The 43,677-nt window shown below is 56.7% G+C and carries 31 protein-coding genes (1 of these 31 only partly in view); 9 read left to right on the top strand and 22 right to left on the bottom strand.

The window, feature by feature from the left end:
* Positions 1-245: 245 nt before the first annotated feature.
* Complete coding sequence (locus V5S80_RS07160; RefSeq protein WP_395170072.1) at positions 246-830, bottom strand: hypothetical protein; 585 nt, start codon at positions 828-830, stop codon at positions 246-248.
* Between the two features lie 274 nt (positions 831-1,104).
* On the opposite strand from V5S80_RS07160, the gene V5S80_RS07155 reads away from it, so the two are divergent.
* From V5S80_RS07155 to V5S80_RS07145, 3 genes are all read left to right on the top strand, one after another.
* The gene (locus V5S80_RS07155; protein WP_395170071.1) at positions 1,105-2,457 is read left to right on the top strand and encodes an NYN domain-containing protein; all 1,353 of its coding nucleotides are present in this window, start codon (positions 1,105-1,107) and stop codon (positions 2,455-2,457) included.
* Between the two features lie 86 nt (positions 2,458-2,543).
* A complete protein-coding gene (locus V5S80_RS07150; RefSeq protein WP_395170070.1) occupies positions 2,544-4,556 on the top strand; it encodes a galactan 5-O-arabinofuranosyltransferase in 2,013 nt (670 codons plus the stop codon).
* A 71-nt stretch (positions 4,557-4,627) separates the two neighbouring features.
* Positions 4,628-8,170: an arabinosyltransferase domain-containing protein gene (locus V5S80_RS07145; protein ID WP_395170087.1), complete on the top strand. Its 3,543-nt coding sequence runs from the start codon at positions 4,628-4,630 to the stop codon at positions 8,168-8,170.
* Here the strand turns inward: V5S80_RS07145 and V5S80_RS07140 are convergent.
* The 4 genes from V5S80_RS07140 to V5S80_RS07125 all read right to left on the bottom strand — a co-directional run bounded on the left by V5S80_RS07140 (position 8,167) and on the right by V5S80_RS07125 (position 12,489).
* Positions 8,167-9,345, bottom strand: coding sequence for a glycerate kinase (locus V5S80_RS07140; protein ID WP_395170069.1), 1,179 nt, complete (start codon positions 9,343-9,345; stop codon positions 8,167-8,169). The two genes, V5S80_RS07145 and V5S80_RS07140, sit on opposite strands and share 4 nt — an antisense overlap.
* A gap of 60 nt (positions 9,346-9,405) precedes the next feature.
* Positions 9,406-10,779, bottom strand: coding sequence for a glycoside hydrolase family 25 protein (locus V5S80_RS07135; RefSeq protein WP_395170068.1), 1,374 nt, complete (start codon positions 10,777-10,779; stop codon positions 9,406-9,408).
* Positions 10,780-10,867: 88 nt separating this feature from the next.
* A complete protein-coding gene (locus V5S80_RS07130) occupies positions 10,868-11,725 on the bottom strand; it encodes a PrsW family intramembrane metalloprotease (RefSeq protein ID WP_395170067.1) in 858 nt (285 codons plus the stop codon).
* Positions 11,725-12,489, bottom strand: coding sequence for a hypothetical protein (locus V5S80_RS07125; protein WP_395170066.1), 765 nt, complete (start codon positions 12,487-12,489; stop codon positions 11,725-11,727). The genes V5S80_RS07130 and V5S80_RS07125 overlap by 1 nt, the downstream gene beginning before the upstream one ends.
* A 347-nt stretch (positions 12,490-12,836) precedes the next feature.
* On the opposite strand from V5S80_RS07125, the gene V5S80_RS07120 reads away from it, so the two are divergent.
* Together V5S80_RS07120 and V5S80_RS07115 are read left to right on the top strand one after the other, a co-directional pair.
* Positions 12,837-14,927: a M13 family metallopeptidase gene (locus tag V5S80_RS07120; protein WP_395170086.1), complete on the top strand. Its 2,091-nt coding sequence runs from the start codon at positions 12,837-12,839 to the stop codon at positions 14,925-14,927.
* A gap of 84 nt (positions 14,928-15,011) precedes the next feature.
* On the top strand, positions 15,012-16,253 hold the full coding sequence (locus tag V5S80_RS07115; RefSeq protein WP_395170065.1) for a hypothetical protein: 1,242 nt from the start codon (positions 15,012-15,014) through the stop codon (positions 16,251-16,253).
* Between the two features lie 32 nt (positions 16,254-16,285).
* On the opposite strand, the gene V5S80_RS07110 is transcribed toward V5S80_RS07115, so the two are convergent.
* From V5S80_RS07110 to V5S80_RS07080, 7 genes are all read right to left on the bottom strand, one after another.
* The gene (locus V5S80_RS07110) at positions 16,286-17,572 is read right to left on the bottom strand and encodes a hypothetical protein (RefSeq protein ID WP_395170064.1); all 1,287 of its coding nucleotides are present in this window, start codon (positions 17,570-17,572) and stop codon (positions 16,286-16,288) included.
* A 282-nt stretch (positions 17,573-17,854) separates the two neighbouring features.
* Positions 17,855-19,993, bottom strand: coding sequence for a glucose PTS transporter subunit IIA (locus V5S80_RS07105; protein WP_395170063.1), 2,139 nt, complete (start codon positions 19,991-19,993; stop codon positions 17,855-17,857).
* A 119-nt stretch (positions 19,994-20,112) separates the two neighbouring features.
* The gene (locus tag V5S80_RS07100) at positions 20,113-20,712 is read right to left on the bottom strand and encodes a hypothetical protein (protein WP_395170062.1); all 600 of its coding nucleotides are present in this window, start codon (positions 20,710-20,712) and stop codon (positions 20,113-20,115) included.
* Between the two features lie 120 nt (positions 20,713-20,832).
* Positions 20,833-21,417 carry a hypothetical protein gene (locus tag V5S80_RS07095; protein ID WP_395170061.1) on the bottom strand — a complete coding sequence of 195 codons (585 nt, stop codon included), beginning with the start codon at positions 21,415-21,417 and terminating at the stop codon, positions 20,833-20,835.
* Between the two features lie 70 nt (positions 21,418-21,487).
* The gene (locus tag V5S80_RS07090) at positions 21,488-23,086 is read right to left on the bottom strand and encodes a polysaccharide biosynthesis tyrosine autokinase (RefSeq protein ID WP_395170060.1); all 1,599 of its coding nucleotides are present in this window, start codon (positions 23,084-23,086) and stop codon (positions 21,488-21,490) included.
* An 84-nt stretch (positions 23,087-23,170) separates the two neighbouring features.
* The gene (locus V5S80_RS07085) at positions 23,171-24,466 is read right to left on the bottom strand and encodes a hypothetical protein (RefSeq protein ID WP_395170059.1); all 1,296 of its coding nucleotides are present in this window, start codon (positions 24,464-24,466) and stop codon (positions 23,171-23,173) included.
* A 140-nt stretch (positions 24,467-24,606) separates the two neighbouring features.
* On the bottom strand, positions 24,607-25,644 hold the full coding sequence (locus V5S80_RS07080; protein ID WP_395170058.1) for a glycosyltransferase family 4 protein: 1,038 nt from the start codon (positions 25,642-25,644) through the stop codon (positions 24,607-24,609).
* A gap of 100 nt (positions 25,645-25,744) precedes the next feature.
* Here V5S80_RS07080 and V5S80_RS07075 point away from each other — a divergent pair, with 100 nt between their 5' ends.
* Positions 25,745-26,227: a serine O-acetyltransferase gene (locus V5S80_RS07075; RefSeq protein WP_395170057.1), complete on the top strand. Its 483-nt coding sequence runs from the start codon at positions 25,745-25,747 to the stop codon at positions 26,225-26,227.
* On the opposite strand, the gene V5S80_RS07070 is transcribed toward V5S80_RS07075, so the two are convergent.
* Both V5S80_RS07070 and V5S80_RS07065 read right to left on the bottom strand, forming a co-directional pair.
* Entirely contained in the window at positions 26,213-27,190 is a 978-nt protein-coding gene (locus V5S80_RS07070; protein WP_395170056.1) for a sugar nucleotidyltransferase, read from the bottom strand. The two genes, V5S80_RS07075 and V5S80_RS07070, sit on opposite strands and share 15 nt — an antisense overlap.
* A 163-nt stretch (positions 27,191-27,353) precedes the next feature.
* Positions 27,354-27,512 carry a hypothetical protein gene (locus tag V5S80_RS07065; RefSeq protein WP_395170055.1) on the bottom strand — a complete coding sequence of 53 codons (159 nt, stop codon included), beginning with the start codon at positions 27,510-27,512 and terminating at the stop codon, positions 27,354-27,356.
* A 131-nt stretch (positions 27,513-27,643) separates the two neighbouring features.
* Between V5S80_RS07065 and V5S80_RS07060 the strand changes: the two genes are divergently transcribed.
* The gene (locus V5S80_RS07060) at positions 27,644-29,344 is read left to right on the top strand and encodes a sugar transferase (protein WP_395170054.1); all 1,701 of its coding nucleotides are present in this window, start codon (positions 27,644-27,646) and stop codon (positions 29,342-29,344) included.
* A gap of 117 nt (positions 29,345-29,461) precedes the next feature.
* Here V5S80_RS07060 and V5S80_RS07055 read toward each other — a convergent pair whose 3' ends face one another.
* From V5S80_RS07055 to V5S80_RS07020, 8 genes are all read right to left on the bottom strand, one after another.
* Complete coding sequence (locus V5S80_RS07055; RefSeq protein ID WP_395170053.1) at positions 29,462-30,331, bottom strand: hypothetical protein; 870 nt, start codon at positions 30,329-30,331, stop codon at positions 29,462-29,464.
* A complete protein-coding gene (locus V5S80_RS07050; RefSeq protein ID WP_395170052.1) occupies positions 30,331-30,624 on the bottom strand; it encodes an RNA-binding S4 domain-containing protein in 294 nt (97 codons plus the stop codon). The genes V5S80_RS07055 and V5S80_RS07050 overlap by 1 nt, the downstream gene beginning before the upstream one ends.
* Positions 30,625-30,710: 86 nt before the next feature.
* Complete coding sequence (locus V5S80_RS07045; protein ID WP_395170051.1) at positions 30,711-32,249, bottom strand: glutamate synthase subunit beta; 1,539 nt, start codon at positions 32,247-32,249, stop codon at positions 30,711-30,713.
* Positions 32,249-36,862, bottom strand: coding sequence for a glutamate synthase large subunit (gltB, locus tag V5S80_RS07040; protein WP_395170050.1), 4,614 nt, complete (start codon positions 36,860-36,862; stop codon positions 32,249-32,251). Before gltB ends, V5S80_RS07045 begins: the two co-directional genes overlap by 1 nt.
* Positions 36,863-37,107: 245 nt before the next feature.
* Positions 37,108-37,266, bottom strand: a complete 159-nt coding sequence (locus V5S80_RS07035; RefSeq protein ID WP_395170049.1) for a hypothetical protein — start codon at positions 37,264-37,266, stop codon at positions 37,108-37,110.
* A 13-nt stretch (positions 37,267-37,279) separates the two neighbouring features.
* Positions 37,280-40,618, bottom strand: a complete 3,339-nt coding sequence (lysX, locus tag V5S80_RS07030; RefSeq protein ID WP_395170048.1) for a bifunctional lysylphosphatidylglycerol synthetase/lysine--tRNA ligase LysX — start codon at positions 40,616-40,618, stop codon at positions 37,280-37,282.
* 73 nt (positions 40,619-40,691) lie between these two features.
* Complete coding sequence (locus V5S80_RS07025; protein ID WP_395170047.1) at positions 40,692-41,333, bottom strand: methylated-DNA--[protein]-cysteine S-methyltransferase; 642 nt, start codon at positions 41,331-41,333, stop codon at positions 40,692-40,694.
* Positions 41,334-41,523: 190 nt separating this feature from the next.
* On the bottom strand, positions 41,524-41,715 hold the full coding sequence (locus V5S80_RS07020) for a CsbD family protein (protein ID WP_395170046.1): 192 nt from the start codon (positions 41,713-41,715) through the stop codon (positions 41,524-41,526).
* A 266-nt stretch (positions 41,716-41,981) separates the two neighbouring features.
* Between V5S80_RS07020 and V5S80_RS07015 the strand changes: the two genes are divergently transcribed.
* Both V5S80_RS07015 and crgA read left to right on the top strand, forming a co-directional pair.
* A complete protein-coding gene (locus V5S80_RS07015; protein ID WP_395170045.1) occupies positions 41,982-43,409 on the top strand; it encodes an LssY C-terminal domain-containing protein in 1,428 nt (475 codons plus the stop codon).
* Positions 43,410-43,538: 129 nt separating this feature from the next.
* Positions 43,539-43,677, top strand: partial view of a cell division protein CrgA gene (gene crgA, locus V5S80_RS07010; RefSeq protein ID WP_395170044.1) — the 5' portion only. Its footprint extends 134 nt past the window's final position; 139 of the gene's 273 nt are visible here — the first part of the coding sequence; the start codon lies at positions 43,539-43,541; the stop codon falls past the right edge of the window.

Genomic DNA, 43,677 nt, shown 5'->3' with positions numbered 1-43,677 from the left:
CAACGACGAGACAAAACACTACACACCCCACCCACACACCACAAACCCCCAGCACACACCACAAAAACACACACCAAAAGCAACCGCCGACACAACAAACCGGGCAGAACACGCCACCAATCAAAAACAAGCATGCCCAGCAAACGGATTGACCACCATGTACTCCGCCCGCAGTAAGGATGTCGTACACCAAAACCGTACTCACCCTCACCAGGCCAGCGACAACACCAGCATCCAGATACGACCTACACCACCACGATGGACGCTACTAAAAACAGCACACCGGCCCACCCCAACTGACCCAAACCCAGGACCAAGCACTTCTTCCACATAATGATCCGAGGGACCCCAAAAGCGCCAGCATTACGAACCACGTGCACAAGCTGCCCGGCTACTACCACACACACCAGAAGAAACGAGACACCGAGAAATTCCACCGAATGCAGCGCACACCCAAGTCCAACCACACCGAGCACGACTACAAAAACACACCACCACACCCCACGAATCGGCTGAAAAACCCAGGTCAAATTGTGCTGCTCATCATCTGTGCACGGTATTTCAGCCACGGAACGACCACCGAATATCTCAACCGTCACATGCGATAGTCCAGCCGATTCACTAATGAACACCATGACATCATCAGTACCGCCGCCATCACACTGGCCACGGAATGATGCGCCAGAACTCGACACCTCATCAACACTGACATCGCGCCCCACAACCCCCCGGTATGAGCGGCCTCCCAGACCAGATTCCAACCGAGGCCATAACGACCGTGTCCCCGCGACAGCGTTGTAACCAACACCAAGGACCACACCTCCAACCACCCTCACCTTGGAAAACGTCAGAAATCTCCCCACACACCAACACCACCCAAACACCGATAACACCCCCAGATAAACGCACTACCGCAGCTCACTCCCGCACCCGACGCGCGAACTAATCCCGAATGGTTTCGGAGACCAACGCGTAAGAACCGCCCCCAAGAATCCACTAGAATATGGGCACATGAGCCAGCGTTGGCGACCGGAAATCGCTAACCTAAAACTCAGAACCTTTACACAAATAGTTAGATAATTTTTAGTTAGGAAACCGTGAACAATGCTCGAACGTACCCTCGTCTTCGTTGACACCTCTTACCTGCTAGCCAGCTTCTACAACTCATGGGAAGAAGGAGCACGAACCCAACTCGAAATTGACCTCCCCGAAGTCTGCTCCGTCCTCGACCGAATGATCACCCAACACGTTGGCCAACCAGTACAACGCCAAAACTGGTACGACGGCATCCCCGACTCCGGCCCCCACCGCTACCAACGCGCCCTCCGCACCGTCGACGGAGTCCAACTCCGCGCAGGACTCCTCATCGAAACCGGACAACGACGCACACAAAAAGCCGTCGACACCAGACTCGTCGCCGACATGATCCTCGCCGCCGTCCGCCAACAATGCTCCGACATCGTCCTCGTATCAGGCGACCAAGACATGATCCCAGGCGTCGTCGAAGCATCAGCCCTCGGCATCCGCGTCCACCTCTACGGATTCAGCTGGGACTCCATGTCCAACGCCCTCCGCCACAAATGCGACTCCATCACCGTCCTGGACCCACGCGAAGATTTCGCAGACACCATGCAAATCCAACCACTAGAAGGCCCCATCCCCCCATCAATCCCACCACGCCCACTTGACACAGACGACCTCATCTCCACCACCATCACCACCGAACACACCCCAGACGACACCACCGAAACAAACACCAACGACGACACCTGGACATCCCGCCGCATCCGCCGACACACCAACGACGCCACCGCCGAACCCCCCACCGACCCACACCAATCAACCACCACACCCTCACACCCACCACGACCCACCCCCAACGCCATCATCACCACCCCACGACGAAGCACCAACACAACAGCCCACCAACTCATACCCGAACACACCGAACACTCCCCCACCGGAGGACCACCGACCACACACAGTCCCGAACCCAGCGCCGACACCCACCCATCCACCACACCCACCGACACAATCAACAACGCACTAACAACCAACGACAACTCCACCACCGAACCCACCGACGACGACACAACACCACCCAAAACCGAGCCCAAACCCGCACCCAAACCATCCATGATGGCCCCACGCCGAAAACTCCGCTCCCGCTACGTCCCCCTCCCCAACGAAATCTGGACAACCACCGGATTCCAAACCCCATTCGACGTCGGGCAACAATACGCAACCTGGTGGTTCAACCACGTGGCAACCGAAGAACAACGCGACAGCGCACACGTACTCTCCGGCGGTGGACTCCCACCCAACGTCGACCGCCCACTACTCCAATTCGCCTGCGAATCACTCCACGAATACACACTCAGCGAATCCCAACGCGTCAGCCTACGAGACGGATTCCACACCGGAATACGCGCCATCCTCATCACCGGCGACGACTAAACCACACAGCACACACCCCACACCACGGCACACACGAGCGCACGACAATGCGCCCAAACGCCTGCACATATGCCATGATCTACCCCATGGCATCGAAAATGGGGACTGAGACATCACAGGTAAAACCCGCCTCCACACCCGAGGCGGGCCCATGGGCACAACCAGACACACACACCACCACACCCCACGCCCACATCAGCCTCCCCCACACGATCCTCACCATGGCATTCGCCACTGGCGGCGGCGCCATCACAGCACTCCTCTTCTGGCGCCTCATGAAAGCCACACACTTCCCCGGCTTCAGCGGCTCCAACGTCCTCAAAGCAATCTCAACCCTCTCCTCCGCCACACTCATCATCATCGCCACTACCCTCCTCATCTGGTGGAATCACGACAACAAACAAGCCCACCGCAACCAGACAACCAGTGACACATCACCCACCCCCACCATCAACCGACCCCGATGGCGAACCTGGCTCACATACACCGTCTCCTACCTGTCACCCGCCGGACTCGTCGGCACCGTATTAACCATTCCCCTCGCCTCCACCCGCCTCTACCTCGACGGAATCTCCATCGACCAGGCATTCCGAACACAATTCCTCACACGGATGACCGCACAATTCGGACTCCACGACATGGCCTACCCCGGCATCCCTACCTTTTACCCCGCCGGGTGGTTCATCACAGGCGGACGCTTCGCCCACTACACCGGACTCCCCGGCTGGGCCGCATTCCAACCGTGGGCAATCATCACGCTCAGTGCCACAGCCTGCCTCCTCGTCCCCGTCTGGCAACGCATCACCAACAGCCTCCCCCTCGCCACACTCATCGCCCTCACAACAACAGCAATCATGCTGTCCCTATCATCATTCGAACCCTACGCAGCCATCGTCGGCATGGGCATTCCCGCCGCCGCCATCTTCGCCTGGCGCGCCATCAACGGCGCACACTGGTCCAGCCTCGCAACAACTATCTTCCTCGGAGCATCCGCCTCCCTCTACACACTTTTCACCGGTGTCAACGCCCTAGCCATCGTCATCATCGGCATCGTCATCGCCATTCGCCGCACATCCCTCACACCACTAGTACGACTCCTCGGCATCGGCATCGGCTCCCTCCTCATCGCCACACCAGTCTGGGCACCCTACATCACACACCTGCTCACCCAACCCCACGGAAGCACAGACACAGCCCAGCACTACCTCCCCGCTGACGGAACACAGATCCCCACACCAATGTTCCACATGACCATCCTGGGATTCCTCTGTCTCGTCGGAATCATCTGGCTCATCGTCCGCTTCACTCACCCCATCGCCATGCCCATCGCGATTGCAGTGCTGACCTACTACGCCTGGGTCCTGCTATCCATGGCCGCCACCATCCACGGAACAACCTTGCTCGGATTCCGCCTGGAACCACCCATCACCATGCTCCTCGCCACCGCCGGCATACTCGGACTCCACGACGCCATCACACACGGAATCCCCGCCCTATACCCCGACCGCTTCATCACCGCAGCCCCCACCATCACTGTGGTCATCGGCGTCCTGGTAGGCATCACAGCCACCGAATACGCAGCCACCATTCCCTGGTCGATCGCCCACTCCATCAACTCCGCCTACTCCGACACCGACGGCGACGGACACCGCAACGACGGCATTCCCGCGGATTCAGGTATCTACTACCAGAAAGTCGCCGACACCATCGGCCGCGAACCCACCACCACTGTCCTCCTCTCCGACGAACAAGCCTTCATGGCATACCGCCCCTACCTCGAGTTCCAAGCCCTCACAGCACACTATGCCAACCCACTTGGCGAATTCACCCGTCGAAACGCAGCCATCGACACCTGGGCACAAGCAAAAACACCCGAAAAACTCAAGTCCGCCATGGACACGATGCCCTGGAGGCAACCAGATGCCATCGTCTTCCGCGGTTCCGTCGACGACGATGACTGGACACTCAACATCGCAGACGACATCTACCCCAGCGACCCCAACGTCCACTTCCGTACCATGCACTTCCACCCCACAGCGTTCAAAGACTGGACCGTGACGCAAGTAGGACCATTCATTGTGGCCGTTAATCCCCACTAGTTGCCATCCACACTCATCGAGAAATGGTTACTTCACACGAATGTGACGTAGACTCCGACCCTGTGTCACGGATGAATACTGACGAAAGTAAAGGAAGCACTCCGGCCCCGAAGCAACACCGTTCACAAGGGCCGGGTACGGGCTCCAGCATTCGGCGGACCACAATAGTCTCCGCGGTCACCGGAATCGCCGCCTTTATTCTGTTCATCCTCACCCCCCTGATGCCGGTCAAACAAACCCAATCATCAATAGACTGGCCACAGAATGACAACATCAACTCAGTTGTCGCCCCCCTGATGTCCTATTCACCAGAGTCACTCGACTTCAGCATTCCCCTCTCCCTGGTCACTAGGCTCAACAAAAACCAAACCGACATCCTCTCCACCCTCCCCCACGACTCCCGGTTCGTATCATCACGAGGACTCATCGTCCGTGCAACCAACGACGGCGTCGACGTCGTGAACCGCAGCCAAGTCATCCTTCAGCTCACAACAACCACCCTCACATCACTACCGGACGATGCCACCCTCCACGTGCACTCCGACGCTACGTCAACCACCATTGACGTCCCCGGACACCACAGTAAAGACGGAAAAGCCCTCTCCGCCTCCGTCGCCGGCGACCATCGCCCACAAATGACAGGCATCTACACCGAAATTTCATCCACAGCGAAAAACACCGCGATCACAAACGGACTCAAGGCACACGCAAACATCGACTCACGATTTACATCACAACCCACCACCATCAAATACATCGTGATGCTCACAGGGCTTGTGCTCGCACTCATATCACTGACCGCACTGTGGAAACTAGACAAAATCGGATCCCGCCAACAACGACCACTCCTTCCACCCACATGGAAGAAAATCACCACACTCGACGGCATCGTCGGAACAGTATTAACGTACTGGTACTTCTTTGGGGCCAATACCTCAGACGACGGCTACCTGCTCACCATGGCACGAGCCTCCCACCACTCCGGCTACATGGCCAACTACTACCGCTGGTTCGGCGTACCAGAATCACCCTTCGGCGCACCATACTACGACCTTCTCGGCCTCATGGCTCGAGTCAACACAACCTCAACATGGATGCGACTACCCGCACTCATTGCCGCCGTACTCACCTGGTTCTTACTCTCACGGTGCGTCATCCCACGCTTCGGACGTGACATTTCCCAACGAAAAGTCCCCTACTGGACGGCCGGATTCGTATTCCTCGCTGTCTGGATGGCCTACAACAACGGTCTCCGTCCGGAACCTGTTATCGCACTCGGTGCCCTCTTAACGTGGGTTCTTCTAGAACGCGCTATCTGCACAGACCAACTCACCCCCGCCGCCCTCGGCGTTATTGTCGCCTCAATCTCACTCGCAGCCGGACCCACCGGACTCATGGCAGTAGCCGCGCTCCTCGCAGCACTCTCTGACATATTCCGCATCGTTATCCACCGACTCGATGCACTAGGCGCCCCACGATCAGCGAACAAAAAAGCAGTCATCAGTGGTCTCATAGCACTGTTAGCACCTTTCCTCGCCGTAGGAACAGCAATCCTCATCGCAGTATTCGGAGACCAAACCCTCTCCACAGTCTTGCAATCAATCAAACTGCGCGGGTTCATCGGACCATCTCTCCACTGGTACGAGGAATGGGTACGCTACGACGCTCTATTCTCAGCCACAGAAAACGGATCCTTCTCTCGCCGCCTCCCCATCTTCATGGTGGCCCTAGCCCTGTGCACCGTCCTCGCCGCGATGCTACGACACAAAACCGTGCTCGGCGCACGGCCCGGACCCACACAGCGCCTCGTCATCGTTGTCATTGGCACTGCCTTTTTCATGGCATTTACACCGACGAAATGGACACACCACTTCGGCGTATACGCCGGAGTAGGCGCCGCCGTCGCCGCGCTCGCCGCAGTCTCCGCATCACAGTTCGCAGCACGATCCGTCCGAAACAGGTTCCTCTACCTGGGCGTCACCATCTTCCTCAGCGCTCTTGCTCTCGCCGGCACCAACGGCTGGTGGTACATCTCATCATTGGGTGTCCCGTGGTATGACAAACCCATAGCAGTAAAAAACACGCCAGTATCTAGCATTATGTTGGTACTCGCCCTGCTCATCATGGCATGGGGTGTGATCCAATCCTTCCGGCTCGACATCCAAGAAACACTCGCCCAAACCAACTCCGAGAGCGAAGCCATTGAAAGTCGCGAGCGTGCACGCGCACAACGATTCGCCTCACTAACCGCATCGCCTATCGCTGTCCTCTGTGCACTCATCGTGATCTTCAACTGCGCAAGCATCGGTAAAGCTTTTGTGAAGCAGTACCCCGCGTATTCCGTCGGACTGGGAAACATTCGCACTCTGGCAGGAAAAACCTGCCAAATGGCAGACTACGTGGACGTCGAAAAACACCCGTCGAAAAATATGCTGCCCACTGCTGATGACACAGAATTCAAAGAATCACTCACCGCCGATGAGAATCACAACTTCGGCGCGAACAACATCCCAGCAGCCATCTACCCCGATATTGATTTCGGCACTGTCGACACCGTTGATACCGCGGCACAGCAGAACAACAAGAACACACCCCGCACCTCAACCAACGGCTCCTCTGATACCAGCCACTCTGATCAGGATGAACAAGACTCGACAACCGGAACAACCAGCGACGCCGACGCAGCAAATTCCCGTGGATCAAGCCACTCAGGACAGAAGAACACAGGATCCACAGGGACCGAAGGCGGAACCCAACACGCCCGTGGCATCAATGGGTCTGCAGCATCACTTCCATTCGGCCTTGACCCCAAAAAAGTTCCTGTAGTCGGTTCGTACAGCAGTGGAATACAACTACCTGCTGAAACAAAAACATCCTGGTACAAGCTGGACAAGCGAACCTCACCGATCATCGTCGTCTCTGCCGCAGGATCCATCAAACATATCGACAGTAACGGGGTTACCCAACCCGGTCTCGACCTCGTGCTGGAATACGGCCATCGCGATAGCAAGGGAAAAGTCACTAACACAGGTGAGCTTCTCCCCATCGGTCCTGGCCGGGAGCCAATGTGGCGAAACCTCCGTTTCCTCACATCCGATATCCCCCATGACGCTAACGTGCTCCGGCTCCACGCAAAAGACACAGAACTAGCACGTCGCGATTGGCTCGCATTTACCCCACCGCGCATGCCGGAACTCGAGAGTCTCAACTCCTATGTGGGCCACAATGATCCCGTCCTCCTTGAATGGGAAACGCCACTCCAGTTCCCCTGCCAGCGCCAATACGACCACTGGGCCGGTGTAGCCGAGCTGCCGAAATACCGCATCGCACCAAGCTACAAAACACAACGTGCCAACAGCCCATGGATGGACTACAGCGGAGGCGGATCCCTCGGACTTGTTGAAACAAGCACAGTATCCATGGCGCTGCCAACCTACTTCAGAGACGACTGGGGGCGCGATTGGGGCGAACTCGATGCTCTCCTCCCCCCCGCAAACTCCACAAAGAAGGAAGTAGATACCGCCAAGGTTGCGCAAAAAACCGAGACTCGCTCAGGATTATGGAACCCGGGCCCCATGAATTACAAAGACCAGGGATTATCATCCGATCACTAGCACATATCTCGAACGAGCTTCTCTGCAGCTTGTTCGAGATATTCCGCAGCGTGGCGCATAGTGTCATCCTTGTCGCCGGCACCAGATGATACGTCCCTGAGCGCTATGACAGCCGACATGCCGGCCTCCTCAAGGTCGGACGTATCGACGTTCACCGCCCCGGCAACAGCAACAGTAGGGATCCCCCACGCCGCAGCCCGGCGCGCCGCCGCGACCGGCGCTTTCCCCGACAGTGTTTGATGATCCAGTGTACCCTCACCGACGATGAGGAGGTCGACCCCAGCGGCGAGGGCCGCATCGAAACCAGTGAGAGTGGCGACAGTGTCAAAACCTGGGGTGGTGATAGCGGAGCAGATTGTCGTCAGTGCGGACGCGAAACCGCCTGCTGCCCCCATACCCATGGCGGCAGGGTTGAAGTCTGCGTTGACACGAGTAAGGCACGTTGACCAGCAGGTCAGTCCTTGTTCAAGAGTTGCCACTTGGTGGGGGCCGGCTCCTTTTTGTGGTGCGTAAACGGCGGCTGCTCCGTGAGGACCGAGGAGAGGATTAGTCACGTCGGTGGCAAGGATGATGCGAACGTGGTCCACGGGAGCCATGGCTGAGGTGTCGATGGTATGGGCATAGACCAGCCCTCCCCCTCCCGGAGGAATATCATTCCCATGACGGTCCAGGATGCGTGCACCAAGTGCTCGAAGAGCACCGCTTCCTCCATCGGTGCAGGCGGAACCGCCAATGCCGCACATGATGGTTCTCGCGCCTGCGTCCAGGGCGGCCTGGATGAGCTGTCCTGTTCCGTAACTGTCAGCACGGACAGCGGTTTCTGGGCTGGGGGTGACCCACCCTAGCCCGCTGGCTTCTGCCATCTCTATGACAGCGATAGGGCTCGGGTGTTCAGGCTGGATGTGGTGGAGGGGTGGATTGCCTGGGGATGGTGTGGTCAGCAATGCCCAGCGAGCATTGTGTTCGTCGCCGAGGGGGCCACGAACGCGTGTGACGCGTCGTTCAGCATTAGTATTGTTCGTCGCTTCGATGAGGCCTTCGCCACCATCGGATACGGGGATGATGAGACAGTCGGCATCACTGATGGCGCGTGTGACCCCTCGTTTAATGGCGGTGGCGGCTTCAGCTGCGGTGAGGGATCCTTTGAATTTGTCCGGAGCAATCAGTATGCGCATCTCGACTATTGACGTGATGTCCTGGTGCCACGATAGGGATCTCGTGGCACACTCACAGAACTACGATTCGGATCCCGGAACCGATTGCACCTGCTGGCCCTGGTCAAGCTGGGGTGGATTCGTAGGCCCTTGCGGTGCAGGGGTGGGGGTTGCAGTGCCTGGGGCTGCTCCTGGTGCCTCATTCTTGGGGCCAGCACCGTAGGAGTTTCCGCTATCACCGATAGCTGACACGGCATCGGAGAGTGCTTTCTCAAGCTGGCCCAAGGTTGCGCCTGAGTTTGTGCCCAGTAGTCCTTGTAATTGATCCCTGAGGACGGCTCCGTTCTGGGATACTTCGGTGACAGCGCGGACGAGTTGGTCGGCCAGCTGACCGCCAAAGCCCTCTTCGCGGATCGTATCCCACAGTTGCGACAATGACACGGTTCCCGCGGCAACACCTAAGGTCGCCACCAGGACTGAATCTGGGATCGGGACGTTAAACGAGTTCCCGATGGACTTCAGTACTGGGTTAGGACTTGTTTGGAGTTGATGTTGAATGTCATTCGAGACGCTAGCGGACGCGACATCAGCATCGACAGCTGGTTTCACGGTAGTGGCCACGCCACCGACAGGTGTATCTTCCTTCATGTTGTTGGCTAGGGCTTTAAGTTCCGCGTCGGTCCCGTCGTACTTGTTGAGGTCGACTTGGGCATTAATGCCATCAACAGACCCTGAGCCAGAGTGTTGCCAGAAGGTGACGTGATCCCATCCACCGGGGATGGTGTCTGGCAAAGAATCATCATAGTAGGCCAGCCACAGCGGCAGATCAGAAAACTTGGTGGTGTTCCCCATGTTGTTGATCCAGAAACTGTAGTACGTGTACATGATGGGTGTACGGCCAGTTTGTTTTTTGACCTCGTCGACCCACTCACTGACCCAGTTCTGTAGTTGCTGTGGGCCGAGGCCCCCGGTTTCTTCAAGGTCCAGGGTTGGTGGTAGCGCTGGTTGAGGCTGGTTCGCTAATTCGTGGGCGTAGAACCGTGCTTGCTGGCGGGCATCGGTACCGGGCCGCGCGTAGTGGTAGGAGCCGATGGTGAGGCCAGCAGCTTTGGCCTTCTTTGAATCTGAACCAAAATAGGGGTTGGTGTAGTCGGTGCCTTCTGTGGCCTTGATGAAGGCAAATGATTGGTTGTCACCGGCCACCGAGTTCCAGTCGATGGCTTGTCCGCCGACGTGGTTGTTGCTGGAGACGTCGATGCCATTGAGAGCGTCAGCGGGGGTAAAACCTGCTGCCGTTGAGACAAGGGCAGCTGTTGTCAAAAGCGAACCCGTGACGAGGGCTGCGCCAGCAAGTTTCCGGTGTTTCATCGTTGCTGGGAAGGGGTTGAGCCCCGGCATGATGCTGCGCAACCGGGAACGTGAGCGTGTGGCAGTGGGTTTACGCAAGTCTGACATGGCCACACTGTAACTCATTATTCACATAAACAACAGGAGAAACACGCTATTGATGCGGATGAGTCTGCAACGGTGGCTATGGAACAACCTAGACAGGAACCTGTTTCCAGGCTTTTTTATGAGAAGGCAGAGGCCGTTGCCTATCATTTTTGGCACGTTGCCAGTGTTTCTTCAGGATGACAACGATGATAGCGGTCAATCCAATCCAACCAGGGAACATGAGAAAAATCCCGAAACTCTCGGGCCATTGAACATTCCACCACCCGTGGAAACCAATAGCGGCGAGAACACCACCCGCACCAACTCCTAGACGCCACGCCATGGACTTGTTCGCCACCATAAGGGCACTAGCAATGGCAAATCCTGACAGGCCGGTAAGCATGGCATGCAAGCCGAACCCTAGACAGGTGCGAACAACCCACGACTCGAAAGCGCCATGAACGTCGGACGTTGGATCAGAAGGAGCACCAACACTGCCATATAGCAGGTTTTCGACAATTTCGAAGCCCATCCCCACGGAAAAACCAGCTAAAAGCCCATGCCATGGCCTATCCCACACACGACGAGCCATAAAAAGAATCACAAAAACACCGGCCGCTTTACCAATTTCCTCAGGAATCGCACCACTGGCAGAGGCCTCTAAGCGGTCAAGACCTGCGGTCTTCACGAGATCAGATATCGCGGAAGAGGTGGGGAAGATTGTGCCAACGACAACGAAACCGCCCCAGTACATACTGATGATCACCCACAACAAACTGCCTGACCTCCATATAGGCAGGCATCGGGTGATAATGAAGAACACCGTTAGGTACGACACGGCGCCCGCAATGCCCACAGGTATGGCGTCGGGCACGAACGCGAGTGATAAACCAACTATACTGGCACACACAATCAGGCTGATCACGGCAAAAACAACATATGTCCAGGTGAATACGTCTTTTATCATTATGCTTCTCCCCCGGCCAGTAGCCGCTCGCCTGACTCATTACCAGCATCAACCATGCTGGCAGTTGTGTGGTTCAATGCTTTGTACGCGATATCTTGCTTGAAGCCTCGTGAGGCAACAATTTTGCCCATCACATTCGCAATGTCGTCCGTGGTTCCGCCAGTTACGGATGCGATAACATATGTTGACGGGTCATCTTTTTTTGTGAATGCAGCTGAGAGGGTTGCTTCTGCGTCCGGGTTAAATAGTGATTTCTGTGGATCAAGGAATGCTACCCGCGCCTTCCATGCTCCAGCGGATGCTGCGACCGTGTTGAGCTCCCCCTTGACGTCGATGAATGTTGTAGCTCGAATCCCGCGACGGAATACGTGGTCACCGTTGCTGTTTCCAGTCATGGTCATTGTCTTAATTGTGGTATTTCCGCAGTGATATTCGGTTCCATATGGAGCTTCGGACGATTTGTCGTAGCACTCTCCGAGTACGGGCCCGGCGAAGTGTTCTTTATCGTCATTCCCTATCTTTATGGCCTTATCAATTTTTTCACCTGGGTAGTCGCCGGGAGATCCGCTATCGATGATAATCGGTGTGACCATCAGGCCGGAGACCACAAATAACGACATCATCCACACCACGATGTTCTTTTTTCCATGCGGAAGGTCCTGGTACTGGGGCGCATCGGCGAGACTGTCGTCGTGGGTGTGTCCAGCCCCCTGGTGTGGCGACGCATCTGCCGGTGGTGCGTCGTGCGTGTTCTCACAGCTCATGCTGACAGACAATAACAGAGAACAGGGAGGGTACAGCGTCGTCATCCTGCACTTGCATGGCTTGGCGGTACCACCGAGGGGTCCGGCTGACTACGGTTATGCCCCACCGGTGGGGTCTGCGTGCGAAATGGCCCGCCCCCCTTTTTTTGATGCTGATGCAAGGCTGGTGGTGTCCCAGAGTCGACCGATGCGCCGGGGATGAGCAATCATTACAGTCGAGGCAAGATACTGACCACGATAGCCATGCAGTCATGAAAGGTTTTTCTGTGAGCAATCCTTCACCATCAGGCGACACCGCAACAGCCAGCACACCAACGGCCGAGACTACGACAGCAGCTGGTTCGGCGATTCCTGACAATATTTCGGAAGCCCCGGCATCGCGCCCGTCTCCTCGCGATGATGTGTACCGTTACGTGTCCGGGCCGTGGCTGTCGCATCACACTATTCCAGACGATCGCCCGGTCGATGGCACGTTCCACAAGCTTCGCGATCAGGCAGAGGACGATGTTCGCACGATCATTGAAGCAGCGGATCCGTCGACACGGATTGGTGCTGGGTTCACAAGTTTCATGGATGTCGACGGCCCCCAGGGAATCAACCAGGCTGGTTACACTCCGCTGAAGGAGGATCTGGCGCGAATCAATGTCGATACGTTGGAGGATTGTGCGCGCGGGTTGGGCGCGTTGGATGTTGTTGGGATTAGTGGTTTTGCCGGGTACTACGTGGCAAAAGATGCACATTCAACAAATGATGCAGCATACCTGAATCAGGGTGGCTTGACTCTTCCCGATGAGGCTTATTATCGCGAGGAGGCACACCGTCCTCTGGTTGAGAAGGTGAAAGAGCATATCGCAACAATGCTGGGGGCCGCTCGGGAGGCGACTAGTGGTGAGGAATGGCAGGACTGCCCACTTATTCCTGTGGAGTTTGCCGACGCGTCACCTGAGGACTTGGCTGCGACAATTATTGATTTTGAGACTCGTCTCGCTGAGGGACACTGGAGTGTGGAGGACACGCGTGATGCTCTCAAGACGTACAACCCCACGTCAGTGAATGATCTTCCCACAGATTTCCCGTGGAAAGTGTGGCTGGAGGCGACAGGGCTATCGACGGATATGATCGTCGTCGGTCAGCCGAGTTACCTCAATCATGTGGGGGCTCTGGTGCAGGAGACAGATCTGTCCGTGGTGAAATTGTGGGCCGGCTGGCGCATTCTGACGCAACGCGCATCGCTGTTGGCGGAGGATGTGAGCCGAGAGTCGTTTAATTTCTTCGGTCGTGTGTTGTCGGGGGCGACGGAGCAGCGTGCACGGTGGAAGCGTGCGGTGGCATTCCTTGATGGTGCTATTGCTGATGATATTGGCCGGGAGTTTGTCTCTAAGCATTTCCCTCCAGAGCATAAGGAAACAATGGTGTCTCTGGTGGAGTATCTGCTGAAGGCATACCGCCAGCGAATTAGTGGTGTCTCCTGGATGACACCACAGACACGGGAGCGGGCATTAGACAAGCTGGGGACGTTCCGCGCGAAGATCGCCTACCCCGATGAGTGGAAAACGTACGATGGTCTGGAGTTTTCCCCGAAGGGCGAGGACGTGGTGGTGAACGCCCGGCGTGCATCGGCGTGGCGTCATCGGTATGAGGTAGCGAAGGTAGGGCATCCGACGGATCGGAGTGAGTGGGTTGCTCCGGCGCAGATGGTGAATGCTTTTTACAACCCTGTGGTCAATGACATTACGTTTCCTGCTGCGATTTTGCGTCCGCCGTTTTTTAATCCGGATGCGGATATGGCGCAGAACTTTGGTGGTATTGGTGCGGTGATTGGCCATGAGATCGGTCATGGTTTTGATGATCAGGGCTCTCAGTTCGATGGTGAGGGCAATTTGAATTCGTGGTGGACGGCAGAGGATCGTTCGGCGTTTGAGGAACTCACGGGCCGGTTGGTTGATCAGTTCGATGGGTTGATTCCGAAAGGTTTAGAACAGCGTGGGTTGACTGGTCAGCATGTGAATGGTCGTTTTACGTTGGGTGAGAATATTGGTGATCTTGGTGGTTTAGGTATTGCTGTGGTGGCGTATCGCCTGTATTTGGAGGATCGGGGGCTGACGCCGGAGACGTCGCCGGCGTTGCCGTTCCTTCTGTCTGATGACACGGCTTTAGCTCCGTTGGGTGAGGAGTCGGATTCGGATACGGGTATGGCGTTTGATGGTGCCCCGGCGTTTTCGGCGATGCAGCGTTTGTTCTTGGCGTGGGCGAATGTGTGGCGTACGGCGATTCGTCCGCAGTTGAGTGCGCAGTATTTGGCGATTGATCCTCATTCGCCGTCGGAGTTTCGGTGTAACGTCATTTCTCGGAATGTTGATGAATTTGCTGAGGCGTTTGGTGTTCAGCCGGGTGACGGTATGTGGTTGGCCCCTGACGATCGTGTGCAGATTTGGTAGTTGTTCACGTGTGGGTGTGATTGTTGTGGTCGCGCCTGCTGGTGTCGGTGGCTGATGGTGGATGCAGGAAATTTGAGGTGACGAATGGGTATTGTCCTTCAGCGGGTTCGGACGTTGAATTCCCGTTTTGGTCCGGCCTTGGTCGGCCAGGGGCTGAATTTTGCGGCTATGTTGTTGCCGGTCGTGGCGAAGCAGCCGGGCATGGTGGCCTACATGTTGTTTCCAGTGTCGTTGGGGATGATTGTGTCGCGGTCGATGTCGTTGAGTTACCACAGTGTGTATCTTCAGTTGCCGGATAATCGTTTGTCGTTGTCGACGGCTGCGTCGGGTTTTATGGCGTTGGTGGGCACGGGGTTGTTGGGTGTTGTTGGTGTTGCGCTGTTGTGGATTCATCCTGCGTGGGCTGCGCGGGTGTTGTGGGCGATGGTGGCGACGGTGTCGATCACGCTGTACAACATGTATGTGGCGATTACGATCCGTGAGGATCGGATGGGTGTGTATTCACGGGTTCGTTTTATCTATGGTGTGGTCAATATTGTGGCGACGGGTGGGGTTGTGTTTGTGTTCCCCGTTCGTGAGGGTCTGATTTATGTGGCTGCGTTGAATTATGTGTGTGCTGCGGTGTTGTTGGCGCGGGCGGCGGATCAGCAGGTGTGGTCTGCGATTCGGCGGGAGTGGTCGTCGTTGGTGGCGTTTCCGTCGGTGTTGGCGGCGCCGTTGCGGTCGTATATTCGTGAGAATAAGGCGGCGACGTCGGGGGCGTTTTTTGCTGATATTGGTTTCCAGATTCAGGGTATGGTGACGCCAATGTTGGGGGCGTATGCGAATACGTGGGCGATTGTTGTTCGGCTGTATGGTGGTTTTTTGACGTTGGCGCAGCAGGTGGTGGCGCCAAGTTTTGAGGCTCCGGCGTCGAAGGCTATTCGTCAGGGTGATCCGGATGGTTATCGCGTGCATGTGCGGCGTGCGGCGATTGTTGCTGGTGTTCTTGGTGCGGGTACTGCGGTGGTTCAGTATGGGGCGATTGTGTGGAATGACGGTTCGTATTGGGCTGCGGGTTATATTCCGTTGTTTGTTGCGCTGTCGTTGTATGTGACGGCGGGTGTGGTGTCGGCGATGTTGACGAAGTATCCGGTGGTTGTGGGCCGGCAGCGGGGTTATATGGTGTGGACGGGTTGTCGTGCGTTGTTCTTTGTGCTTGTCCCGTTGTTTTTCCGTGGTGGGCCGGTGGTGTATTTGTTCTGTGTGATTATGACGGTGAGTATTGTTGCGCTGCCGTATTTGTGTTCTCCGCGGGTGGCGCGGGGGCGGCACGCTCGGGTGTGATGGTGGTTCGTGGTTGAGCGTGCGGGGTGGGTTTAGGTGCGGGTGTAGCCGGCGTTGGTGATGATGCGGTTGAGGGCTTCGGTGCCGGCTTTGTGGACTGTGGGGTTGACAAAGCCGGAGATGACGACGTGGTAGGTGTTGTCGTCTTCGAAGCTTCCGACGAGGAGTGAGCCGAGGCCTTGTATTCCGACGCTGATTTCTTGGGGTTCGTCTGCTGTGAGTCGGTTGTAGGTCCACATGGTGGTGATGGTGTGGGGGCTGGTGGCGGCGTGTGTGGTCATGGTGGCTGGTGCGACGGTGCGGGGTAGGTGGAGCATTTGTTTGATGAATTGTGGCAGGCCGCTCATGACTGTGCGTGTGATTGCGAAGGGTGATTTCACTCGGTTTTTTGTTGTTTGAATGTCGGTGTGTCGGTCGCCTCCAACGGTGATGCGTGATCGGCCGCCGAGGTTTCCGCCGCGGTGGGTGAGAAGTGTGCTGTTATGGCGGAGTCCGACGATGAGCCAGAATTGGTTGGGGTCGAGGTATCCGTCGCGCTGGTCGAGGTGGTTGTTGAGTTCTGTCCACCAGTCCCATGCGAGTGGGATTGCGCGTGGTTTGTCTTCGGGTTGTCCTTCCCATGTGTAGGTCATGGTGGTGGTGCGAAGTTCTGCGGGGGTGGGTTCGATGGGTGGGTGATCGTGTGTGGTTTTTTCTGAGGTGAGGATGTCGTTGATGCTGGTGAGTGTTTCTTTGGGGTGTCGGATGAGTGATTCTGCGAAGCCGGCGAGGTGGAGGAGGAAGGTCGCGGAGGTCAGTGTGAGTGTCGGCGGGATGGGGGTGTGGCGGCGTGTGTCTGGCTGGTTTTGGTGTTCGTTGGCGAATCGTCCGAGTGGCCAGGTGGAGCCTAGGTAGGCGTAGACGTTGCCGAGGCGGTCGCGGATGGTGGCGCCGTCGCCCCACATGTGGTGAAGGGCGAATCCTCGCCAGTGGCCGAGTTGGTAGACGAAGATGTCTGTGAGGGGGCGTGTGGTGTAGCTGGCGAGGTTCTGGGCGATGTGTGCGATGAATTGTTCGGGGTTGTCTGGGTTGTGTGGTGTGGTGGTTGTGTCGTGGTTGTCGAGGTTGATGAAGTGGATGGTGCTGCCCGGGAATCCTTGGGTCAGCATGTTTTCAGTGATGCGACGGTGGCTGCTGCTTTGTGCGTCGTTGTTGCTAAATAGTGGTGTACTGCCATCGGTGGGGATGACGCGCATCACCCACGTGCCGTCCCACCGCCAATCTTGGAAGAGGCTGGCCAGGCGGTGACGAAAGGTTGTTCTGTCAGGGGGGACGAGCATACGTATCCGTTTCCTTGGTTCAGTACGGGCCATAGCACACGCGCAGCACGCGAGCTACTGCGGGCTTCCTTAAGTATACGGAGACTACTACACATACCCATGCCTCTGCTGGGACATATCTCGCTTCCCCAGGAGACAGGGTTTTCCTTCGGTGTTGCGTGATCAGACCCGAAGAGATGACGTACCTCGACCCGAGTATAAGCCCTTCCACCTGCACAATTGTGAGCACAGTGGTGGAGTTTTCTGAGCTTCGTTAGCAGATGCTCCTGCTCTCAATCTTTTTTATTTCTGTACTGGTTCGCGTCGTCCGAGGCGGACTTTTTTCACGTTGCGTGCGCTCTCGACGTCACTGTCTTTAAATCCGAGGAGGTACGTGAGGGCGAAGGACACCACGAGGGATGTTGCTGAGGCGATGAGGTAGCCCCAGAAGTTTGGTCCAATGCCGACGCCTGGGGGAAGGAATGAAGGAAAGCCCACCAGTGACCCTGTGAAGGCGTACATGGTGACGTTGAAGGCGCCGGTGAGGAGGCCACCGGCGGCGCCGCCGATGGAGGCCATGATGAACACGCGCCCGTATTTGAGGTTGATACCGTACATTGCTGGCTCGGTGATCCCGCAGAACGCGGAGATGGCGGCGGGGCCTGCCAGTTCTTTGATTGTTCGCAATTTAGTTTTCAGGAAGATTGCTAGGACAGCGCCCCCCTGGGCCACCATGGTGGCGGAGATAATTGCGTTTATTGGGGAATCGCCACCAGGCCCTGAGACTTGGTCGGTGACGATGGGAATGACTGCCCAGTGTAGACCAAAGATAACTAAACACTGGTAGAAGCCGCCGATGAGGAGCCCAGATATGGTGGGCGACATATGGTAAATCCACATGAGGGCCGAGGCGATGCCGTGTGATACGACCATAACGGCGGGTCCCAGGATCACCATGATAGCCAGGGACACGACGACCACCTCGCACAGCGGGAGGGCGATCATCCGCAGCACCGTTGGGATGGTTCTTTTCAGCCAGGGCTCCACGATGGAGGCTAGCCATGCGGCCACGATCATGGGGAAGATTGAGTAACTATACGAGGCCATATGGAACGGCAGACCAAAGAATTCGGCATTGAGTGACATTCCGAGGAATGACGTGTCGCCAGGTTTCGACGCCATATCCACCAGGCTGGGGTACGCCAGGACACCCCCGACAATGGCAACGATAATCGGGTCTGATCCCAGCCGTCTGGCGGCTGTGAACCCGACGAAGATAGGCAGGAAGTAGAAGACGGCGTCACCCATGGCATCGATAATGATGTACGTTTGGGTGTTCTTATCTACCCACCCTGCCTGCACGAATAGTGCCAAAATTCCTTTCACGATACCGGCGGCAGCCAGGAGCCCAATGACTGGAATCATGGATCCGGTGATCACGCCGATCAGTGAACTGAATCCTCGTTTCGCCCAACCCCACAGTGTGGTGGGGCGTTCCTGGGCTTCAGTGTCGGTAGTGATGGTGGTGTCGATGCCGCCGAGTTGTGTTGTGATGGCGTCGTACACCTCCTCGACGGCGGGCCCGATGACGACTTGGTATTGCCCTCCTGCTTTCACAACGTCAAGAACGCCGTCGATATTGCGGATCGCGTTGTCATCCGCGCGGGACTCGTCTTTCAACGAGAATCGCACGCGTGTTATGCAGTGCGTGAGCGAGGTGACATTGTTGTTCCCACCGATGTTGGTGATGATGTCCCATGCGGTCGCGTCATAGCCGGAGAGATCAGCGGGGCGCTCCGAGGTAGTCGATGCCGCGACAGTACCAGTGTGACAACCATTCTTCTCCCGGCCGCTCCCCTGCTGCTCGGTGGCAGGCTCCGCTACCGTCGCGACCGGTGGGGTTGTCACCGTAGCGACGGCAATATGGTCACCGGACACCACAGTTTTGTGGGTCACGGAGAGGTCATCGAGTTTTTTGACCGTATTGGTGATGACAACGATAACGGTGGTGTCTTTGCCTGCTGCCGTGATGGCGCCGACATCCATGGTGCCGACGGTGTCACCAGCATGGAGTTCATTCCCCCGGGCGATGGTGATGTCGAAGGGCTCACCGTTAAGCGCGACTGTATCGATTCCAAGGTGAACGAGAACTTCAAGCCCATTGTCTGTTTTCACAGCGAAAGCGTGACCAGTTTTAGCGACCATCATGACTTTCCCAGAGACGGGAGCCACGATGATCCCGTTATCTGGTTGTGTGATTCCAAGGCCGTCCCCGACAACCTTTGTGGAGAACATCCGATCAGGAACGTCGTCGATGGGGATCACATGTCCAGATACGGGGGCTAGTATCTCCACGATGTTATCTTTCCCCGTAGCGGTATTAGATGCAGCGTGAGGCGTCGTATCGTCCGCTGGTAGGTGATGGGAAGGAGTATCGGTCATGTATCTGGTTCCTCAGTCAGTGAGCCTTCGACGACTTATGACTGTCAGCTTAGCGATAGACAGTGAGGTACCGTGACCATTATTGATTCACTACCCAGCGACAATACCCCCTTTTTTTTCTAGCACCCGGTTTGAGTGAGCATTTTCATGACTCCCGCAGTTTGGTACGACCACTCCCACACGTGATCTTCCCAGGTCAAAGGAGTGTTATGGTAGCCAACATCAACAGTTCCAGCCGTGCAGCGCCCAATAATCATTCGTGTCCGCTCCACATGATATTTTCCTGTGGCGTACACCATAACATGGGTCCAGCCGTGCTCTTTGACCAGTGCTTCAATCGCTCGCGCTTCGCCCCGTGTTGTACTGGGCTCGGGGTGAACACAGTAGACGGTGATCCCGGGTTCGGGGGCGCAGAGCCGTGCACCGAACGCGGGCTTGTCAATATACGGATCTGAGATCACCAGGTTGGTGGTGTGACCGATCGCGGCGCGACGGGTTTTCTCATACGCCTCGATGCCACCATGTGGTCCCCCCAACTGCACAATGGCATCAACGTGGTCAGGTTGGTGGTCAATACGCGGGAACCATAGGAAGCGGGAAGCAAAGATACACCACGCGGTAATGATCACCACGACGACGAGTGCTGTGGTGTTGCGTAGCCGATGACGTGGTCGTATTCGACGACGCCGTCTGATACGTGAGTAACGGGGAACGTGCATTCATCCTCTACTTCACTACTGTGTCACGGTGGCACCATGTAGAGACGACCGCAGGTGTGCGGCAACGTACGCGGAAAGTGTACGCCGCAATGGTGACAAGCAGTATTCGGGGATGTTCCGCTACACTTCAGAAGCTTGAAGTATGCCTTTGACCAGCCCTTTTACGTTGTCTAGAACCTCGCATGCGATACGCAGAAAGTCGTCGTCGTTAAGTGTCACTGGATCTGGAATGTCTGGCCCGTATGTGCGGAGCGCCTCATCGCACACCTGGCTAGCCCGTAGGTATTCAATGTCATGGGGAAAATGGACGTCGTCGATTTTCGCCCATGCTGAGAGTTGTCGTAAGGTTGCCGCTTTTTTCAACAAGGGTGGTGCGATCTGGAGAGCCTGGTCAACGTGTTCGGTCTCCATTCCAACGAGGATGTCAGCCCCCGCAATGGCCTTCTTATCTAAGGGTGTCGAGGTGAAACCGGCGGGGTTGATGCCCTCGTTGGCCAGGAATTGCGCCGCCCTGGGTTCCATGGGGGCTCCATGGTTCGCGTGAGCTCCCACACTGGAAAACTCCAGTGTGGGTGGGAGTGAACGGTGCAGGCGTGAATTATGCGTCCCCGTCTGAGTGGTGATGTCGTCAGCAATCGAGCGGCCAATGTACTCAGCCACAGGCGATCGGCATTGGTTACCAGTACAGACGAAAACGATCTTCATAAGCCCTACCTTACTCCCCAGTTGCGTAAGCGCTCGCAGGGTCTATGGGTGCCCCCCAGTGGCAGGGTACCTAGGCCTCCCCACCACCATTCGGCGTGTCTGAGGACTGGCCACGGCTGGCATCTCCAGAAGACGCGGTTTTCTTTGCCACGCTCCTATGCTTTGCCACTGCTTTAAACTCCTGCTTATTGGCAGCGTACTTATACGCTGAATACGACCCAACATACCGTCCCTCAATAGAGTTCTGTGGGACGGCAGTGAGAACGGTACCAATAATCGGCGCGCGAACGGCGCGAAGCGAAGCCAACATCCGGGCCACATCGTCATAGGTGCGTTTTCCATACCGAACAGCGAGAATGACTGCGTCGACGGCAGTGGCAACCAACGTACCGTCAGTCACGGCGAGGACCGGCGGGGTATCAACAATGACCCAGTCATAGCCTTCCCGCAATTCGTCCAGGATGTGGCGGAATGCATGACTGCTCAGCAGTTCACCCGGGTTCGGTGGAACCTGACCTGCGGCGAGGATATCGAAGCCCTCCGTCCCGGTCCCTTGCAGAACGTCGGCAACATAGGCATCGCCCGCAAGGACTGTGGATAGGCCAACCGAACTGTGGATCGTATCGCCGAAGTATTTCTTCAGTATCGAACGACGCATATCAGCATCAACCAGGCATACAGAATCACCATCAGCAGCGAGAGCACTAGCCAGGTTGATACTGGTGGTGGATTTGCCATCGCCAGACCGGGCGCTGGTGACTGAGATCACCCGCGGGGGGTTGTCCACGTTGATGTATTTCAGGTTCACACGCAATTCACGGAATGCTTCTGCAGCACGAACACGTTCATCGTTGAAGTCCAAAACGCGTGAACGCTGTTCCTCGGGAACCACCGGGACACCGCCCAGTTTCGGCAAACCTGTGCGTCGTTCCAGTTCCTCACTGGAGCGAATGGAGCGGTCAAGGAAGAACCGCAAGGCAACCAAAACACACCCGATGAAGAAGCCCAACATCCCGCCAAGGATCACATTCATCAACAGTTTTGGTGATGAAGGCTTGGTCGCCTTCTCAGGACTGTTAATGAGCGACACTCGTGGGGCAGTTGTCTGCTGTTTGGTCGACGAACCCCGCGAACCTGAATCTGTCACCTGAACTTCCAGCTTTCCCGCCTGCTTGGATAGCACCTTGACAGCGGCAGAGGCAATATCCAATGCACGGTCAGCATTGCCATCCGTAGCGGAAATTTCCATGATCACGGTGTCTTTGACGACAGTAGCCTTGAGCTCCTTGGACAGCTCACGTGGCGCCATGTCGAGGTGAAGATCATCGACGACCTGCTTGGCCAAGACATCACCACTGACAAGCTGGGCGTAGGACTGCATCCGTTGTTCCGCAAACTGAGTACTTTGAACCGCCCCAGCAATGGACCCATCAGTATCAACTGATACAAACACGGACGCTGTCGAGGTATATTTCGTCGGCATCAGCATGGATACTCCCCATCCACCAGCGATGCCTAAAACTAGCAACACGGCGATGATCCACACGTTGTGCCGGAACACTGTCCACGCACGCCGGACGATTTCTGTCCAATCCTGCCCGAGGTTCATTTGTACTCCCGGGGCATGCTGATGGACATCAGGTTGTTCACTGAAGGGTGGCTTCGTCATTGAGGTCTCACTTTGATGGGCCGAAGTTTGGTCACAAGTTCGCGCGCGCACTGCGGGAGCAGGCGGCGGTGATGCATGAATGAGTTACGGAGAAGAGGATAAAGGAGGGGGATACTGTATTCCACTAGAGTTACTCGGTGGTGATATATGCGAATTGTGCGGCATCTGCTGCGGATAATAAAGAGACGATCCGTTAACTGGGAACATACTCTCATTCACCACACGACGACCAATTTTGCGGTTGTTCTCGCCACCTTGTTCTCCCGCCAAGATGATAAAAAACATCGGAATAAGTGGCGTCAGGTGTCGAAGAGCAGAACCGTAATCTGGTTCAAACAATCCTTGCACACTAGCAAAAGCTGCAATAAGGCACACGGCACGAGCAATGAGGGCGCGGCGATACTCATTGCACAACCACCGCCGCACCGAATAGAAGTAGCCTCCCCAAAAACTGGCTATGACGAGAAAAATCAGGAGGTAATACGGGGAGAGTTTGATCGCGAGCATTAAGGGAAACATCAACATAACGGTCGCAAACAGCACATTGACTACACCTGCGATCGGTTCGGGGCCTTCTAAGAATCGACCGATCAGAGATCCTGTGTCAGCACCGCGTCCTTCGTTAACCATGGTGCGAAAATGGTCAGCTGGTACACCTGTCGAGGCCACAGCAACTGCCAACAATAGGCTGCACAATCCCATCAAAAGGATAAACTGGCGAACCCGAATCCGCCGCCGTGAAAAACCAGTATTAGACACAAAAATGCGCAAGCCAAGGAAAACAACGGCGATCAGTGTCCAGTACGGACGGAAAACCTGCCCCAACACCGCCATGATGACAGTAAGAATGCAATCCCACACCCAACCAGAACGCTGATCAGTAGGTGCAGCAGCCACCACCATGACGACCGTACTAATGATGATTTCTTTGGTATATACCCCTTGATAAACACCGACAAAAAGAGCATACAAGGCTAAACCCCCAATACTCAGGGGGGTTGCTCGGATCGGCCTCATTCTCCACAACGCAACTGCGAGTGCAGATTGAGCAACAACCACCCCGACAAACCCAGCCAAAGCAGCATTATTCGCCAAGCCGAGTGACTGGTACAACCACGCAATGGTGCGAAAAGAACCAAAATCCTCATATCCCGCCAAGCCAGGCACGGCGAGCAACTGTTGAATGACCTGTGAATCACGGTCAAACTTCGGGGGCACTATCTGCGAGTGGAAAGCACTGATAACGAGGGAGATAAGAAACCCGAGAAACCAGAGCAAAATAATATCCGCAGGAGCAAAAAAACGGTCGTTCTTCTCGTCTCGGTTGGGGGACACAGAGTTGGGGTAACCACCTGGAGAGGTGGAGGGGGCAACCCACATTGTCTTATCCTTCATTCACTAGTAGGCGTCACTAAATACTGTGTCTAGATCATGCTTGGGAATGGTCAGGGTGATCCTCATGGGAAACGGGGCACCAGGCGTCTAATCACATTGAATGTACCCGACCGCCGACGGTAACTCTACCCCTGGCTCGCTTGTGCTCGGGCATAACACTCACGGAGTTTCTCAGTCAGGTTCGCCACGCTGTGGATTTCCATCGTCTCCGTCCACGCGTCGATGAGTGGTCTCGGAGCGTCGATCGCCCTTATGACTTTTTGTGCGGCATCATCGACGCCGGTGAACCGTGCTTGAGATGGACATTCGTGAAGCGCTGGGATGTCTTGAACAAGAACAGGAAGACCAATATCACTCATTTCTAACACTGCCATCGGGTACCCATCCCACAACGCGGTATGAAGACCGACGTTAACCTGCGATAGTCGCTGATAGAGTTCGTCGGTGTTCAGCCAGCCTGTGACATGAACTCCCGACTGTTCCAGGTGTGCAGTGAGCTCGGCATCACCACCGCCGAGCCAATGGAACTCTACGGTGGGGCGCTCCTCGTGGACTCGTTGGGCGATGGCAGCGAAAAGTTCGGGGTTCCGTTGTGGGGTCACTCGCCCGGAAATTGCGACGCTTGGTGTTTCCGTCGGATTCCAGGTCATACCCGTCGGCATGGTGGCGTTGGGAATCACAACACTGGGAATACGTCGATTCAGACTGTGGAGTTCGTCGCCTTCCCACTGACCGCAGGGCGCGAAAACCGATGTTCCCCACGACAAGGCCCATTCAGCGGCGCGGAAGAGGCCACGGTGAAGCCCCGAGATGTCTTTCCGTGCATAGGCCAGCCCGTGAGGGGTATAGACCACAGGTGTTCGACACGTGGCGCCCCACATCCGGGCTATGCGGGCGTAGGCTCCGGCGAAACTGGAGTGGGCGTGAATAACATCCGGTGCAACCTCGTCACGGACGTTGTGCACAGTAGCGATGGCCGCGCGGTGATCATTCGGCAGCTCCCAGCACCGGCTGAATAGGTCAGGGTCGGGCGTGGCCGGTGAATTCGCGCGTCGTGCGGTGTAGAGCACCATGTGGTCATGCTCTGGGAGGAGGGAGGCGTACATATTAACGGCGGTGGCAACGCCCCCGGCGAAGCACTCTGTGACGTGAAGTATTTTCATTCTGTCCTGGCTCTTACGTGGTTGAGGCTCGGGTCTGTGTCTCGGGAGCGGGGTCGCTTGGTCCTACCGCGTGCCGTTTCCGCCCAGTATGATACTCGATATGTATATCTTCCAAGATGCGCCAGCGCGCAAGGCAGATAATGGGATTCGTGGGCTGCTCAATGTGGGTTTTGTTGCCGTCGTCATTTTTCGGCTGTCTCAGGTTGCTGGGCGGCGGATGTCCCTGTTGGGGTCGTTGGTCAAGCAGTTTAATCACGTGGTGACGGGCGCTGATCTGGCGTGGGAGGTCACGATTGGCCCTGGTTTGATGCTGTACCACCCCACCGGCGTGGTGATGGGCCGTCGGGTGAGGGCTGGGAAGAATCTGAAGGTGCAGTCGTCGGTGACGATTTCTGAGGCTCCCGAAGGTCAGGAGACGGTGTTGGGTGACAATGTTCGTTTAGGCTCCGGGGCGCGGCTCATTAAACCCCTTACCCTGGCCGACAATGTTTCTGTGGGGGCGAACGCGGTGGTAACGAAGTCATTCGAGCGGCCTGGCGCCATTTTGGTAGGGCTTCCCGCTCATGAATTATCGGCGAAGTAAGTCGAGCAAATACGAGCCATAACCAGATTTGACTAGTGCTTCCCCGCGTTGGCGGAGTTGATCATCGGTGAGGTGGCCCATGCGCCAGGAGACTTCCTCTGGGCTGCCGATCTTCAACCCTTGTCGGGATTCGATGGTGCGTACGAAGTTTCCCGCATCCAAGAGTGAATCGTGTGTACCCGTATCTAGCCACGCGGTTCCACGAGGGAGCACTTCAACAGTGAGGTTTCCGGCATCCAGGTAGCGCTGGTTGATGTCGCTGATTTCTACCTCACCTCGGGCGGATGGGGCGAGTTCTTTGGCCATCGCTACGACGTCATTGTCGTAGAAGTAGAGGCCGGGCACAGCATAGTGAGATCTCGGATTCTGCGGCTTTTCTTCAATGCCGAGGGCACGAAAACGGGGGGCGGGTTTCTCGTGGTCATGGGTGGTAAGGTGCCCTTCTCCAGCATGATCTGCCACGTTCGTGAGTGTCGTTGCTGTACTGGTTGGGGGTGGTGATGCCGTGTCGTGGTCGCTCTCAAATTCGACGACCCCGTAGGCAGTGGGGTCTTTGACCCAGTAGGCGAAGATGACACCGCCATTGGGGTCAGTGTGGCGTCGAAGCTGAGTGCCCATGCCGGGCCCGTAGAAAATGTTGTCGCCCAAGATGAGGCAGACGGAATCGTGTCCGATGTGTTGTTCTCCGAGGATGAATGCCTGTGCGATGCCATCTGGGGAGTGTTGTACTGCGTAGGAAATTGAGATGCCAAAGGCGGTTCCGTCGCCGAGTAGGCGTTCAAACGCTTCCGCGTCGTGGGGTGTTGTCACAACGAGGACATCGGTGATACCCGCCAAAATAAGGGTGGATAACGGGTAGTAGATCATCGGTTTGTCGTAGACGGGTGTGAGTTGTTTACTCGTGCCTAGCGTGATCGGATGAAGCCGCGTACCTGTGCCACCTGCCAAAATAATGCCCTTCACAGGTAACCAGCGTACCTAGGTCTGTGTGAGGTGTCTGGTAGTGCCGTGCGTCTCCCGTTCGACTACACATGCCTCATGCGCCACACCTCTCCCCCATGTGACCAAGTTCACAAAAATTCATCAAATATTTATAGTGTTATCTTTTAGGAAAACCGCACACTCCCTACCGCATAACGATTTCATCTAAAAAGTAGCCACCAACTGCATCAACCACAAAAAGCACCATCCACACCCACCACAGCGACCCCACACCACCCACGTCCACCGCATCAACTTTTCCCGCTGCACACACCGCGATTTTGTCCACTCCAGAGGTCACCATGTGAAAACTTAGCCAATAGTTTTTATGATGATCATGACATCACTGAACTGACCGAGGACCGGCCCACCGCACCTCGGTCACTTTACATTTCTCGTCTCTTCGAATACCTATCTTCTTTATCCCCGGTGCATATGAGTTTGTTACACTCCTCTGATCTTGATTCGACAGAATCGTCCCGCCCCAGCGAAGAACACCACACTGAAGAACAGTATGCTCGCCGTTCCCAGCATGATGTCAATGCTGAACGAGACCCGTCCCCCAGTCCCAACCCCAACACCACGACAGACAACACCCCCAACCCCTGCGAAGTTCTGCCGTCAAACCCCCTCCAACGCTTGAAACGACACGTCGCCGTTCCCGTCCCTGGATCACGCGCACTCGCACGCAGCGCCCATGCCTCACGAATCCACACACTCATCGTGTGGAGCGACACGATCGTGATGGCCGCTCTGATCCTCATCGCCAGTTGCCTGCCCGTCAACACCCACGGGAGCCACCAATTCAGCATCGGATCATACAAAGGCACTGCCCCCGTGTTAGTGCCCGAAATTATCCTCCTCGCACTATGGAGTGCGGCCATGCGAATCATCCGCGCAACAGACACCGCCATTCTCGGCCAAGGCGCTCAAGAATATTCACGGATCGTCCGCGCAACAGGCTTCGCATTCGGCGCATTCTCCATCGCCTGCGAATTAGTCCAGTGCAACTGGGGCTTTCGTTTCATCCTCTTCACCTTCCCCGCCAGCCTGATCCTGTTACCACTCCTCCGCCACTGGTGGCGCCGGTACTACCGCCGACAATTAGCGAGCAAAAAACTAGTCCACCGGAATATTTTCATCGGTGATCCCGAGGTCATCTCCGAGGTGTACGGCACCCTCCACCGACAACTGGACAATCGATACGACATCGTCGGATTCTGCAGCACAAAGAACAACGAATACAGCACAGAACAGCTCGCCGACCTCACACAACGGTATCCCGACGCGGCATTCCACAACGACTGGCACCAAATCGACGACATGGTGACCACACTTCAAGCCGACACCGTTATCGTCACCTCTACTAACCAAATCGGTATGGCCGACATGCGCGAACTCGTATGGCGACTAGACGGACTCAACGTTGAACTTCTCGTCGCCCCAGCCATCGCCAACGTCTCCAGTCGACGTGTCCAAATGGTACGTATCGCCGGAGTTCCCCTGCTAAAATTGGACGAACCCCAACATTCACAGGCACACGGCATCCCCAAGATTGTCTTTGACCGCGTCGTGGCATCCCTCCTCATCCTCATGGCATCACCATTGCTGCTCATATGCGCCCTCGCCATCAAACTCGATGACCGCGGCCCCATCTTTTACACCGCCGAACGAATGGGCAAAGACAGCAAACCATTCGGGATGATTAAATTCCGCTCAATGATGCAAAACGCCGACCAGATGGTCGACCAGCTGAAAGACCAAAGCGACGGCAACGACGTCCTCTTCAAAATGAAAGACGACCCTCGAGTCACACGAGTAGGAAAATTCCTCCGCCGCTACAGCTTCGACGAACTACCACAGCTATTTAACGTGGTGAAAGGCGATATGAGCCTCGTAGGGCCACGACCACCATTACGCAGCGAAGTGGAACAATACACCGGATTGGTCGGAAACCGCATGCTGGTCCTTCCCGGAATGACAGGCCTGTGGCAAGTATCTGGACGATCAAACCTCTCATGGGACGAATCCGTCTCCCTCGACCTCAACTACGTGGAAAACTGGAGCATGGTGCACGACCTGATGATTTTGTGGAAGACCGGACGCGCGGTCCTCACCTCAGACGGCGCATACTAAAACACCGCATCCTGCACCCCTGCCCGACAGTCCCTGTGCCGTCGGGCAGGAACCACACACAGCTGCCACACCACACACCCCACGGTGACAACCCCACAGAGCCAACACAGGATGCGCCTAGCCGAAAACGTTGTCCCCCTCATGGGGCTCAACAACCAAGTCAGGAGCTTCACAGACCGTCACCAGCGCACCCGTCGGATCAGACAGGATAGCGATCCGCCCGAACTCCGCCTCCTGCGGCTGAACAATAACGTCACCACCCTGAGCCAGCGCATATTCCGCAGCGCCCACAACATTCTCCACACCAAAATACGTCGACCACCGAGACGACAACATCACCGATTCCGTGGCAGCACGCTCATCCGGGAACCATATCCCCGCATAGGCACCACCCTCACTCACCGCCGTAATCACCGTCTCCACACCGTCACCATGGCGCATCGTGGTCCACCGCACGACCTCCGCGTAATACCTCGCCACATCATCAATGCCCACCCCCTCCGGAAGAACCGCGGCAAGCTCATGCCACACGGGCGTGCCCGGCTCACCACCAGCAATGAACGGCTCCACCACCGGGTGGATGAACCCCAGATCCGCACCCACAATATCCGTCGCAGCCACCATAGGACCACGAGGACCGTCGACAGGGCGGCCAGCCGTCCCACCATAGTCACGCGACCGACTCGCCACAGCATGCACATCGTCGGTAAGAAAGGACACCATCCACTGATTCGGCGGCAACACTGCACAATCCCCACCATCACCATGACTTTCGGCAGTCACGGGAATAAACCCTGCAATGGGCATGCCATGCTTACGTGCATAGTAATAGCCACCCACCTCCTCCTGGACACCCTCACGGCCCGCACCACCACACTCGATATCCCAACCAAACAGGCCATGATAAAACTCGGCGGAACGATCAAGATCATAGGTACGCACGTCGTTCCACAACGGCATACCCTCACTAGCAAAGAAGGCCGGCATTACATGTTCCTCCACGTGTCCGGGTCACAATCATCAACAACTATGGCTTCATCACCATAGTCATCCTCGTCCTCGGGGCCACCTACCTCGGCACCCCCAGACCCGACACTCACCACATCACCCTGATGCAATGTACGCCCCCTACGGGTCTCCACCTCACCATTAACCATGACATAGCCAGCAGAAATAGCCTCTTTCGCCTCCCCACCGGTCTCCACCAAACTTGCGAGCTTAACAAACTGCCCCAATTTGATCGACGAATCACGAATAGACACCACGGGAAAAGAACTCATGGCCCACACACTACGCCCACACAGGAACATCCCAGCACACACGACCCGTACCCACCACCACGGTCACTGCACCAGCCGTTGACCTCCTACGCCCGCATAGGCATATCCGTGGGAACAACCGCCGCCGGCAAACTAGACTCACCCATCAGGTGCCGATCCACCGCCGCAGCCGCCGACCGCCCCTCGGAAATACCCCACACAATCAACGACTGACCACGGCCAGCATCACCAGCAACAAACACGGGCGCCCGGAACCCCACCGACGGCGGCACCTCCGCCCGGAAGTGCTCATCGCGAACAATACGACCGCGGCCATCAACCTCCAGACCGAGGTCGTCAACAATCCCGGCGCGATCCACCGAGACGAACCCCATTGCAAGGAGGACAAGGTCAGCATCGATGGTGAATTCAGAGCCGTCGATAGGAACCATTCCTTCGGGTGTGCGGTCGACCAGTGTCCCCTTGAGGCCTGTCACTTTCCCGTCGTTGCCCAGGAACTCGACGGTGTTGGTTTTCCATTGACGGTTACCGAGCGGGTGGCCTTGTACACGGGCATCGAGGCCGAGCTTTTCAACCAACTCCTTTTCTTCCTCGCCAGATACCTCATATTCACCTTCTTCATGCGCAGTAGCGACGCGCAGTTGGCGGGGATAGGTGGGCCATGGGGTGGCGGTGTCCCTAGCCTTGGGTGGTTTGGGCCCAATGTCGAATTGGACGACGCTCGCGGCGCCTTGGCGTAGCGCGGTGCCGAAACAGTCGGTGCCAGTGTCACCACCACCGACGATGACGACGTGTTTTCCTCGGGCATCGATGGTGGACGTGTCGCGGTCGCCTTCTTGAACTTTGTTGGCCTCCGGCAGGTATTCCATGGCCTGGTAGATGCCGTCGAGGTCTCGGCCTTCGATGGGAAGGTCGCGGCCGATGGTGGAACCGATAGCTAACACGACGGCGTCGAAACCGCGCAGGTCATCGGCGGATGGAGAGATGTTAGTGCGGAACGTGGTTCCCTCTGCCACCATCTGTTCGAGGCGGCGGTTGATCCACTTCTTCTCCATCTTGTACTCGGGCACGCCGTAGCGCATAAGCCCGCCCAAACGGTCATGGCGTTCAAATACGGTGACGTCATGGCCGGCGCGAGTGAGCTGTTGTGCAGCTGCCAAGCCGGCCGGGCCGGATCCCACAACCGCGACGGACTGTCCTGTCGAAAATGATGGGCGAATCGGTTTCACAAAACCGTGGTCAAAGCCGTATTCGACGATTTCCAGCTCAACGTTCTTGATGGTGACGGGGTCGTCGTTAATGCCAAGAACGCATGCTCCCTCACAGGGGGCTGGGCATAGGCGGCCCGTGAATTCCGGGAAGTTGTTTGTCGCGTGGAGGCGGTCGAAGGCCTCACGCCACCGCCCCACACGAACGAGGTCGTTCCATTCCGGGATGATGTTCCCCAAGGGGCAACCATCGTGACAGAACGGGATACCGCAATCCATGCAGCGTGTTGCCTGCTGGCGTAGATCGGTCAAGTCTTGTTTCTCGTATACTTCCCGCCAGTCCAATAACCGTAGTGGGACCGGCCGGTGTGCTTTGCCGCGGCGGGAATATTTTTGAAATCCATGTGGGTCAGCCATTAGTGCACAGCCTCCATGATTGCTTCGGCAGTTGCTGCTGCGTCTCGTCCTTGTGCTTGGCAGTTCTCCATAATCGTCAGTACGCGGCGATAGTCGCGTGGCATGACTTTCACGAATGTGCCGGCCGGTGTTGGCGAACCGGTCCACTTTCGGTAATCGGCGATAGTGTGGTCGAGCCACGCTATGTCTTCTGGTGTGGGCTCTTCAATATCGGCCAGAGTTGTGTCGATGTGGTCACGGATACCGCCTTGCCCTGGTGGAATACCGTCGTCGGCGAGGAATGCAATGCCGCCGGACATGCCGGCACCGAAATTCCGCCCCACATGCCCAAGGACAATAACCCGGCCACCCGTCATGTACTCGCAGCCGTGGTTACCGATACCTTCGACGACGGCTGTCGCCCCCGAGTTACGCACACAGAACCGTTCACCAACCGTGCCGCGGACAAATAGCTCACCTGAGGTGGCACCATAGCCGATCACGTTGCCGGCAATGATGTCACCGGCCACGTCGCGGCCAGCTTTCTCCACCGTCGAGACATAATAAGGATCAGGGCGGACGACGATCCGACCGCCTGATAAGCCCTTGCCAACGTAGTCGTTGGCATCCCCGGTGAGACGAAGAGTCACACCGCGCGGCAAGAACGCTCCGAAGGAGTTGCCGGCCGAGCCATCAACGTCAACGGTCAACGCGCCCTCACGGAGGCCGGCGGCGCCACCAGCGCGGGAAATCGCAGAACCAAGCATCGCCCCCACAGAACGATCTACGTTCGAAATCCGGTATGAGAGCTCCAGCGACTCGCACTCACCCTTCGCATCAATGACCTCGCGCGCATCACGAATGATCTGCTTATCCAGGGCTTTATCCAAGGAGTGATCTTGTTTTTTCGTGCAGTGCCGGTCCTGGTACATGAACGGACTCTCCGGCTGCGCGAAGATTGGTGAGAGGTCCAACGCCGCCGCATTGGGATGCCGGCTCGCGACCTCTCGGTCGACGCCAAGGATCTCAGAATGGCCAACCATCTCGTCAATGGTGCGGAAACCAAGCTCCGCCATGTACTCGCGAATCTCCTGGGCAACGAACTGGAAGAAGTTCACCACATGCTCGGCACGACCACTGAACTTCGCCCGCAATTCCGGATTCTGCGTCGCCACGCCCACTGGGCAGGTATCCAGGTGGCACACGCGCATCATAATGCAGCCTTCAACAACCAACGGGGCCGTGGCGAAACCGAATTCCTCAGCACCCAGCAGGGCAGCAATGACCACGTCGCGGCCGGTTTTTAGTTGACCATCGCACTGCACCGTGATTCGATCACGCAAACCGTTCATGAGCAATGTCTGCTGCGTCTCAGCCAAGCCCAACTCCCACGGGGCGCCCGCATGTTTCAACGATCCCAGCGGAGAGGCACCCGTGCCACCATCATGACCCGAAATCAACACAACATCCGCGTGCGCCTTCGACACACCCGCAGCGACTGTGCCAACCCCCTGCTCAGACACCAACTTCACGTGAATGCGCGCATCGGGGTTCGTGCACTTCAAATCATGAATCAGCTGAGCTAAATCCTCGATTGAGTAGATATCGTGGTGCGGCGGTGGTGAAATCAGCCCCACCGCAGGGGTGGTAATACGGACGTCCGCGATCCATGGATACACCTTGTGGGGAGGAAGCTGGCCACCTTCACCAGGTTTCGCTCCCTGCGCCATCTTGATCTGAATATCCGTACAGTTATTCAGGTAATCGCTGGTCACACCGAATCGACCCGACGCCACCTGCTTGATAGCAGACCGACGCCAATCACCATTCGCATCCGGGGTAAAGCGGTCAGCATCCTCGCCGCCCTCACCCGAGTTTGACATACCCCCCAGGCGGTTCATTGCAATGGCTAATGTTTCGTGAGCTTCTGCGGAAATTGACCCGTAGGACATTGCCCCCGTCGAGAAGCGTTTCACAATTGAGCTGACCGGCTCGACGTCGTCGATATCCACCGGTGGGCGTGTGGGGTTTAAAGAGAACATCCCGCGGACCGTCGCCAATCGTGTGGCCTGATTGTTGACTTTGTCGGTGTATCGTTTGAAAACCTCATACTGGCCCGTGCGCGTCGCATGTTGCAAGGTGAAGATCGTCTCAGGGTTGAACAGGTGATATTCACCTTCACGACGCCACTTGTATTCACCACCCAACTCCAACTCACGATGGGCTTGCTCTTCGGGGCGCGGTAAAAAGGCGTCACGGTGGCGGTCTCCGACAGCCTCTGCGATCGCATCCAGGCCCACACCACCAATCGGCGCGAAGCTGCCCGTGAAGTACTCGTCCAGGAGTTCTTGGTTCAGGCCAACCACATCCGCCAGCTGAGCGCCACGGTACGAGGCCACCGCAGCAATACCCATCTTCGACATCACCTTGAGCAGACCCTTGGCCAGTGCCTTCGTATAGTTATCAAAGGCAGTATCCAGATCGAGGTCACCCAAAGAACCCTGTTTGCGTAGTTCATCGATGGTTTCAAAACCCATGTACGGGTTGATCGCATCCGCACCAAAAGAGACCAGCATGGCAATATCGTGAACCTCACGCACATCGCCAGCCTCCACAATCAGGGATGCCCGCGTGCGTGTCCGCTCACTGACCAAGTGCTGATGAACAGCCGACGTCAACAACAGCGACGGAATCGGCGCAAAACGCTCATTCGATTCACGGTCACTCAGCACAATCAGTGTTTTACCAGCGTCAATCGCCCCAGAAACCTCACGGCGAATCCGTCGCAACGCGTCACGAATACCCCGACCACCATGAGCCACTGGATACAACCCAGAAATAGTAACGACGTCAAAATGTGGGAACTCGCCACCATTATTCGCATGACGCAGGCGCGCCAGATCCCGGTTACGCAAAATCGGATCATCCAGGTGAATGAGTCTCGCCGCGTCCGCATCCGGATGCATAATGTCGCGTTGCGCACCCAAATGTGTGAACAGGGACGTCATCATATTCTCACGAATCGAGTCCAATGGCGGATTCGTGACCTGCGCAAACCGCTGTTTGAAGAAGTCGAACAAATACGACGGGTGGTCAGACAGCGCCGCAATTGGCGTATCTGTCCCCATCGAACCAATTGCCTCCGCACCATTGAGCGCCATCGGCTTCACAATGATGTCCACGATCTCCTGCGTGAACCCAAACACCCGCTGACGCAACACCGCACGATGGTGCGGCATCCACTGGTAATCCGCATCAGGAAGATCCGTCTTCCGCACAAGGTTCTGTGCCACCCAGTCACCATACGGCGCCTGTGCCGCTAACTCTGCTTTGATCTCCGCATCCGGCACCACCCGTCCTTGCATGGTGTCCACCAGGAACATCTCCCCCGGTTTCACGCGAGTGCGCTCCACCACGCGCCTCGGATCGATAGGTAACACACCCACCTCCGACGCGCCGACTACCAGGCCGTCGTCGGTAATCCAGATACGACCCGGACGCAAACCATTGCGATCCAGTACCGCACCAATCACCGTGCCATCGGTGAACACCACGTCCGCGGGCCCATCCCAGGGCTCCATCAGGCACGAGTTGTACTCATAAAAAGCGCGAACATCATCGGGGAGGTCGTCGTTATGCTCCCATGCCTCCGGGATCATCATCAGCACAGCATGCGGCAGTGTCCGCCCGCCCAGGTGCAGAAGCTCCAAGGCTTCATCAAAACGAGCTGTATCCGACCCCTCGGGGTCACAGATCGGCAGCACGCGATCAATCGACCCGAGGACCTCCGAATTAATCACCGATTCCCGGGCGCGCATCCAGTTCTCGTTACCGCGAACTGTATTGATCTCACCATTGTGAGCAACCATGCGGTACGGGTGCGCCAGGGGCCACGATGGGAACGTGTTCGTTGAAAAACGCGAGTGAACCACCGCAATGGCGGACACCATGTCCGGATCCTGCAGGTCTATGTAGAACTCACGCAACTGTGGGGTGGTCAACATGCCTTTGTAGACAATCGTGCGGGCAGACAGGGACGGGAAGTACACCGTATCCTCGCCTGAACCGGAACCCGGGCCTTTATTCCCCAGTTCACGCTCGGCACGCTTGCGAACAAACCACACGGCACGGTCCAGCTCAATTCCCTCCAGCGGGGTGCCATCGTCCTTCGTACCGGAAATAAAGACCTGGTGGAAGTGCGGCATCGCATCCCTCGCCATTGCACCAATCGATGAATCATCGACGGGGCACTCACGCCACCCGATGAGTGTGAGGCCTTCTTCTCTCACGATGTCCTCGACTGACCGCACTGCATCGAGCGCTGCCATACGGGCAGCTGGCAGCATGGCGATACCCGTCGCATACTGGCCGGCAGGCGGAAGGTCAATATTCTGCGCAGCCATGTCACGGCGGTAAAACGCGTCTGGGATCTGAATGAGAATCCCGGCGCCATCGCCCGTGTTTTTCTCTGCGCCCGCAGCACCACGGTGCTCGAGATTAACGAGAGCCTGGATTCCTTTGTCGACAATGTCACGGCTTTGTTCACCGTGCATATTGGCAACGAACGCAACACCGCAAGCGTCATGTTCAAAGGACGGGTCGTAGAGACCCTGGCGTGAGGGAACAGTCGTCATCTGGTCGCCTTTTCGTTCGCACGGCTGTGACGGGCGTGGGCAGCCGTGGCCTGTCGGTAAGATCGCCCATGTGCGGGGATGTGCACAGTGAAGCGGATCGAACGGCCTCGCCCGGGGTCAGCCGCGATGGGGCCACACCCAGCGCGTGATGTGCGTGGGTGTTGTCAATTACTTCAGGGGTAGTTCGTAATGTTATCGCAGGATGTTCATATGGGTGATGAACTCAGCATTCTGCACTATTACCACTACATCACGAATGTTTCGACGATGTTTCCGAGGAGTTTCATCACCGTGGTAGCCCCCATCGAGGTATACATACCTGCGCGCCCCCAGGCAGGGGACTCCGGATCATGACGTCCCGCGTGGGTGGAACCGGCGAGCGTGATAATGCGAGAGCCCCTCATGCCGTAGCATTTCTTATTCCCGTTCGGGTTTGACGAGTGGAAATGCGAGTGACTGGCGGATAGTTGACCCCGTAATCAGCATGACGATACGGTCCACACCAATTCCCAACCCGCCGGTGGGCGGCATCCCGAATTCGAGAGCACGCAGGAATTCTTCATCTAATTCCATCGCTTCGGGGTCTCCCCCCGCGGCGAGCAACGATTGCTCCTCCAATCGTTGTCTCTGGTCAATAGGATCAGTAAGTTCCGAATACGCTGTACCCAATTCGACTCCCCAGGCCACCAGGTCCCATCGCTCCGTCAGCCCTGGTTTACTACGGTGGCGTCGCGTCAGTGGCGACACAGACACGGGGAAATCCTTGTAGAACGTCGGGAATGTCGTCCGTGACTCCACGAATTCGTCGTACAGCTCTTCAATAATCGTTCCCAGGTCAGCATCGGGGCGACACGGCATTCCTGCTCGCTCCATGAGAACGTTCAATTCAGATCGCGGCGTCGTGACCGTTATTGTGGGCCCCTCCCACAACCCATCTGCCCGGGCGCCCTCCGTAATGGCATCCATCACAGACTTGACTGGCCACTCCCCTGAGATGTCGACGAGACTCCCGTCGGGCGCTGTGACGACAGGCTTGCCATGCACTGCCGTTGCGGCGTTGACAATGAGCGTGTGGGTGAGTTCCCTCATCGTCTCATAGTCGCCATGCGCGTCGTATGCTTCCAGAGAGGTGAACTCAGGATTATGTGTCGCGTCCACACCCTCGTTGCGGAACTCACGACCCACCTCAAATACGCGGTTGACCCCGCCACACATGAGCCGCTTGAGGAACAATTCAGGTGCGATGCGCAGATATAGGCCCATGTTGTAGGCATTGATATGCGTCGTAAATGGGCGGGCATTCGCGCCACCGTGAATGGGTTGAAGTATCGGCGTCTCGGCTTCAACATACCCCCCAGTGTGAAGGTCATTCCTCATCGAGTGAAGCACAGCAGAGCGAGCCTTCAATGCCCGGCGCGATTCCTCGTTGACAGTGAGATCAATATGCCGCGACCGTACCCGGGCTTCAGGGTCGGTGAGGCCATTGGTTTTGTTGGGAAGTGGGTGTAAGGATTTCGCTTCAAGCCGGATGGCATCGGCCAGCAGGGAGGGCTCCCCTTTTCGTGAGACACCACGGTGACCGTCGACTCGGATAATATCGGCCAGGTCGAGTTCTTTCCGCCACTTCGGATAGTTATGGCACCGTTCTTTTTCGATGATGATCTGAATATCACCAGACCAGTCCTGGAGTTTCAGGAACATGACACCGCCAAAGTCACGGCGGGCGAGAATGCGCCCAGAAATGGAGGCGTTGTCGCCATCGTTGAGGTCGGTGATCTGCCCGCACATGTGGGTGGGGCGGAGGGCTGTCGGCCACGGGTCAATGCCTTCGTCGCGGAGGCGTTGGGCTTTCTCCAGTCGTACCGTGACTTGTTCAGGGCGACGGTGCTGAATGGCGCGCCCGGCGTGAGCCTCTTCCAGGAGTTGGGGCGCGAGTGCTAGGGCGTTGACGGCGCCGTCACTTTTGACTGATCCGATAGGTGTGCGTGGTGGTCTTCGTCGTGACAGGAATGCGGGGATAAATCCTTCGACGATTCCTGAGACCAGTCCGACGCGTGCGATGGAGTGGTTGTCTTTGAAGCAAATGTATCGTGGCGCCCAGGTGGGGTTGTATTTTTCGTTGGATCGGTATAGAGCTTCCATTTGCCACCATCGGGAGAGGAAGACTAAAAGGCTTCTCCATAGGCGCATGACTGGGCCGGTGCCGAGTTCATGGGCGGTGGCAAAGACCTGTCGGAACATGGCGAAATTGAGTGAGATTCGGGTGACTCCGACGTCAGTGCCTGCGTGGCAGAGTTCTGAGACCATGGCTTCTACGGTGCCGTTGGGGGAATCAGGGGCACGCCGCATGAGGTCCAGGGACATGCCGGTGCGTCCCCATGGTGAGAAGGATAGTTCACCGACGCGGCGTGCTATTCCTGTTGGGGAGTGCTGGGAGTCTTGGATGGCTTCGACAAGGAGGTTGTTCGAGTCTGCTGGGTCGCCCAGGCGAGAGAGGGCCATTGAAAAGCCGCGCTCATCGTTGGTGTCGCGCCAGGTGTCAGCGTCGCGTTGGACGCTGGCCATTTCTTCGGCGGTTAATTCTCCGTGGCGGCGAATGCGGACGGTTACTCCTCCGCGACGGGCGCGTGCTACGGCTTGTCGTACTGCCTTGTATTCGGGGCGGCTGAGGGAGAAGTTATCGGTGTAGATGATGGCTTCGTCCCCTAATCGCAGGGTTTGTAGTCCGTGGTTGAGGTAGCAGTGTGCTCCGCGTTCTGATGCTCCCATGACGGCTGGTGTCCATCCGTACATGGTTGCCTGGTGGAGCCAGGTTTCTACTGCTTGATCCCAGGCGGCGGGGTTTCCGATTGGATCTCCAGAGGCGATGCAGACACCCATTTCGACGCGGTATGTGATGGCTGCCCGCCCGTCGGGTGAATAGATGACGGATTTATCGCGACGGGTGGCGAAGTATGCCAGGGAGTCGTCTTCACCCCATCGTGCGATCATGGCGCGGATGGCTGTTTCGTCCTCGGCGGTCAGCGCGTTGTTGTCTCGCTGGCTGCTGAACATGGTCCATACGGAGAGTAGGAAAATTATTGCGCTCGCCAGGGTGACGACGAATGAGGCTATCCATCCTGGGTGGCCTTCGATCAGTTTTCCATCGGCCAAGGAAAATGTGTAGGCCTTGTTGATGACCCATTTTAAGCGATCTTCTCGCGCGAGTGTGTGGGGGAAGAGTTCGACGAGCCCCCATCCGGCTAAGGCGACGATGCCTTCTCCGAGGAGGTAGACGGCGGTGGCTTTTCTCATGGCTGCGTGGCGTGTGCGGGCGGGGAAGGCTGCGCGTGTGGCCAGCAGGCCAATGAGCATGACTGGTTTGACGACGAATCCGATGTTTAATTCGATGGTGGCGAGTCGGGTCTCGTAGACCGGTTCGTAGAGGCTGATCGCAAAGAACAGGGCATTTTCGAGGTTCAGGAAGATGAGGAGGATGACACTGACCCACCAGGCCATTCGTTTACGCGCTAACACTGCTGCAGCGAGTAATCCTAGGGCGATGGCCCAGGATATTGATACCTCTGGCATGGGGAGAATGACGATGTCGAAGAATTCTCGGATGCGCTGTAGGCGGTGCCGGAGTGGGCGGAGTGCGCTGAAGAGGAAGGCGATGAGGGCATACATGCCCAGCAACGAGCCGTAAATAGTGGGAAATCGGGTGATGAATGCGGTGAATACCTTTTTATAGTGCTGCTTTCCGAAACCCGCAGACATGTTTTGACTCCACCTAATTCGCTGTATTTTTCTTTTGAGACTACCAGTGCGGGGGGCACTCATAGTCGAGTGATCAGTTAAGCGTTGTCATGGGGTTGTAGGCAAGTTGCCTAAGGTCTACTTTCCCGTGTGGGGTGAAGGGGATCCCTTCGTTGTCGAGTAGTTGTTGTTTGAGGGATAGGCCTCGGGCGTCTCCCATGTATCCGCCGAGTGATCCTCCTGATGCGATGACTCGATGGCAGGGGATGAAGAGTTGGATGGGGTTTGTTCTGCAGACAGTTCCAACGGCGCGGGCGGCTCGTGGCCGGCCTGCGGCGGCGGCGAGGTCACCGTACGTGATGACGGCGCCTGGCGGAATGCGCATCATTTCTTGTCGTACGGTGTGCGTGAATTCGGATACGTCGTCGTCGGTGCACAGTGGTAGGTCAAAGGTGCGTGTGGTTCCGTTGAAGTAGTTGTCGAGTTGTCGGCCAATGTCGTCGACGAGGCGTTGCTGTGAATCACTCAGTGCTGGTGAGGTGGTTAGTTGCCTGGGGGCGTGGGTGGTGGGGTGTGGTGTCGGCCAGGTGTGCAGGATGTAGTGCGATTGCACGATGTGGTGATCGTTGATGGTGACGTCGAGGTGGCCACAGGGGGTTGTATATCGGTGTGTCTGGTAGGTCCACTCTCGTGGGGTGTTGGGGGTGGTGGCCGTGGAGGTTGGGTGGTGGTGCATGTCTGGCAGTGTAGGGCGGTGGGTTGGGGGTTGATGTGTTGTTGTGTGTGATGCGGTGTGGATAACTGTGGTCGGTGGATGTCGGTGTGGTGTGATTATTGGTGGTTATAGGCACGCCGGGCTGCGAGCGTGGGGTGCTCGTAGCCCGGCGTGATGGTCGTTGTCGTGGCTCTCAGGCCAGGGGTGGGGTTTATTTGCCCTTGTTGAAGAACTCAGAGGCCTTGTCTTTGAGGTCCTCGACTCCCTGCTTGAGTTTGGATTCTGCCTGGTCGCCTTTGCCTTCTGCTTTGAGGTCTTTGTTGTTGGTTGCGTCGCCGGCAGCTTCTTTGGCTTTTCCGCCGAATTCGTCTGCCTTGTTCTTGATGTCGTCAGTCATTCCCATGATTTTCTCCTTCTGTTCTAGCTTTGCGACGCTACGAGTGATGGTTGTTCGCGTCTATGACCCGCTCGTAGGCACATCGCCTAACAAGAAGCAAGTTTACTATGGATTTCACACTTTCAAGGGTTGTCAGGTATTTCTTACGAACTTGTGATCGTATCGGTATCTGCCATGATGGATACCGTTACAGCGTGGTTCCGAGTTGAGCTCGTCACGTCGCTCCATATGAAGCTTTGGATTAGTACACAGTGCAGGTGGGTTTATAGGGTATGGCTATGCCATCTTTGTCATCGATGTGGTCGCGTGCCAATGACTTGACCCCGTTGCATAAGTTAACCGCTCGTGCACCACGGGAAAAGAGGATCGATAACACATTCTTTTTACTGGCAGGCTTAGCTGCCCTCTGGTTAGCCGGAGAATACTTCACACTGAGTTTTGTCTTAGACTTTCGACTATTACTCATACTCCCAGCATGGGCCGTCATCGCCTACTTGACACTCCCCCGGCTCCACCGAATTTTGACACGCATCTATGTCCCCAACTATTTCATCGGACGCACACGAACATCAGATGGTCTCCTCGGCGATCCCGTCAATATCGCTTTCGATGGAACAGCTGAACAACTTCACCATTCCATGATCCATGCCGGCTGGACACTCGCCGACCCTGTCACCTTCCGATCATCAGCAAAAATCGTGTGGAGCTCCCTCACCCGAGCGTCCTACCCCGCCGCACCCGTCAGCCCACTCATCCTCTTCGACCGCAAGCAAGACCTTGCCTACCAGCAGGAAGTAAACGGCTCCCCCTCCCGCAGACATCACATCCGACTCTGGAAATGCCCCGAGGATTGGCCCCTTCCCGGTGGGCACCGCGTCGATTGGGTCGGATCCGCCAGCTACGACACCGCGGTCGGCGTGAGCTTTTTCACATTACAAATAACGCATCGCATTGCTGCTGATATCGACACAGAACGCGACCACGTGGTGTCAACTGTCCGCACCACTATCCCTGACAGCTCGGTGTCCATGATTAAAGACTTCTCCACCGGCTATCACCACGTCAACGGGGGCGGTGACAAAATCCACACCGATGGAGACCTCCCCATTGTCGACGTCAGCCGTGTCAGCCACCCATCACACACCGCCCTCACACTCCCACAGGCCTCCACCACCCACGATCACTCCGACGACGAGCATTCCTCACGCCATCCGCGGGAGGCGAAACGCACCCCACGACCACCAACATTGATGCTCTCCATGGGGATATTATTGCTCGTCGTCGCATGGGAGAGTTCACTGCTGATATTCAAAGCGGACGAGCATCGTTTCGTCCCGGGCACCTTACAGGGCATGGGTTTCAGCCACGACACCGCCTACGTGGCAACACAGTGGTACGTCGGCGCACTCACCGTAGGCACGTTTGTCCTGGTTCTCCTCACCCTCGGCGGGTTCACCCACGCCCGCGATGCGCTCATGTTGTTTTTGACCATCGGAATTGTCATTTCCATCCTTGACCACAGTGGGATGCGCATGATCGCTGCTGGACACAACAATCTCCTACTCACAACGGCGACCATCATTGCCCTCTTAGCACTGTCCTCGGATGATGCTCGCAACTGGATACGAGGACACGAACCCGCCGCAGCATGGGGCCCGGTGAAGAAAATTCACCTACCGATCGACGAACACTCTCGGTAGGCTTCATGTGCGTGAGACGCGGGAACTACCATTCCCACGTCTCCGGACCGTCGCACCGGATCAGTAATGATCGCACCGTTATCGTATGATGGTCCCTGCGCGTTATCACGTGGAGTCAGAAAGGTTGATATGCCGAAGTCAAAGGTGAGTGAGTCCTCAGATTCGAGGCCTGCGTCTTCATCGACGTCCACCCGTACCCCCGTCAAGCTGAACAGTGCCTCCACTCCATTGTGGTACCGCATCATCATGTTCGGCTTCATCATCGCCG

The organism is Corynebacterium sp. PCR 32, from assembly GCF_037464985.1.
GTDB classification, from domain to species: Bacteria; Actinomycetota; Actinomycetes; order Mycobacteriales; family Mycobacteriaceae; genus Corynebacterium; species Corynebacterium kroppenstedtii_D.
This window is presented reverse-complemented; position numbering and strand designations above follow the sequence as displayed.

Coding starts and splice junctions, on each gene's coding strand:
- V5S80_RS07155 (WP_395170071.1), top strand. CDS start 1,105: ATGCTCGAACGTACCCTCGTCTTCGTTGACACCTCTTACCTGCTAGCC.
- V5S80_RS07150 (WP_395170070.1), top strand. CDS start 2,544: ATGGCATCGAAAATGGGGACTGAGACATCACAGGTAAAACCCGCCTCC.
- V5S80_RS07145 (WP_395170087.1), top strand. CDS start 4,628: ATGAATACTGACGAAAGTAAAGGAAGCACTCCGGCCCCGAAGCAACAC.
- V5S80_RS07140 (WP_395170069.1), bottom strand. CDS start 9,345: ATGCGCATACTGATTGCTCCGGACAAATTCAAAGGATCCCTCACCGCA.
- V5S80_RS07135 (WP_395170068.1), bottom strand. CDS start 10,779: ATGTCAGACTTGCGTAAACCCACTGCCACACGCTCACGTTCCCGGTTG.
- V5S80_RS07130 (WP_395170067.1), bottom strand. CDS start 11,725: ATGATAAAAGACGTATTCACCTGGACATATGTTGTTTTTGCCGTGATC.
- V5S80_RS07125 (WP_395170066.1), bottom strand. CDS start 12,489: ATGAGCTGTGAGAACACGCACGACGCACCACCGGCAGATGCGTCGCCA.
- V5S80_RS07115 (WP_395170065.1), top strand. CDS start 15,012: ATGGGTATTGTCCTTCAGCGGGTTCGGACGTTGAATTCCCGTTTTGGT.
- V5S80_RS07110 (WP_395170064.1), bottom strand. CDS start 17,572: ATGCTCGTCCCCCCTGACAGAACAACCTTTCGTCACCGCCTGGCCAGC.
- V5S80_RS07105 (WP_395170063.1), bottom strand. CDS start 19,993: ATGACCGATACTCCTTCCCATCACCTACCAGCGGACGATACGACGCCT.
- V5S80_RS07100 (WP_395170062.1), bottom strand. CDS start 20,712: ATGCACGTTCCCCGTTACTCACGTATCAGACGGCGTCGTCGAATACGA.
- V5S80_RS07095 (WP_395170061.1), bottom strand. CDS start 21,417: ATGAAGATCGTTTTCGTCTGTACTGGTAACCAATGCCGATCGCCTGTG.
- V5S80_RS07090 (WP_395170060.1), bottom strand. CDS start 23,086: ATGACGAAGCCACCCTTCAGTGAACAACCTGATGTCCATCAGCATGCC.
- V5S80_RS07085 (WP_395170059.1), bottom strand. CDS start 24,466: ATGTGGGTTGCCCCCTCCACCTCTCCAGGTGGTTACCCCAACTCTGTG.
- V5S80_RS07080 (WP_395170058.1), bottom strand. CDS start 25,644: ATGAAAATACTTCACGTCACAGAGTGCTTCGCCGGGGGCGTTGCCACC.
- V5S80_RS07075 (WP_395170057.1), top strand. CDS start 25,745: ATGTATATCTTCCAAGATGCGCCAGCGCGCAAGGCAGATAATGGGATT.
- V5S80_RS07065 (WP_395170055.1), bottom strand. CDS start 27,512: ATGGTGACCTCTGGAGTGGACAAAATCGCGGTGTGTGCAGCGGGAAAA.
- V5S80_RS07060 (WP_395170054.1), top strand. CDS start 27,644: ATGAGTTTGTTACACTCCTCTGATCTTGATTCGACAGAATCGTCCCGC.
- V5S80_RS07055 (WP_395170053.1), bottom strand. CDS start 30,331: ATGCCGGCCTTCTTTGCTAGTGAGGGTATGCCGTTGTGGAACGACGTG.
- V5S80_RS07050 (WP_395170052.1), bottom strand. CDS start 30,624: ATGAGTTCTTTTCCCGTGGTGTCTATTCGTGATTCGTCGATCAAATTG.
- V5S80_RS07045 (WP_395170051.1), bottom strand. CDS start 32,249: ATGGCTGACCCACATGGATTTCAAAAATATTCCCGCCGCGGCAAAGCA.
- gltB (WP_395170050.1), bottom strand. CDS start 36,862: ATGACGACTGTTCCCTCACGCCAGGGTCTCTACGACCCGTCCTTTGAA.
- V5S80_RS07035 (WP_395170049.1), bottom strand. CDS start 37,266: ATGAGGGGCTCTCGCATTATCACGCTCGCCGGTTCCACCCACGCGGGA.
- lysX (WP_395170048.1), bottom strand. CDS start 40,618: ATGTCTGCGGGTTTCGGAAAGCAGCACTATAAAAAGGTATTCACCGCA.
- V5S80_RS07025 (WP_395170047.1), bottom strand. CDS start 41,333: ATGCACCACCACCCAACCTCCACGGCCACCACCCCCAACACCCCACGA.
- V5S80_RS07020 (WP_395170046.1), bottom strand. CDS start 41,715: ATGGGAATGACTGACGACATCAAGAACAAGGCAGACGAATTCGGCGGA.
- V5S80_RS07015 (WP_395170045.1), top strand. CDS start 41,982: ATGGCTATGCCATCTTTGTCATCGATGTGGTCGCGTGCCAATGACTTG.